The organism is Flavobacterium sp. UMI-01 (genome assembly GCF_019656315.1).
Lineage (GTDB): Bacteria > Bacteroidota > Bacteroidia > Flavobacteriales > Flavobacteriaceae > Flavobacterium.
This window is the reverse complement of the sequence record NZ_BPLU01000067.1, coordinates 345,847-402,142: the sequence shown is the minus strand read 5'-3', so window position 1 is coordinate 402,142 and position 56,296 is coordinate 345,847. Positions and strand designations below refer to the sequence as shown.

The following is a 56,296-nucleotide window of genomic DNA, read 5'->3' as shown; positions in this document are numbered from 1 at the left end:
TAGTACTGTTTTTACAGCTTCCGTAGCTTCAAGTCTCCCTGAACTCAAATCACTACCAGGACTGATGAATATTTCAGTTTTGATAGGAAGGCAAATAGATACTTTAGTTATCTTTTTGATGAGATCATAGTTGTGATATATGATAAAGGGTTTTCCGTTAATTGTAAGGTTGTTTTCTTGGCAAAAAGTAACCACTTTAGGGATTACAATTTTAGCATTTTTATACACTTTTGCTATTTCGCAGGTAAACGATTGCCCAATATAATTGATGTTAGGTCTTTTGACCAATGCACTTTCTTTAATAGAGTAGGTGTTGATTTCATAATCAAGTGCTTTATCTAAATTGTTTAAGCTTTTTTCATACATTTCTCCAATAATATGATCGGGACCACCGTTCAAAGCAGCATAAATTTTGAAAAAGAAGTTCATTTTTCCAGATGTTTTCCAAGTCACTTTTGTACCGCCAACAGTATCTTTAAAGTGCCAAGAAACTGATGAGGGACTATCGTTGAAAGTCATTTTTTGAGCGATACTGTCGTTTTCTTTCACAAAAAGGGTTTTCATTTCCCCATGACCGTCTTTTCCTTCCCAAGTATATGAAGCTCCAGGGCCTATTGTTGTTGGTGCATAGACAATTCTCATTTGTGGATCTTCTTCCATCCAAGAGCCAAAATCTTCCCAGTTTTTAAGATCGTTAACGTAATTGTAAACAGATGATTTTGAGCTATTAATCACTTTGCTTCGTTCAATGTTGAATTCACCTTTTTGAGTAGCGATAAAAATGGATAAGGCGACCAAACTTAGTAGTACTAAAAGGATTAAATATTTTAGAATTCGCATAATAGTAGGATTGTTTTCTGATGTAAAGTTATATATTTTATTAATATACAAAGGAATCTGCGATAAAAAATGTAATCCCAGCAGTTAGTTTAGTTTAATACCTTCCAAGAAGTAGCCAAGCAGTTTTTTTATCTGGTATCGAAAATTAAAAAAAAGGAAGTTTCGAATCTTGTGTTAACGAAAGAGAGTCTATAAAGAATCCTTATATTTGTTAAGGATTTTTAAAACAAATAATAATGAAGTTTCGACATTATTTAAAATTAGGAGTTTTTCTTTTACTGTCTATTGCTATTCAAGCTCAAAAAAAGCATAAGGAAGCTAACGTTGCTGAGCATTTTGATTATGTAGTGGAACAATTTGCAGATATTAAAGTTTTACGCTACCAAATTCTGGGTTGGGATAATTTGACATTGAAAGAGAAACAATTGGTCTATTATTTGACTCAGGCAGGAATATCAGGAAGAGATATTATGTGGGATCAAAATTATAAACACAATTTAAAAATAAGAGAAGCTTTAGAACAAGTGTATTTAAAATACAAAGGAAACAAAACCACTGCCGATTGGCAACACTTCGAAATCTATTTGAAACGAGTTTGGTTCTCAAACGGTATTCATCACCATTATTCCAATGATAAAATCAAGCCTGAATTTTCCCAAGAATATCTTTTGAATCTATTAAAAGAAACCAAAACTTTCCTAGAGCCTACAGTGGTGGCAAAATTGTTTAACGATAAGGATGCAAAAAAAGTTAACCTAGATGAAGCCAAAGGATTGGTCGAAGGTTCAGCGGTGAATTTTTATGGTAAAGGAATTTCGCAGAAGGAAGTGGAGGCATTTTATGCACAAAAAAAGAGTCCAAATCCTTCAGAACCTTATTCTTTTGGTTTAAATTCTAAATTGATTCGCAACAAACAAGGACAATTAGAAGAAAAGGTATGGAAAAGTGGCGGAATGTACGGCCCTGCGATTGATAAGATTATTTATTGGTTAGATAAAGCCAAGTCAGTAGCCGAAAATCAAAAACAAGCCGAAGCCCTAGGGTTGTTGATTGCGTATTACAAGACTGGAGATTTAAAGATTTGGGACGATTATAATATAGCTTGGTTACAAGCTACCGAAGGAAATATTGACTATATCAACGGATTTGTTGAAGTATATAATGACCCATTAGGTTATCGAGGTTCGTATGAAAATATAGTGCAAATAAAAGACTTCGATATGTCTAAAAAAATGGAAGTTTTATCTCAAAACGCACAGTGGTTTGAAGACCATTCACCTTTAATGACGGAACATAAGAAAAAAAATGTAGTAGGTGTTTCCTATAAGACGGTGATTGTGGCGGGTGAAGCGGGTGATGCCTCCCCAAGTACTCCAATTGGAGTGAATTTACCCAATGCCGATTGGATTCGGGCCAAGTATGGTTCTAAATCGGTTTCATTAGGAAATATTGTGGATGCTTATACAAAATCGGCTGCGAAAGGAAGATTGGAGGCATTTGTCCATGATGCACAAGAGTTGGAATTGGCAAATACCTACGGTGTTTTAGGGGATAAATTGCATACAGCTTTGCATGAAGTGATAGGTCATGCTTCTGGTCAAATTAATGATGGTGTGGGAACACCAAAAGAAACTTTGAAAAGCTATGCCTCAACTCTCGAAGAGGGAAGAGCTGATTTAGTAGCGCTTTATTATTTATACCATCCTAAATTGCAAGAATTAGCGTTGGTGGATGACTGGAAAAAAGTAGGTATGGAAACCTATGATTCCTATATTCGAAACGGATTGATGACACAGCTTATTCGTATCAAATTAGGGGAGTCAATTGAAGAAGCACACATGAGAAACCGCCAATGGGTGAGCCAATGGGTGTATGAAAAAGGGTTAAAAGACAAGGTTATTGAAAAAATTGTAAGAGAAGGTAAAACCTATTTTAATATTACGGATTACGAAAAATTACATACTTTGTTTGGACAATTGTTGCGTGAGGTACAACGCATCAAGTCTGAAGGAGATTATGAGTCAGCGAAGTCCTTGGTTGAAAATTATGGTGTAAAGGTAGATAAGGAATTGCATGCTGAAGTATTGGAAAGAAACAAACAATTCCTTTCAGCACCTTATAGCGGTTTTGTTAATCCTGTTTTAGAACCCAAAACAAATGCAAAAGGAGAAATTATTGCAATTGAAGTACTACAGCCCAAAACATTTGCAGAACAAATGCTATTTTATTCTAAAAATTATAGTTTTTTGCCTTTAGAAAATTAAACTAAGGTTTAATGGTCAAAAATATTTACCTGGCTACCGTGTTTTTCACTGGATAATCGGGTTTTTTTGTACAAATTATTTTTTTGAGGTAAATAGAATCAAGTCAATAATGCGAGAGGAATATCCAATTTCATTGTCATACCATCCCACAACTTTTACCATTTTATCAATGACTGAGGTGAGTTGGGCATCAAAGAGACACGAATGAGGATTTCCTAAAATATCAACTGAGACAATAGGATCTTCGGTATAATCTAAAATACCTTTTAAGTTTGTTTGAGCTGCTTTTTGAAAAGCTTGATTAATTTGGTCGATACTAACACGCTCTTTTACATTGAATGTTATATCAGTCAAAGAACCATCAGGTACTGGGACACGAATACCACATCCCCCTAATTTATGGTCTAGGTCGGGAAAAATTTTAGTTAAAGCCTTGGCTGCTCCAGTTGTGGTAGGAACAATAGACTGACTAGCTCCTCTAGCTCTTCGTAAATCCCTATGAGGTTGGTCATGTAAGCTTTGATCAGTTGTGTAGGAATGAATCGTCGTGATGTAAGCTTGTTCAATTCCACACAACTCATTAATGACCTTAATCATAGGTGCTGCGTTATTTGTGGTGCAACTAGCATTCGAAATGATAGTTTCGGTACCATCAAGAATGTGTTCGTTTACACCCAATACTACCGTTTTTATATGATCCACTTCGGCAGGAGCGGAGAGAATTACTTTTTTGGCTCCAGCTAAAATATGCGCCTGTATTTCTTCAAATTTTTTATACTTCCCAGTTGATTCAATAACGTAATCCAGTTGCAAACTTTTCCAGTCAAGATTAGCAATTGATTTTTCATGAAAAAACAGAAAATGATGGCCGTCAACGAGGATTCCGGTCTGGTCTGCACTTACTTGGGAAGGAAGAACGCCATGGATGCTGTCATATTTTAATAGATGTGCCATTGTTTTTTTGTCCGCAATGTCATTGATAGCGACAACTTCAATGGTAGGATGATTTAACAATAGTCTGAAAAGATTTCGACCAATGCGTCCAAATCCATTTATGGCTATGCGAATTTTCAATTGTACTAGGTTTAAGCAGTTAATTGTTTAACCGATTAATCGATTAACCGATTAACCGAAAAAAATAGTATTATAAAATGTGTTTTTGGGCTTTGTAAGAGGAACGAACTAGGGGGCCACTTTCAACATGACGGAAGCCTAATTCAAGACCAAATTGCTCGTATTTAGCAAACTGTTCAGGAGTTATAAACTCTTTAACAGGGAGGTGCTTTTTACTAGGTTGTAAATATTGTCCCAAGGTAACAACATCTACATTTGCATCACGCAGGTCTCTCAAGGTTTGAAATACTTCTTCCTCTTGTTCGCCAAGACCCAACATGATTCCAGATTTGGTGCGGTTGATTCCTTTTTCTTTTAAATAACGCAATACTTCTAGGCTACGGTCGTATTTAGCTTGGATACGTACTTCTCGTGTCAAACGGCGAACCGTTTCCATATTATGGGAGACAACTTCAGGATTAGCTTCTACAATACGGTCAAGGTTGCGTTCTATTCCTTGAAAATCTGGGATTAAAGTTTCTAATGTGGTGTTGGGATTCATTCTTCGGATGGCTTTTACTGTTTCTATCCAAATGATAGAACCTCCATCTTTCAAATCATCTCTGTCCACGCTTGTAATTACAGCGTGTTTGATATTCATGATTTTGATAGAACGGGCTACTTTTTCAGGTTCGTCCCAATCTACCGTTTCAGGGCGTCCTGTTTTTACCCCACAAAAACCACAAGAACGGGTACAAGTATTACCCAAAATCATAAAGGTAGCAGTTCCTTCTCCCCAACATTCTCCCATGTTAGGACAACTTCCGGAGGTGCAAATCGTGTTTAGGCTATATTTGTCAACTAAACCTCGGAGTTCCGTATATTTTTTCCCAATGGGAAGTTTTACTTTTAGCCATTTTGGTTTAGCAGTGCTCATTTCGGCTGTATCTCGGGTTGCAATAGGTGCAGTAGTATCTAAAACAGGTTCCATATATCAATTTTCAGGCTACAAAGATAAGGAAACTGGATTTAAAATGGGTGTTTAACTTTTTGTGGGTTTCTTGAATAAATGTTAAAAAAAACAGCAACCGGTTTGTGTTGCTGTTTGATTTTTAAAAAGATGAGGTTTAATTTACCTGAATGGTAATCGGTAAAGTATAGGCGGTGCGTACGGGTTTAGCATCAATAATGCCAGGAGACCATTTTGTTTTTATCGATTTCAATACTCTGATGGCTTCTTCAGCTAAATCATGTCCTGGGGTATTTTTAACTTGAATATCAGTCATACTGCCATCTTTCTCGACTACAAAATAGACTAAAATGCGAAGGTTTTTGTCGTCGTTAATTTCTGGAGTTTCAAAATGACGGCCTACATACATATAGAATTTTTCAATTCCGCCCGGAAAAGCAGGTTGTTTGTCTAGAGCTGTAGTGTTTACAATCGTATTTCCGCTATCAATTCCGTTGCCTGTTCCTGTTGTGTTGCCTGTTGAGTCACTTCCATTTCCAGTACCAACTGATGCGGTGTTTCCTATAATTGCGTTTGGATCAATGGTTGGGGTAAGGATTTCATTAGTTGGAATGTCCTGTGTTGCGAGAGCTGTGGGAACAACTATAGGATTTTTCAAAGTTTGTGATGTCTCCTTTTTGGAGATGATTTGTGGCTTAGTCTCCGTAGTAGTCTGTAACGGTTCTGGTTTTTTTTCTTCCATTTTTGGGGCTAAATTCACAGGAGTAATTTCAGTCACTAGTGGAGGAGTACTCTCAGTCGCCGTAAGTGTGTTCCCGTAAAATTGATGTACCACTTTAGGAACAAGAATCAGGATAGCACATAAAGAAAGGCTAACTGCTAGCGCAAGAAGGGAAGTTTTAGTAGTTTCTTGGCGTAATTGATAGGCGCCGTATTCCTTGTTTCTGTTTTCGAAAACTAGATTGGTCCAATGGCTTTCGTAAATACTTGATTTTGACATAATTCATTTGAGTTTAATGGTTAAGTAAAAATCAATCCATAGGCATAACGGTCTTTATATTGATAACGCTTTAGTAAGAAAAATATTGTATAGGTTTTAGTCTTTTTTAGGAGCATTACTATTGGATTTTGTGAGCATGCCTCGTCCCGCTCTCCGCTATATCTTTTTATATTTTACCCTGTGAGGGTTTAAACCCTCACAGGGTAAAATATAAAAAGGATGCCGCTTCGATCGGGGCTATAAACGAGCGTTTTGCGCTTTGATGATTGTGGGGTTATTTACAACCCTTTAAAGGAGGGGGCAACAGTCTGAACAACTAAAAAAAAGCAGGTATTATCGTTTGTTCTGAATGATTTCGGCCAGAAGTTTTTTGGCGCGTAGCAATTTGACTTTTACATTGCTTAAAGGCTCCCCAATTGAGTTTGCTATTTCTTGATAACTCATTTCTTGAAAATAGCGCAATTGTATTACTTCTTGATAATGCGGTTTCAGTTCTTTGATGAATCGTAATAATTGTGAAAGATTTTGCTCTGTAATCAATTCATCCTCAGCTGATGGAGTAGTGTCGGCAATATCGTATGCTTTTTGATCCTCTTTTTCAGTGATTTCAACAAAGAGACTCGCTTTGTTTTTGCGTAACAAATCGATATGGACATTTTTAGCGATACTGATAAGCCAAGTGTTAAATTGGTATTCAGGATTATAGGAGCTTATCTTGTCAAATGCTTTGGAGAAAGTTTCAATAGTAATATCTTCCGCATTGGTTTCATTTTCGGTGCGTTTTAGCATGAAACCATATACTTCATTCCAATAATGATTTAATAGAAAGGTAAAAGCAGTTTGGTCACCTTTTTTAGCTTTTTCTATTTGGGTATTTATTTCCAATGGACTGGTTTTGAGAATAAGTTGGCAATAAAGATATTCATTTGTGACAAAATAAGGAATAATTCCACAATTGGAAACCAAAATTTAATGTCATTTTCTTTGAGTTTTCCTGCTGAAAATCCTATTACAATCCAAACCGCTAAATAACGTAATGCGATAATTCCTGTTACAATCATCCATTGAAATTGAAGGGCTAATAACAATATGGCCACTACAAAAAACAGAAATTGAGTGCAATAAAAAGTGGATAACTGGAGTTTGTCCAGGAATTTATAGTGACTAGCAGTTGCCAAATGGCGTCTTTTTTGAGTAATCCAATCTCTGTAAGAAGTTTTAGGTTTCGAATAAGTAAAGCTTTCAGGATTGTAGGCTATAGTCGTGTTTTTTGCATGGGCTGCCTCGTTTATAAATAAATCGTCATCACCTGAGCGTATCTGAATGTGGTTAATGAAACCATTTACTTTGAAAAACTCCTCTTTTTTATAAGCTAAATTGCGTCCTACTCCCATATAAGGGTTCCCTGCTTTTGCCCAAGATAAGTATTGAATGGCCGTCAATAACGTTTCAAAACGGATTAATTTGTTTAGAAATGAATTTGCAATTTTTTCATAACCACCATACCCTAAAACAATCGTTTTGTGCAAAGTGAACTGAGCGCTCATGGTGGTAATCCAGTCTTTTGAAGTAGGATAACAATCTGCGTCTGTAAATAAGAGGTATTCTTTTTTGGCAGCTTTAATTCCTAATGTTAAAGCGTATTTTTTATTCCCCCAAAAAGCTTCGTTGTTTTCTACTTTTACAAGACGAATATTAGGGTACTTTTTTTCAAATTCTTCAAAAATATCCAATGTGCTATCACTAGACGCATCATCAATCAATACGATTTCAAAATCAGGATAATTTTGCTCAGCCAGAAGCGGAATGTATTTTGCGACATTTTCTTCTTCATTTTTTGCACAAACAATCACTGAGATTGGGATTCTTTTAGGAGTTGTTTTTTGCGCTTTTGCAAAAGCAAATTTACCAAAAATGCCAAGATAATACACTAGTTGAACGATAACAATAAATATAAAAAAGTAAAGTAATAGTATAAGCATCGGACTTTATAAGGTTATTTAAATCGAGTGCAAAGGTATGAATACAATTATGATTTGTAAATGATAAATTATGAATTTTAAAATAATTTTTTCATGCTTTTTGGAGTGGCTAAATGATGTTAACTTCTGCTTCTATGGCAATTCCAAAAGTATCAAAAATAGTCTGTTGAATGTTTTTTGAAACAGCTAATATTTCTTCACCGGTGGCATTACCATAGTTGACTAAAACCAATGCTTGATTCTTATGTATTCCAGCGTCGCCAAAACGCTTTCCTTTAAATCCTGCTTGTTCAATCAACCAGCCAGCAGGGACTTTAACCTCGGTGTCTGAAATGTCGTAATACTTCATCTCGGGAAATTTTTGAGAAATTTTCTCAAATTCTTTTTTACTAATAATAGGGTTCTTGAAAAAACTACCACTGTTTCCTAACTCATTTGGATCAGGTAGTTTACTTTTTCGAATTGCAATAACGGCATTGCTTACTTCTTTTAAGGTAGGAGTTGTAATGTTGTTTTTGGTTAATTCAGCTAAGATGTCTCCGTAAGACGTATTAATTTTGTGGTGGCGTTTGGTTAACTTAAAAACCACCGAGGTAATGATGTATTGGTCTTTGACTTGGTTTTTGAAAATACTCTCTCTGTAGCCAAACTGGCATTCGTCTTTTAAAAAAGTGCGATTTTCTAGGCTTTTTATATGAATGGCATCACAGGAAACAAAACTATCTTTAATTTCAGCTCCATAAGCCCCAATGTTTTGAACAGGAGTCGTTCCTACATTTCCTGGAATAAGCGACATGTTCTCCAGCCCGCCATAGTTTTGGTCAATGGTCCAAAGTACAAATTCATGCCAGTTTTCACCCGCTTGGCATGCAATCCAAACATGGTCCAAATCTTCCTGTATTACTTTTTTTCCTTTAAGGTCTATATGGATAACTAAGGCATCAATGTCTTTGGTAAGTAGCATGTTGCTACCACCTCCAAGGATGAATTTTTTTTTGTCGCTGTTTTGTTCTAAAACGGTCTTTAATTCTTCTAAAGTATGTACGGCAACAAATTGTTTGGCTTTGGCTTCAATGCCAAAAGTATTGTAGTTTTTTAATGAAAAATCGTATTGTATTTCCATAAAAGAAGGCGTGGTTTAAGGGTGTATTCAAAATTCAAAAGTAAGGATAAAATAAGTGGATTGTAGTAAAAAAGTCAGGAGAATTTATTTTCTAATGAACTTGTGCTGCATCGATGAGTTCATGGTATTTGGAAGCAATTATTTTCATGTTTATTTTATAATTGGCATGCTGTTCAATGAAATTTCGGTTATATATTATCGCTTCTTGACGATGATTTGGGTTTTCAAAAGCCCAGAGAATGGCTTCTGCTAAAGCATGATGATTATTGGCTGGGATAAGTTGTCCGTTGATTTTGTGTTGAATCCAACTTTGATTGCCTTCAATATCGGTTACGATAGGATAACAATGAGAAGCCATAGCTTCAAATAAAGAGGCGGATACACCTTCTGTGAGAGGCATACTGATATAAAAATTGGAGTTCTGTAAAAGCTGCGGTAAATCGGTATATTGGATGCGTCCAGTGAAATGTACGTTGTCTTGAATGTCTAACTCTTGAGCTAAATTTTTCAAAAAATCCAGTTGTGTGCCATCACCAATTATAGTGAGCGAAAAAGCAATCCCTTGTTGTTTTAGGAGTCCAAATGCTTTTAAAATTACATCATGGCAGTAAACAGGCAAAAGAGAGCGCGTTACTATAGCGCTTATCTTTGTTGGTGGGGCATGGTTGTGATTGTTAAATTGGGATAAATCAATGCCTTTAGGTAATACCAAAACTTTGCTCATGTCCACTTTGGCTCTCTCCATGGAATGAGCCATTATAGGTCCCCAGGCATGAATAAGCGTGGCTTTTTTAAAAGCGTAATTTTGAATTATTTTTTTCAACGGATACGAAATGGAATTTTCTGGCCATAAATCGGTCTTGCCTTGTTGTGCAATTGCGGTTAATTTTACATTGCATAAAGCTGCCAAAAAACCATAACTGGTGGTTCTTTCTGCAATAACCATATCGGGTTGGTGCAATTGGATTAATTTGTTGGTTTGAAAAGGAGCAAAAATATATTCTAAAAGGCGCATGATTCGATGTAGTTTTCCTCTGGAGGGTGTTTTTAATTCCCAACTGATAATTTCGAAATCACCAAATTCTTGAAGGCCGTTTATCCAAGTGATGGCATCGGCACGATAAGTTTCTCCAAGGAATAGTATTTTTCTCTTTTTCATGCTTTCTTCGTTTAGTCTTCGGCACTCAATGCCCGATTCATAAAAGCGTTAAGCGGTACTAATAAGCGTAGTTTGGTACTCATTTTAGTAACAAAATCTTTTTGAGTTACTTCGGTAATGTCAAATTTTTGAAGTACCTCAAAACTTTTAAATTTCAATAATTCAATTGCTGGATGGTCTTTGTCATAGCCTCGAGGTGGGTTTTTAAGGTAGCTTTTTTCGGTCTTTGCAAAGGTGCCAAATTCCTTTTTAAATGTTTTATCAGCCAAAATTTCTTCCAAGTCTTCATGAAAAAAGGCTATTTCTTTGCGTACTTTTTTCAAATCGTCTGATTCTGGCGCATAAAAACCACCTGCAATAAAACTGCTGCCCCTTTCTATATGAATATAATATCCTGCCCGATTGTTTCCTTTGGTTCCTGAGGAAAGCCAAATACCCAAGTGCGATTTGTAGGGCGACTTGTCTTTCGAAAATCTAATGTCGCGATTGATTCTAAAAGTACAGTCTTTAATTTCTAATTTTTCTAAAGTGGCATCAAAGGGTTTCATAGCATCTAAAAAATCAGCCACTAATTGATGATAGTCCTTTTTAAAAACGTCGTACCTTTTTTTATTAGCCAAAAACCATTCTCGATTGTTGTTTGCTTTTAAATCATCTAGAAAAAGGATGCTGTCTTTTGATAACATAGCTGCGTTTTGAGATTAATTTTTATTGCTTTTTAGGCCTTCAGCGTTCCATTGCATAAAACCACCTTCGAGTTCATATACTTTTTCAAATCCTAATTCGGTTAGTTTTGCAGCTGCTTTTTGGCTTCGTCCTCCGCTTTTGCAATATACAAAAACAGGGGCTGTTTTGTCTAATTTTGCTACTTCATTATCAAAATTATTTCCGTTCCAATCTATGTTTTTAGCATTCACAAGATGTTCTTGATTGTACTCCTCAGGCGTACGTACGTCTATAATTTGTGGAGAAGTAGTGGTTTCGATATTTTGGGCAAAAGTAGTTGCGTCCACAACTTGATATACTGGAGTTTGTTGGTGGTTGCAACTAATAGTAAGAAGTAATAATAGAAAGTAAATAAGTGGTCTGAGTGTCATGTAATGTTGATTTGAGTAAGTCTTTCGACTAAGGTAATAAAAATGTTTGGGATTATAGGTTGAAAATTTGATACGACTGATGCATCGATTTTACAATTGTTTCAGTTCGCTCCGGATGGGTATCCGAAATGAAAAGTTGTCCAAAGGCATCGCTGTTTACCATTTCAATAATTTTGGCTACCCTGGTTTCGTCTAATTTGTCGAAAATATCATCAAAAAGTAGCAATGGTTTAACACCACTCTGTTTTTTAAGAAAGTCAAACTGAGCTAATTTTAACGCAATTAAAAAAGATTTTTGTTGTCCTTGTGAACCAAATTTTTTTATAGGATGATGGTCAATTTCAAATAATAAATCATCTTTATGAATTCCCACACTAGTGTATTGTAACGCTCGGTCTTTGCTGCTGTTTTCTTCCAAAAGAGTTAACAGGCTTTTGCTGGACAAATGGCTTTCGTAAGTCAATTGAACGTTCTCTGCAGCTCCTGTAATGGCCTGATGGTGGTCGTTGAAAATAGGCAGAAATTTGGAGATGAATTCTTTTCTTTTTTCGTGAATATATACTCCATATTCATTCAATTGCTCGTTGTAAATAGAAAGTGTTTCTTTGTCAAAAACATGATTAAGGGCAAAATATTTCAACAAAGCATTGCGTTGACTAATGATTTTTTGATAATGAATGAGTTGTTGAAGGTATTTAGGGTCGATTTGTGAAATGACACTATCCATAAATTTTCGACGAGTTTCGCTTCCTTCTACAATAAGGTCTCTGTCAGCAGGAGAAATAATTACTAGTGGAATAAAACCAATATGATCTGAAAATTTATCATAGGGTTTTCCATTGCGTTTTAGGATTTTTTTCTGTCCTTTTTTCAAACTACAAACCAATTGTTCAGTGCGTTCTTCTTTGATGAATTCGGCATCAATAACAAAAAACTCTTCTCCATGCTTGATGTTTTGAACGGCTAAGGGATTAAAATAACTTTTACCATAGGCAAGGTGGTAAATAGCATCTAAAACATTGGTTTTTCCAATGCCATTTTTTCCAACGAAACAAATAATCTTGCCGTCAAAATCAAAATTGGCTTCTGAAAAATTTTTATAATTGAATAAAGAGATTTTTTTTAAATACATGGTATTAATACAGCTGATTGCGTGTAGATTGCTGTTGTTGTCAAGGTTTTTATAAGCGGTTGCAAATTATTGAAAAATATTGAGAAAAAAGAGGTTTGGCGACTGAAGTATTATGAAAAATAAGGACCTTAGATTAAGGAATTGGCGCTAAGTAGCTATGGATTTTTTAATTAAACTATAAAAAGCTTGATTTTTTGTGTGAGTTTGAATAAAAATTTTATTTTTGCGGTTCACTAAATTTAATTGAAATGGCTACTTATAATAAAAGAGGATATAAAACACCAAAAGAAAAAGAAGTTAAAGAATCTGTTGAGGAAGTATTAATTGATGAAAAAGACAGTACAACTGCTGAAGTGTTTTCTAAATTAGACGAGACAGCTTCTAAAACGGAAGACTGGGTTGCCAAAAATCAAAAAGCTATTATAGGTATTGTTGGAGCTGTAGCTCTATTTACTGTAGGGTATCTAGTGTATCAAAAATTTATTGCAGAGCCAAAACAAAATGAAGCTGCTGACGAAATGTTTTTGGCACAACAAAATTTTGAAAAAGCTACTAATGGAGTGGCAAGTGACTCTCTTTATAAATTAGCATTGAATGGTTCAGAGGGTAAATTTGGATTTCTTAAAATTGCCGATGAATATTCAGGGACTGATGCTGGTAATCTAGCAAATTATTATGCTGGTATCGCCTTGTTGAATACGGGAAAATATGCTGAAGCTATTGAGTATTTGGAAAAATTCAAATCAGATGATATAATTTTAAGCGCTTTGGCTAAAGGTGCTATTGGTGATGCGTATGCTGAAAATAATAATGCTGAAGAAGCGTTAAGTTATTATGAAAAAGCGGCTGCAACCAATAAAAATGATTTTACAACGCCACGCTTTTTATTAAAAGCGGCTAAAACAGCATTGGCTTTAGGGAAAAAAGAAGACGCTTTAAAACATTTAACAGCAATTAAAGAGAATTATGATACGACACCAGAAGCGGCTTCTGTAGATGCCTTGATTGGTTTAGCACAATAATTTTTTTAATATTCTAAACAAATTTAGTTTATGGCTACTGAAAATAAAAATCTATCGGTTTATGACAAGAGTACCCTTCCTAATGCGAAAGATTTTCGTTTTGGGGTGGTGGTGTCCGAATGGAACGAAGTCATTACAGAAGGGTTGTACAAAGGAGCTCATGAGGCTTTTTTGGATAATGAGGTTCCGGATACTAATATTATAAGATGGAATGTACCTGGTAGTTTTGAATTGATTTACGGTTGTAAAAAAATGCTTCAAACACAAAAGGTAGATGCTATCATTGCTATTGGTTGTGTCATTCAAGGACAAACCAAGCATTTTGATTTTGTTTGTGAAGGAGTAACTCAAGGAATTAAAGATTTGAATGTACAAACTGATGTTCCTGTCATTTTTTGTGTGTTGACCGATAATTCCATGCAACAGTCTATTGATAGAAGTGGTGGTATTCACGGAAATAAAGGTACTGAAGCTGCTATTGCTGCTATAAAAATGGCTTATATTCGTCAACAAGCAACATTAACTCATGAATACGAAAAGCCACCTTTATTGACTTCGGGTGCTTTACAAATAGAAACATCTCCTTTGAAATTAGAGGAATAAAAAAACATAAATAATTCATTTGTAAACCTATACTGTTGTGAAAAAACAGTGTAGGTTTTTTGTTTTATTTATGATTATGGAAATACCGAAAGCCGATAGAAATTTATTAAATTTGCTCGGTTGGTTGTTTTTTGATAACTAATAATCGATAACTGAATACAAAAAAAATGTCTAGTATAATTCAATTACTTCCTGATCATGTTGCCAATCAAATTGCCGCTGGAGAAGTCGTTCAACGACCCGCTTCGGTCGTAAAGGAGTTGTTAGAGAATGCTGTGGATGCCAAAGCAACGGATATTAAATTGATTATTAAAGATGCGGGTAAAGCTTTGGTTCAAGTTATTGATAATGGGGTAGGGATGAGCGTTACGGATGCTCGTTTGTGTTTTGAACGCCATGCAACGTCTAAAATTCGTTTGGCTGAAGATTTGTTTTCGTTAGGAACAAAAGGGTTTCGAGGAGAAGCACTGGCTTCGATTGCCGCTATTGCTCATGTGGAAATGAAAACCAAGCAAGACCAAGAAGAGTTAGGAACTCAAATCGTTATTGAAGGAAGCAAATTTGTTTCACAAGAGGCTGCTGTTTTACCCAAAGGAACTTCCTTTGCCGTCAAAAATTTATTTTTTAATATTCCTGCTAGGCGCAACTTTTTAAAATCGGATACGGTGGAGTACCGACATATTATAGATGAATTTCAAAGAGTAGCTTTGGCTCATTCGAACATTCATTTTACGTTTTATCACAATGGAAGTGAAATGTTTAATTTGCCCGCTTCTACTTTGAGACAGCGTGTGGTGAATGTGTTCTCTGGTAAAACCAATGAAAAATTAGTTCCTGTTCAAGAAGAAACCGAGATTGTAAAGATTCAAGGTTTTGTAAGCAAGCCTGAGTTTGCCAAAAAAAGCCGAGGAGAACAGTTCTTTTTTGTAAATGATCGATTTATTAAAAGTGGTTATTTGCATCACGCCATTATGGCTGCTTATGATGGCATCCTTAAAGATGGTGCACAACCCAGTTATTTTTTATATTTAACCGTTCCACCCAATACGATTGATATTAATATTCATCCTACCAAAACAGAAATTAAATTTGATGATGAGCATGCTTTGTATGCTATTTTAAGAGCTTCAATAAAGCATAGTTTAGGACAATTTAATATAGCTCCTGTATTGGATTTTGAGCGGGATGCTAATTTGGATACGCCTTATAGTTTTAAAGATTTGGAAGGTAAAACGCCTACAATACAGGTAGATAGAACGTTTAACCCTTTTTCGGATGATACGGTTAATAAACATTATGCTACATCTGGACGTGTAGGTTCCAATAGTGGTAATTCTTATAGAAAACCTGAGCCTACAGCACATTGGGAAAGTTTGTATGTAGGTTTGGATACAGAAACTGAAATTGTTGAAGGCAGTAGTATTAGTTTTGAAAGCGAAGAGGTAACCGGTTCTTTGTTTAATGATGAAGACGTGGAACAGTCTGTTCAAAACACGTATCAAATTCATAAAAAATACATTGTTTCACCTATTAAATCGGGGATGGTGATTGTGGACCAACAACGTGCCCATCAAAGGGTGCTGTACGAACAGTTTTTGACCAATATGACTGTTCATCAAGCAGCTAGTCAGCAATTATTATTTCCGTTGGAGTTGTTTTTTTCCACTGCTGAGATGGAACTTATTGGAGAATTAAAGTTGTCTTTGGTCAATACAGGATTTGTTTTTGATGAAACTTATACGGAACACGTTGTGATTTCGGGAATTCCGGTTAATGTAGTGGAAAGCGAAGTCGCTATTTTATTGGAACAATTGTTAAGTGATTTACAAGACGGTATTCCAGAAAATAGCTTTAGTCAGAACGATATTATAGCTAAATCGATGGCTAAAAGTCTAGCGGTCAAAACAGGAACCAGTTTGACAATCAAAGAACAAGAAAATTTAGTAAACGGACTTTTTGCTTGTAAAGAGCCTAATGTGTCACCTTTTCAAAAACCTACTTTCATCACCATGCGGGTGGAAGATATTGATAAAAAATTTGCCATATGATGAATGTAACCGAAACGGTCAAGCAGTTAATTATTATTAATGTCCTTTTTTTTATAGGAACTCAATTTGTAGGTGATCCAGCCTATAAAATTTTAGCGATGTTTTTTCCTGAAAATGCCGATTTTCAAGGATGGCAGTTGATTTCCCATATGTTTATGCACGGTGGATTAATGCATATTTTCTTCAATATGTTTGCTTTGTTTAGTTTTGGTTCTGCCTTAGAACATTTTTGGGGTGGTGGTAAATTTTTGTTTTTCTATATTTCTTGTGGATTAGGAGCAGCGTTATTACATACGGGGATTAATTATTATTATTTTAACCAGGCATTGGATATTATTACCTCTAGTGGTTTTACTAAAGAGCAAGTAATTGAACTTTTAAACCAAGGAAAAATTAATACAAAATGGCAAGAAATTTTGACTGTATCTCAATTTCAAAATTTTATTAGTGCTTTTACGGGAGTAATGGTGGGTGCTTCAGGGGCCATATATGGTGTGATTGTCGCTTTTGCTTTTATGTTTCCAAATGCTGAGTTGTCGTTATTGTTTATTCCAGTGCCCATTAAAGCGAAATATTTTGTCCCAGGAATCGTTTTGATTGATTTGTATTTAGGAGTATCAGGGCAATCTATCTTTGGTGGTTCAGGTGGAGGTGGAATTGCACATTTTGCCCACGTAGGTGGCGCTTTATTTGGCTTTCTAATAATGTGGTATTGGAGGAAAAACCAATTTAATGACAATCGTTGGAACTAATTTTTAGGAATTAAATCAAGGAAAAATGAATTTATTAGAAGATTTAAAATTACAATACAAGCTAGGGGGAATAACCAATAGGCTAATTTACTGGAATGTGGGTTGTTTTTTGATTTCTTTGGTTTTTTTCTATCGATTTGAAGTAGGCGCCTTTAACTTTCCTTTTTGGCTTGCTTTGAAAACCAATCCTTCAGAGTTTTTATATGCTCCTTGGACTTTTTTGACCTATGCTTTTTTTCATGATGGCTTCTGGCATTTGGTATTCAATATGATTGTACTGAATTTTTCTAGTATGTTGTTTTTAACTTATTTTACTCAAAAACAGTTTTTAGGGCTGTATTTTTTGAGTGCTATTTTTGCTGGGCTGGTATTTGTAGGAAGTTATTATTATCTCAATATTAGCTCAGGGATAGTAGGGGCTTCTGCAGCTATTATGGCTGTATTAATGGCGGTAACTACCTATCAGCCACTTATGAACGTGCGCTTATTACTCATTGGGAATGTAAAATTATGGTACATCACCGCTGTTATTTTGATTTTAGATTTAATGCAATTCCGATTGAGTAATACGGGGGGGCATATTTCGCATCTATCAGGAGCTGTGTTTGGATTTGTGTTCATTAAGTTTTTAGAAAATGGAACGGATTTGAGTAAAGTAATTTCGGGTGTGATTGATTTTTTTACTAATTTATTTAATAAATCTTCCAAAAGTCCGTTTAAAAAAGTACATAAGAATTATAGTAAACCCTTGCCTAAACGTGAATCAAGAATTGTAACTAAAGATAAAACCCAGCAACAAATTGATGAAATCTTGGATAAAATTAGTCAATCTGGGTACGATAGTTTGACCAAGGAAGAAAAAGAATTTTTATTTAGAGTTGGGAAATAATATCACTTTCATTCTGTCATTTGTATGTTGAAATAATCTTTGGAGACAAAAATACAAAGACCAATGAAGTTGTTTTTTTGAAAGTATGAATTTGCCTTTATGTATTACGCCAAAATTTAAACTTTAAAAGAAAAAAAATGAAAAAGCTTTCGTGGTTTAATAGAGGCATGTTTTTTTTGAATATAGTTTTAACCGTTATAACGTTTATAGCTTATATACTTCCTTTTTTGGCACCCAAGATGTTTCCCATTTTGTCTGTGCTGACCTTATTTATGCCTGCTTTTTTTGTTTTAAATGCGCTGTTCTTCTTGTACTGGGCTATTCAATTCAAGAAGAGGATGGTACTCTCTGGTTTGGTGTTGTTAATGGGGATAACTTTTATAGCTAAGTTTTATAAATTTTCGGCAAAAGAGTATCCTGAAGATGAAAAAGATTTTTTGGTGATGAGCTACAATGTGCGTTTGTTGAATCTTTTTAAATGGTTGGACAAAGTGTATGTTCCTCAAGATATATTAGCTTTTATCAACGAAAAGAACCCTACTATTTTGTGTATTCAGGAGTACTCGTATTCAGCGGACATTGATTTAAAAGTATATCCCTATAAGTATGTATTTATGACAGGGAACAAGATTAAAACCGGACAAGCTATTTTTTCAAAATTTCCTATTATCGATCAGGGAAATATTGTGTTTCCGCATTCTAATAATAATGTAATTTATGCTGATATAAAAAAGGGAAAGGATGTTATACGAGTATATAATATGCATTTGCAATCCATAAAAATATCTCCGGATGTCAATGAAATCTCTGAGAATATTGATGCAATGAATCAGGATAAATCTCAAATGATGCTTTTTAGAATAAGCAAAGCTTTCAAACAACAACAAGAACAAGCTGAAATTTTAAAAGAACACAAAAGAGATTGTAAATACCCGATGATTATTTGTGGGGATATGAACAATAGTGCTTTTTCGTATGTGTATCGCAATATAAAAGGAAATCTAAAAGATGCCTTTGAAGAAGCGGGTTTGGGTTTTGGTCAAACGTATAAGTTTAGGTATTATCCCGCCCGAATTGATTATATTTTTGTAGATAATAAAATGACCGTTAAGCAATTTGAGAGTTTTTCTGATTTTGAAAACTCGGATCATTATCCTATTATGGCCAAGATTTCTTTAGATTAATAGCTAAAGAGTTGGTAGTTTTTGGTTTTTGAGGTAATCAATTGTAAATTTTCCTTCGTTGAATAATAAATCCAAAATACTAAGGTTGTTGATAAAACCATGTTTGTCATCAAAAACTTGAGGGTAGGCTTCGTAAATAGCAGGATCCTTTTTACCATTAGCCAAGAAACGATAATCTAAGGTGTTTTCTTCTGCCTGATGAAAATATTCTGAAGTCGTCGTGTACTCTAATTTTAAACGTAGGCATTTAAACAAAATCTCTAATACTTCAAGATTTAAATCCATCAAAAATTGGTGTTTTTTCTCAAATATAGGAACGATATCATCTTCAAAATATTCAAAAAAAGGGGAACTTCTATAAGCTGCTTCTAGCGATTTGAAATGCTGTTTTTGCCAATCAAATTCAGTTTCGATTTGGATGTCTTTTGTTTTTTGATGGCTTTGTTTAGAATGTTTTATAGGAATGTTGAGCAATTGAATTCCGTTAGGGCTATAAATATACGTACGGTTTCTGTTGGTTTGTTTTTGAAAGTTGTCTTCTACCTCAAATACAATTTTATCTGCTTGCATCATGGCCACAAAATGACTGATAGAAGGAAAATAAGTAGGGTGAAGTAAGGTGTTCATTTGGTTTTATTTAAAGTTTAAAGTTTCAGGTTTTAAGTTGTTGCACACTTTAAACCTGAAACTTTAAATCGTTTTTAAAATTAATCTTCTTGATTGGCTTTTCTTTTTTTCCAAAAATGTTCTCCCACAAAGTAAATTGCTAGAAAAATAAGGAAATATCTAAAATACGATTGGGGTTGTCCTTCGCCACTTACCGTAGTGAATACCCTGTCCCAACGTACTTTGTTGATTCCTTTTCCATTGGTGTCCCAACTCATCCAGATGAAAATAGGTTTTCCTACAATGTGATCTTCGGGTACAAATCCCCAGTAGCGACTATCTTCAGAGTTGTGACGGTTGTCACCCATCATCCAATAGTAATTTTGCTTGAAAGTATAGCTATTCACTACTTGACCGTTGATTTTGATTTCGTTTCCAGTAACTTTTAAATCGTTTTTATTTCCATTTTCATCCGTTTCGTAATCGGTAATGATGCGTTGGTATAATGGTAATGTTTGTGTGTTTAAAGCAACTGTTTTTCCAGCTTCGGGGATGTAGATAGGACCGTAATTGTCTTTGTTCCATTTTCCTATATGAGGGAAAATACCATATTCAGGACCGTTTGCAATTTCTCTTTTTACTGCGGTGATTCCTGGTATATTTTTAAGCCTTTCAGCTCCTGAGGCTGTCAAAGCACTAAAAAATAAACTGTCACGACTGTTGTTGTTTTTAAAACCTACAGGGTCAGTGATATCCATGTCTTTTAACAAGAATTCAAAATCGATAGGTGTTTTCCCGTCTAAGATTACAGTATATGAAAATTGTGGTTTTGCTCTTTCAGGTAAGGCTAAAATTTTACCGTCTATGTAAACCAAACCGTCTTTGATTGAGAGTGAATCACCAGGAACACCCACACATCTTTTTACATAATTAGATCTCTTGTCAATGGGTTTGTCAACTCTTCTTCCTGAATTGTCTCTGAATTTGTAAACCGTGTCCACGGGCCAATTGAATACCACAATATCTGTTCTATTGATTTTTTCAAAAGCAGGAAAACGTAAATAGGGTAGCTGTGGCCAACTTAAATATGATTTGTTTTTGGTCATTGGGATAGAGTCATGAACCATAGGCAAAGCCACTGTTGTCATTGGTACGCGAGCTCCGTAATTTATTTTACTAACAAATAAAAAGTCGCCTACCAATAACGATTTCTCTAACGAAGAGGTCGGGATGGTATAAGGTTGAATAAAATAGGTATGCACTATCGTTGCTACAATTATTGCAAAAAGAAGCGAACTAATGGTGTCTGTTGTTTTGTTTTCCGGTTTCAAATTACGATTGGCTACATGATGTAGTTTTTGTGTGTAATTGATGTAATAGATATATAAACCAAAAGTTAGAATACCCAAAACAGTGTCTAAGGTGGATTGTCGTCCAAAACTTCGTAATGTTTCTACCCAAATTACAGGAAACATGATAAGGTTGATAATGGGAATGAAAAGCAAAATAGTCCACCAACTAGGGCGACCAATGATTTTCATTAAAACAATTGCATTATATACAGGTATGGCGGCTTCCCATTTGCTTCTTCCTGCGGCTTCATAGAGTTTCCATGTGCCTAAAAAATGCACAAGTTGAATGAAAAGAAAAAATACAAACCATTGAATTAGTGTCATAGTTTCTTGGTGTTTAGCGGTTGGTTCTTTTAAAATTATTGGATGTTCAATACATCTCTCATGCTATAAATGCCTTGTTTGCCTGCTAACCATTCAGCAGCAATAACAGCTCCTAAAGCAAATCCTTCTCTATTATGTGCAGTATGTTTGATTTCGATACTGTCAATTCCGGAGTTGTACGTTACGGTGTGAGTTCCTGGAACTTCACCTGTACGTACGGCCTCGATATGAATTTCTTTTTCGTTTGCAGTTTCCAGAGTCCAGTTGGTATAATCACTGTTTTCAATAACTCCTTGAGCTAATGATATCGCAGTACCACTAGGAGCATCTAGTTTGTGAATGTGGTGAATTTCTTCCATTGTAACGTTGTAACCATCAATTTTGGACATCATTTTGGCTAAATATTCGTTTAACCCAAAAAATAAATTAACGCCTAAACTAAAGTTAGAACTTGAAATGAAACCTCCGTTTTTTTCTTTACATAAAGCAATCATTTCATCATAGCGGTCAAGCCATCCTGTAGTCCCTGAAACTACGGGTACATTAGTGTGAAAACAAGCAGATATATTATCCACGGCAGCCATTGGAACACTAAAATCAATAGCTACATCAGCACTAGAAAGGCCGTCGTATGTATTGAATTCGTCTTTTTTTAGTACAATTTCATGACCTCTTTCTAAGGCAATTCGTTCGATTACCTGACCCATTTTTCCGTATCCTAAAAGTGCAATTTTCATTTTGTATTTTTTATAAGTTAAAAATATAAAACTGGGTTTATATTTTGTATTTGTTTTAAAAAGTATAATTCAGTGTTAGTCCCAAATTGGTTTTAGCGGTTAGCTCGTTTTGTTGTAAATTGGGCTTAACGGATAAATTTTCGTTGACGTTGAATTGTATTAAGGCCGCATCGACATTGGCATCAATAATATTGAGGATATAAAATCCTACCACAAATAAGGAAGATAAATCTCGGTTACGTTGGTAGAATTTTTGTCCAGCAATCAGTCGGCTGTCATCGAGATAACTGTATTTGTCATCGGTAAAACCCTCCAGCCTTCGTTTGTAAGCATTTCGAAATGAGTTGTATTTTTTTTGACTGTCTAAATAAAAATACATACTTGTTCCTATAGCGCCATACACCAAAGGGATTTTCCAGTATTTTTTATTGTACGCCTGTCCTAAACCAGGTAAAACTGCTGAATAAAAAGCGGCTTTGGCAGGAGTCAAAGGGTCAATATCATTCGATTTGATTACCTCTTTTGAACTGATGGTAGTGGTTGTTTTTTCATTGTTTTGAGCATAAGCAAAAGTGGTTGCTAGCACAAAAAAAAAGACGCTTATGGAAACAATTTTATGCACTATCCTTTGATTAATTCAATAATTCGTTTAAAATCTTCTTCGGATTTAAAAGGAATCGTGATTTTCCCTTTTCCATTACTAGCCACTTTTACATCCACAAGATTTCCAAAATAATTGGTAAAAGCCCTTTTTTGGTCTTCACTAATTTCAAATGATGATGATTTTGTTTTGGAAACAGGTTTAGGTTTTAAGCTTTCGTGATAGTTTTTCACTAAGGCTTCGGTATCTCTAACAGAAAGGTTTTGACTTACGATTTTTTGATAAATATCAGTTTGCACCTCTTGGTCTTCTATATTGATGATAGCGCGACCATGCCCCATACTGATGAAACCATCTCGGATTCCTGTTTGAATGATAGGGTCTAGTTTTAAGAGGCGTAAATAATTGGCAATTGTAGAACGTTTTTTCCCTACACGATCACTCATTTGTTCTTGTGTCAATTGAATCTCGTCAATCAAACGTTGGTAAGAAAGAGCGATTTCAATTGGATCTAAATCATGACGTTGAATGTTTTCTACCAATGCCATCACCAATGACTCATTATCATCAGCAATACGAATATAAGCAGGGATGGTCTTTAATCCCACAAGGGAGGAAGCTCGTAAACGTCTTTCTCCTGAAATTAATTGGTATTTATTGAACTCTAATTTTCTAACCGTTATAGGCTGGATTACTCCTAACTCTTTGATAGAAACAGCTAATTCTTTCAGCGCTTCTTCGTTAAAATTACTTCTAGGCTGAAAAGGGTTGATTTCTATGGCATCAATTTCAAGCTCAATAATATTCCCAACAACTTTGTCAGCATTTTTATCATTTGCTGAAGTGATGTCGTTTTCTGGATCCTTTAATAAGGCAGATAAGCCTCTTCCTAGGGCTTGTTTTTTTATTGCTTTGGCCATAAAATTAGTTACTGTTTTTCTTAATTACTTCTTCTGCTAGATGCAAATAATTGGTCGCTCCTTTGCTGGTTGCATCATAGTTGATAATACTTTCCCCAAAACTTGGTGCTTCGCTTAATTTGACATTTCGTTGTATTATGGTTTCAAAAACCATATCGTTAAAGTGTTTTTGAACTTCTTCAACCACTTGGTTAGACAAACGAAGCCTAGAGTCGTACATCGTCAATAATAATCCTTCAATATCTAATTCAGGATTGTGGATTTTTTGGATGCTTTTTATAGTGTTAAGTAATTTTCCTAATCCTTCTAATGCAAAATATTCACATTGGATGGGGATGATTACTGAATCGGCCGCTGTAAGGGCATTCAGCGTAAGTAGTCCTAATGATGGCGCACAGTCAATAATGATATAATCATAATTGTCTTTTACACTTTCCAACGCTTTTTTAAGCATGTATTCTCTGTTTTCTTTGTCAACCAATTCGATTTCGATGGCAACAAGGTCAATGTGAGCAGGTATAACATCCACATTAGGAGCAGTACATTTTAAAACGGCTTCGGAAGGGGTGTGACTGTGTTCTAAAATTTGGTAGGTACCAATTTCCACACTCTCCACGTCAATCCCAACACCAGAGCTGGCATTGGCTTGAGGATCAGCATCAATAAGTAAAACTTTTTTCTCTAAAACGCCTAAGGAAGCAGCCAGATTTACTGACGTTGTTGTTTTTCCAACGCCTCCTTTTTGATTAGCAATCGCAATGATTTTGCCCATTTATTTTGTCTAAATTTTGAACGGTAAAAATACAATTTATTATGGTTTCTAAAAATCTAATTTGTTAACATTTGTTAATCCTTGATTTGGTGACTCATTCGTGTGAATCTTATTTTAAATCTGGTTTGTTTTTGTACCCTTAGGCCTTATTTGGGATGTTTTATAATCACGAATGTCTTTCTTTTTGAAAATAACTTGTGCAAACAAAAAATAGTTGTATATTTGCACCCGCGTTACGGGGTGTAGCGTAGCCCGGTTATCGCGCCTGCTTTGGGAGCAGGAGGCCGCAGGTTCGAATCCTGCCACCCCGACAACTGAAAACAACTTCATGAAACCTGTTTATCTCACGATTGACAGGTTTTTTTTATTATGGCCGTCATGTTAGGATGGGGAATTGTTATGTTAAGATAACAAAAACTGATAGTTCTAATTTAATTTTACAATAATAAAAACTTACTTTTGCGTTGCTATAAAATAAAAAACGAATAATTATGTCAGATACAATCGAAAAAATAAAATGCCTTATTATAGGTTCTGGACCTGCAGGTTATACGGCTGCTATATATGCCGCGAGAGCTAATATGAATCCCGTTTTGTACCAAGGAATGCAACCAGGTGGACAATTGACAACTACAAATGAAGTGGAGAATTTTCCTGGTTATGTTGATGGCGTTACAGGACCAGAAATGATGGTTCAGTTACAAAAACAAGCGGAACGTTTTGGGGCAGATATACGCGATGGTTGGGCAACCAAAGTAGATTTTTCTGGTTCTATTCATAAAGTTTGGATCAATGATACAATCGAATTACATTGTGAGACGGTAATTATTTCTACAGGAGCATCTGCTAAATATTTAGGATTGCCTTCAGAGCAACATTACTTAAAAATGGGTGGTGGTGTTTCGGCTTGTGCGGTTTGTGATGGTTTCTTTTACAGAAATCAAGAGGTAGTCATTGTTGGAGCAGGAGATTCTGCTTGTGAAGAGGCGCATTATTTGTCTAAACTTTGTAAAAAAGTAACGATGTTGGTGCGTAGTGACAAGTTTAGAGCGTCAAAAATTATGGAAGAGCGAGTACGTAAAACTGAAAACATCACGATTTTGATGAATCATGATACTGTTGAGGTTTTAGGTGATGAGCAAGTAGTGACAGGTGTTCGTGCAAAAAATAAAACAACTGGAGAGGTTTTTGATATTGAAGCAACTGGATTTTTTGTAGCCATTGGACATAAACCAAATACAGATATCTTTAAAGATTATATTACACTTGATGAAACAGGATATATTGTAAATACACCAGGTTCTTCAAAAACGAATGTGCCAGGTGTATTTGTTTCTGGTGATGCTGCTGATCATGTGTACCGTCAGGCGATTACTGCTGCAGGTACAGGATGTATGGCTGCGCTTGATGCAGAACGTTATTTGGCTGCTAAAGAGTAGTTTGTTGTAAATTAACAATACAAAAAAGAGACTTAATTTTTTTATTAAGTCTCTTTTTTTTATATCCTTAAAAAAAATTATTTCACTTTTTTCAACAGTTTAGCTTCATCGGCAAAATTTATAATTTCAATTTTTGGTTTGCCTAATAATTGGATTTCTGATTTGCCATTCGTGTTAATGGCTATTGAATCTTCGGCATTAATGCTGCAATTCGAATTGCTTTCAGCGGTTAGTTTCACATTTTTGATAGTGAATTTGTTTCCAGTAAGACGTGCATTATTGTCAAGTCTTAGTGCGGCTTCAGTACTATTTCCTTCAATTCGAGCTTCTGATTTTTGATACATATCACAAACAAATTCTTCTGTTTTTACCAATGTTTTTAAGGATGCGTTTTGGCTTAATACCACTTTTCCTTTTTCAGATTTTAAATTGAGTTCGGTTTTTGTCTTGTCATTGGCCTCTAAAATAAAATCGTTGGTGTTTGCATTAATAAATAATTGGGCATCTTGGAAAGCTTTTAGAGTGATTTTAGGCTTTTGAATTTCTTGAATAGCATTCACGATAGCTTGCTCTTTAGCAATAATTAAGTCTAAATCATTGGTGTAGGTAACATACAATGCTAATTTTTTGAATCGATACGCAGATTTGGTTGTGTTAAGGTACAGTGTGCTATCTTTGATGATAATGTTAATAATAGGGTGAAGATTTTCATCAGCGTCGATTTTTAGAGCAGGAATTTCTCCTTTTTCTAAAAATACTTCGAGATTGCTACTGACTTCAATTGTTTTAAAAGTACTAAGATTTTTTAATGCCGTAACAACGGTTTTTGAGCCTTTGATACGAGCTTTGTCTTGTGCAAAAGTTAGCGTGTGGCAAATTATAAAAAGTAAAATAGGGAGTGTCTTTTTCATTGGAATAAAATATGGGTCTGTACAAATATAAAAAAATCATCCACTTTGGGTAGATGATTTTAATATTATTTAGGAAATCATTGGGGTTTGGGATTAGCTATTACTCAATTTTTATTTTGTTTTAATAATAATTCCTTTCTCTTTTTTTGATGTGATTAGAGTATCTTGGTCGATAATGATGCCGTTTTTATTAATGGTTATTGAGGTGTTTTCAAGCATATCTTCTTCTTCATTATTTTCATCTTCGGGACAGTTTAAGCAAAGCACAGTGGAAGGTGTTACTTTATAAAGATAGGCATCTGTATTGTATTGGTAATTAAAATAATCTTCATCGGAATAGTTGTGTGTTCTGGCGCTTTGGTCTATTTTGAAAAGTGTTTCTTTGGGTAGAAAGATATTGATTTTTACTTGTTGATTTCTGAATTTGTTTTTTAATTCTGTTAGCCAATAATTATCAAACAGAAGTTGATTGCCTTCGATGTTATAATGAAACTGAATCCTTTCGGCATTTTCTTTTGCTTCGATAGGATTCTTTCCTTTGGCTATTTTTTCAACTTGAATGTAAGCTTGATTCTCATCAGTGTTTTTAATTTTGAATTGAACGGCATTTGAATAAATTACAGAAGTGTTTGAGCTGTCTTGTGTGATTTTAAAATTAGTGTAATTGTGAATGTCATTTGTGTAAAAGGAATTGTATTTGAATTTTATCAAAAGCGTATCCGATGGTTGCAGGGTGAGTTGGTCTTTTTGGATAACCCTACCTTCGTTAGTAAAAACCGATAATTGTTTAATTCCAATCGAAATGGCTATAGCTAGAGCTAAAATCCAAATGGCGATTAACGTATATTTTGTAATGTTTCCAATTGATTTTTTTTGTGGAGCTAATAATTTGAAACCTAACAACGTCAAGAAAAAGAATGGTATTCCTGCTGTCAAGAATAGTAAAATACCAAAAGACCAAAGCGGATAGTCGGTGAAATTTTGGGCTTCAATTAATCCTTGCCAAGGAAATTCAATAAAAAAATTAGTTCCTAATGTAAATACTCCTACCAGTAAGGCTAGAATGGTGCTGATGCCTATGATAATTAATAAGATACCCAAAATCTTCGCAAAAACCTGGAAAATTGCTAGTATAAAGCTACTTAGATTGGTTCCTACCTTTTCGGACGTTTTTTTTATTTGATTTCCAAATTTATCGTAATCAACATTTTTTAGTTTTTGGGAAACAGTTTCAAATTCTTCTTTAACTTTTTTCTCAATATTCGAAATGGTTACGGGTTCGCCTTTCATTTCTAGTTTTTCAGAGGTGGTTTTGGCTACAGGAGTTACCACCCATAAGATGATGTAGGCAATAATTCCAATTCCGAAAGCCCCAATTACAAGTAGTGTTAGTAGCACCCGAATCCAAACAACGTCAATTCCAAAATAATAACTTAAACCTGAGGCAACTCCGCCAATTAAATTGTTTTCTGTGTCACGATATAATTTTTTTGACCCTATTGTTGCATCTAGTGGAGTAGTACGACTAGGCGCAAAATCATCTTCAATGATGTAATCTTCAGGTTGTCCCATGACACTAATTATGGTGTCAACATCTTCTAATCCTATGATTTGTTTGTTGTTTATTTGGCGCTCCTGAAATAGTTCAGCAATTCGAAACTCAATATCTTTAATAATTTCATCCTGTCCTTCACTGTGATTTAAAGAACGTTTGATGGCCTCAAAATAGCGATTTAGTTTTTGGTAGGCATCTTCATCAATGTGAAAAAGGAAACCACCTAAATTTATGTTTACCGTTTTGTTCATGTCGTTATTGTTTGTTGGTGATAAGGTTTACAGCATTGGAGAGTTCGGTCCAAGTGTTGTTTAATTCATTCAAAAAATACTGACCTTCATCAGTAAGTCCATAGTATTTTCTGGGTGGTCCTGAAGTGGATTCTTCCCATCGGTAATGAAGAAGTCCATCGTTTTTTAATCGTGTGAGTAAAGGGTATATGGTGCCTTCTACTACCAATAGTTTGGCGTTTTTCAAAGTGTCCAAAATTTCAGAAGTATAAGCATCTTTCTCTTTTAAAACAGATAAAATACAAAACTCGAGAACACCTTTTCGCATCTGGGCTTTTGTGTTTTCAATAGTCATTATTATTTTTTTTAAGAAATTCTATTTTCGTTAACTAAGTGGTTTTTTCAGTTTGGTTATTTGAGGAAAGAAATGGTAAAAGGGTATTTGTAATACTCTCCATTTGCTGTTTTGATGGTGGCATAAATAATTAAGAAAAACTCGATTACTTTTAGTAGAATTATAAAAAGTACCGCTACAATTCCGATAGTAAGTAACGGCTGGTGCGTGTCAAAACTTAATTGTTCTATGAAAAAATCACGACTGTTAAAATGAGCTGAAAAATTGAAATTTTGAAAAATTGTAATTAAAAAAATTGGACCAGCAATGACAGTTAATACTATTAAATAAAGCAATAAGCTTAATTGGAAATTTAAAACTTGTTTCCCATTGTAATCAGTAAAAGGTGAAATTCCTTTTTTTGATAACCATATAACGGTGGGGAAGATGTAATTACCAAACGGAATGAAATATTGTGTTAAGCAACTAAGATGCGTGAAAGCGGCAGTGTTTTTTTCAGATGTTGTGAGCGTTTCCATAAGTATAGAATTTTTTTGTATGGTTGTCAGTTGATTATTCAATTTGGTAATGTACTATACAAATATACATATTAAAAATAGTATCTTGTATTACATAGTACTAATAATTAACTTTTACTTAACACTTTTGAAATGGTATGTATGCATAGTATTTTTTTGTATTTTATAATCGAAAAATTAAAATGTACACAAATATAAAATGAAATGTACATCTTTTTAGTAAATATAATAAAAGTCAATCTACAAAGTACTGGCCTTTCCCTTACTATTTAAACAGTATTTAAACAATATTTAAAAAGCCCCAAAAGGCGCTTTTTTAGCTGCTTTTTGAGGCGTAACGCTCTAACATAAGCAAATCAGGCTTAAATACATCCTTGACGTCTGTACTAGGCTCAAACGTGCTAAACTCCTTATGCTGTGGTTTCTTTATAATAATCCCGTTATTAATATCGGTTAAGGCTTTCTGGATTAGAGTAAGCCCTAAGCCCTGCAAATGATGCTCCCATAGTATCTTTGCCGCCTTCTTAGGTTCCATACCGTATAATTTTGGATCAATAAAACAAATGTCTTGGTATGCAATATCCCCACGATCAATCCCGCTATTAAGCCAAAAGACTGTGCCGCCTGTAACGGCATCACGCATACGCACCGCCCACTCAATAGATGAGCGGCCGCGGTGCCTTGGTAATAGGCTAGGATGGTATCCTATCCAGCCAATTTTAGCCTTATATCTTGTGCGTGTACCAATATAATCAAAGGAGTGAGCCGTAATACCCACGTCCACATTATCAGGTATAGTATCGGCGTTTAATGTACCCGCAGGAATTACGGGAATATTAAAAATGCGGGCGGTTTTAGTAATATACTTATCATCTAGTGGCGCACAAACGCCCACAATTTCGACAAAAGGCATATTGTTACACAAGTTGAGAACCAACTCCCCAAAATACTTTTGCCCACTTATAAAAACTCTTAATTTCTTCATTTTCCTAAATATTTAAAACTTTGTATTGCCCTAAAGTGGCCGCCATAGCCACAGCCCGTAATGCTTCCTTTTTTGCCCGTTTTAACGATGCTTGCATTGCTACGAGTTTTGTTTGACCCGTACAGCATGGCTCCCGTTTGATTCCACTTATTAGAGTGCCTCAGGTAGCCACAAAGTTGGGGGTGTGAGGTGTGAAAAAAAGTGTGGTACTTTCGGCTGCAACGCCCGTTTCCTTCCAAATGATATTGCATTATTTCATTCAAAAAAGCGGTTCCAACGCCCGCACCTTGCCACTCGGGCATTACTACTAATCTAGTGGCACGGTAAGCCGTAGCGGTAAACAAAGGGCAAACGGCAACGTGCGCCACCAATTCGCCGTTTACCGCACCAACGAAATATTCAGCAGCGGGTGGATGCGGAAGGTCTAAATAATAATGCTCTTTAAAATACTTCCAGTAAGTTCCGTTGACCTTCCAAATATCAAGCTTGATATTTGGTCGGTTGGCGATATCGCTTTTTTTTTTAATACTTTGGTGTTCACATCGTACACCCAGTCTGGTTGAAGCCATTCAATAATATCATAGTGACACGATAATAAAACTACTTTTTTGCCTTTGTTTTTACGCCAGTTCTTAGCGAAAGCCAAAGCCCCAATTTTAGCAATCTGTCGGTCAATTACGGACGTAAATTCATCAACAACCGATTCATCGGGAGCCTCAGAAACCAGTCTGGCTAATCCCGCTCTAAATTGCTGACCGTTTGAAAGGGCGCCAAAAGGGCGTAACCAGCTGGGAACGTCACCCAAGCCCACTGACGATAAAGCAGCGGTGGTTGTGTTAAAATCGCCATCAGGCAATATGCAGTCAATAATAGGCTTGGAATTGTCCCAACCCTTATAAAGGTCGTGTAGCTTATCCGAGCCAAAGAACTGACGGCCTAGTGAGGTCTTGCCGCTACCCGATGTCCCCACAATTAACCCAATACCCCAATCCAGATCGTCAATTTCAATATTAAATTCTTGTCTCCAGTTTGCGCCACTTTCGGCGTTAAACAAAGACTTTACTCTTTGTGCACGGTAGCTGTCAAAGTCCTTCGTGTTGTTTTCAATTGTTATTTTCATGTTGTGACCACTTTAAGTTTATGTCCTTTTTTTTGTAATTCTTCGAACACCTTTTTTTGTTCTTCCTCATCTTTACAAATAACAATAACTCCGTATTGCTGTTTGTACAAAAATTGCTTTGCCATATATATAAATTTAGTTTACTTTTGTCCCTCTCACATTCGCATACTAAAACACCCAAGACCATTAGAAGACTTATGTCCTCCAACGACCTTGGGTGTGTCAGTTTAAAACGAATGTGAGAGTTTTTTTTAAATGTTGGAGGACTTTTTTTTACTTCCTAACCTCCATTAGGAATTACTTTTAGGTATTTACAGTCCAGCTTTTAGCCAATAGTAATGACTCTGAATTTGTCCCAGCAATTGTGTTAGTGTTTCCCGCCGTATAAATGGATCCGCCATTTCCCAAATTATTTATCCAAGCCGTGTCATTATTCCAGGAAGAAGTCGTAATATCATTACCCTGAAGATTAATATAGGACAATGTAGAAGGAAGAGGTATAGTAGGGTTAAACACACTCAGTGATAGGCTATTTAACCCTAATGATTCCAAGCTACTTGGAAATGGATTTGAAGGATCAAATTCCGTAATATTTCCATTTCCTCCCGCGTCAAGTTCAACTAGCCCAGCTGGAAAAATAGTATCAGGAAAAGTTGTAAATTCATTATCTTGAATAGACATTCCTACTATGTTATTATCAAAATCACCTGTTAATTCAAGCCCTGTTAAGTATAAGTTATACAGATATATATATGAATCTACTGGTACTAATGATACTGTAAAAACAGCTGTATTTCCTAATACTTCCACTGTATCAAATTCTAAACTGCCTTGACTATTAAAATAAGAGTTCCATTGACTTACATTATTATAATCCGTGACATCAGCTAGCCACGCAGCATCTTCAATATTTGAAAAAGTTAATTGCATAGCGCTATTTTGAGACGTTACCCCTTTTACAACTGCCAAAACATAAACGTCATTTTCAATAGGCAAATGATACAGGTCACCCTCTACTAATCCATCGTTTAATGCAGAAGTATTATTAGGATAGGTTCCTTTAACCAAGGTATCTATCAACCCTTTTAATTGCTTTCCCTGTTCCGCAGAAAGCAATGACGAAGTACCTCCCGTAACTAAATCGTTTACAATATTTAAATATTGAGCTGCAATTTTGACGGTAGCGTCCAATGGCGCGTAACCATTAGCAATTCCTTTTTGAGTTTTATCTTCCTTGCCATTAAACAAACTCAAGTGGGCGTTAGGGTCAGCCATATGGTTTGTTACAAACGCAGTAAGCGCATCAATCAACCCCTTCAACGTTTTCCCCATTTCAGCTGTTAATGCCTTAGTAGTTCCGCCCGTGGTCAGGTCGTTCACCAAGATCGTTTCAAGCGAAGTCTCTACCTCTTTAATGGCGTCCACAATCTCCTGAACGGTGTCTAAGTTCACATCGTCTGAGGTCAACAATACATTAATCGCATCGATTTGAGCTTTCAACGTTTTAACCGTCTCAGCACTAGCCAAAGCATCAGAGCCACCCGTAACCAAGTCATTTACGATATTCAAATAGATAGCTGCTATCTTGGTGAGTTCATCAAGAGGTACATAACCATTGGCTTCGCCTTTTTCATTAGCGTTTTGCTTTGCGTCAAAGAGCGCTTCATGCGCATCTACCCCATTAACGTGATTATTAAACGCTTCAGCATCTGCTTTTTCGTTTAGAATGCCTTCAATTTCCTCAATATCCGAAATAGGTATTTTTTCGTCTCTCCAGCGTAGAAAATCGAATTTACTATAAAACTGTGCCTGAGTAGGTTTTAAACCCGTTTTAAACCACTCTTTAACTGTATCTTTAAATGCCATATAATTTATTTTTCTAACCTACATATTCGATAAACATCACTACTCTGTATGGATTAAGTAAGGAGAATTCTTGCCCACTACCTTTTTGGCTTGTTTTACCAACAGTGGGCGTATTGTTAGAACTTCTAATTCGATAATTTTGGTTTCCATCTCCACCAGCATTATATCCCTCTTTTACAGGCGAATTTGATGCTGTAATTGCGACTCCCGCATCTACTGTATCATTAGAAAACATAAAGTGATCGTGTTGTGGCAGTTCAGCAATGGAAAACGTTTTATTTTTAGCTCCTCCTGGTTTACCCATAAGATTAAATTCCGTTTGAGTAGCATCAAACCCCACAGGCATACGTCCACGCCAGTCCACCACCTCAGCCCAACCCGTAGGAATATCGGCAGCGGGTTTGTTCCATAGCACCATACCGCCTCCAGCTTGGAACACGGCGTTTTTCTTTTCTAGTGTTTCAAGACGTGTAACAATATCCGTTGGAATTGCTTTCGTCTCAATGGGGCGTTTAAAATCTGCCCAATTCATAGCGCCTACACCAGTACCAAAGGTTACATAACGGGTTCTAATAACTGTTTTGGATTCGTTATTTTCAAAAACTAGTGCCTCAGTATCTTCTTTAATGATTACTTTGGTTTGTGTACTTCCGCCTCTGAATTCGAATACTTCACCATTCACGTAAACCACACCGTCACTCACTGTGGTACCGGCTACATTACAGCCTGATAGAATAGTCATGTTACCAGCTACTGATCCAAGACCATTAAAAACGGTATGGGCTTTTTGGATTTCGTCCAAAATACGGGTTGTCATAGGAAAGCCGCCTACTTGATTTACGTCTAATTTATTCATGTTGAAATGATTTGATATTTTTTGCCCGCCAACACATAAAATTCTAGTGTGGCCATGATTTCATTTAGTTTTGTGTTCATTACATCTGCGGGAACATAGACCAAAAAATCTACTGTAGTTCCCACATAGTTAAACTCGGGTTCAATCCACATTGTGCCTAAAAACACGGGTAAATTTTCTGCGGGTGTATAAATATAATCCTGAGCTTTATTACCCGTAGTTTCAATTGAAATACGCCTTAAATTCGTGTCGTACCTGTCGTTTAAAGCCCCTCTTAAATAACACTTTTGAGAATTGTAGCTTAACTTTTTTAGATTATCATCTCTCAGCCTTGACCATTGATAATGCAAACTCGCAATTGGTGAAACCAATGCTTTCAAATACCCAAAGAGTTTAGACTGCCTCATGAACGTAGGCAAAAGCAGCAAAACGAGTTTATCATAATCTACTTTATGCCACATAACTTATATTGTCAAAATTTGGAATAGTAAAATAGCCACTTACGGGTACTGTTTTCACATTAATTGGTTCGGCATCGAGATACTCATTTGTGTTGATATCTATAGCCTGCGATTCAGCATTAATAATATGCGGAATAGTAACTCCTTCTACTTTTTGAAGTTTATCAACCAAATGAGCCAAAACAAGCTCACCGTTGAATGGCAGTTCCTTCATGTATTCGCTAATGGCATCCTCTACAGGATAGTTACCATTTAGAATACTCATTCCATTTTCATCTAAAACCAAAGGATCACGATAAATTTGAATGTTTAATAACAAAATATCGGGAAGATGATTCACCACTAAATACTTCACGCCACAATCCGCAATTTCATCCATATACGCTACAAAAGCATTTTTTACCTCGGGTTCAATGGGAGTCAGAACGCCATCAATTTCAGTGGCAATCTTTACATACAATTGCCCTCCTGATTTTGTAACAGCCGAATATTTAATCACTTTTGAAGCTTCAATTTCTTCATCTGTAAACCCAGTATTGTCGTATTTGTCCGTGTCCTGGATTAAATCAAAACCATATTGAAACGCTAAAGCCTTTGTACGGTACCAACTCGGGCGGTGCGGCATTTTTGCCTCAATAATGTCGTTTACTTCGTTTTTATGCGTATCATATAAGTTTTCTAAAACCCATATTGAGAATGAAACAATGAAAACGAATAAACGATATATAGCCGTTTTGCTCGTAGTTGTTAACCCCGCCAAATTTTCATCTGCCGTAATATTGCTAAAAATTTCATTTTGTATCGCCTGTATCGTTCTTGCCATTACTATCGTACTATAAAAGTTGAACCTATTCTCATTTCGCCTATTCCTAGAGGCGGGCTAATAATTTCTAAATCAATACTATTTATTCCAGTAGCGGGAATGATTTCTTTTGAGGTGAAAAAGGATACTTCTTTATTTGAAATGGGAATGCTATCCTTAATCAAAATAGTTTGTCCTGGTGCGATATCATCCGTAACCGAAAAGCCATTGTCAAAAGCAATAGCAAAAGCATTTGTTGCGCTTCCTGTGTATCGAATGGCGATATCAAACCAAGATTGTAATATTAATGCTGTTACTTTCATTGCTTAATAATTAGCATCAACCTGAATTGTCAAGTCATCTGCAATTTGTATTTTGTTTACGGTCATGCCGTCAGTGGTAAACTCAGTTCTTATCTCTCGTGCCAAATTACTAGGGTCGCTATCTTCAAGGAAACGTCTTGCACCCACGCCACGCATTGGCACCTCTTTAAATTCGGTTTTATCTGCTAAAATCAATAACTTTTGATGCTGAGCTGTACTTTCACCAACGACAAAATCGCCATTCTCAATTTTCAAATCCAAATTATCATCTAATAATAAATCTCCCATTTAAACTCGTTTTAAACCTAATTTAAAAACTGATTCACTCTTTGCTCCAATGCTTCAAATTGAACCAAGTTGACCATTGCTGTAGTTGTTCCTGTAATAGTATCGGGTGTTGTAAGCGTAAAACTCATTGCCTTAATAGCTGCTAACAAATCAACCATGATCTTCTTGAGCGTTTCGTTTTCCTTTTGCAAAAGGAAACCCGTTGCATCTATTTCGAGAATGCAGTCACCTACATAATACCCAACCTTTTCAATTTCGTCACCAGCAATCACCATCCAGTCCTCATCATCTTCCACCCGAACGGCCAAAACATAGCTTCCAACTTTCGGTACCAGGATAAAACTCTTTTTATCCGAAAGAACCGGACGAAGACGAACATCAAAAAACTCCTGACCATCTTCATCAACCAGTACACAAGTCGCTTTGGTTTCATCAACTGATTTCACTTTTGCAATGTTGCTCACAGCGGGACCATCATTTTTAGCCATCTCTTTCAACTTTTCTCTTATTTGTTCAGGAGTTGCCATCTTAGTTACTTGTTATAAATCCTAATTGTATTTTTTGCCTACCACCACGAGTTCCAAATTCCCCGTCTATACTCTCAATAAAAAAACTACCTGACTTTTCAGGATATTTAAACCCATCAATTTCTGCAACATCGCCTTTTTTGACAGCTGGTTCTAAGAAAGCGGTTATACTTCCCTCATAACCGTTATAGTTGCTTTTAGTCTGCAAGCGGTTAGCTATTTGTTTTAATAAATCGGCAGGAATTCCCGCCTTTATTTTCAATGCTTTTTCGGTACTGTATTTTTCAGCGTCAGATTTCGTGCGTTTTACTTCACCTTTTCCATCTTTCTCCTGGATCACTATTCGAACATTCTTATCAACAATTCTTTTCTTAAAATCATCGTCTTTAACTGTGTTCCAACCCAGTCGAAGCTTAATAGTTTTTCCTTTTTTACCAAACTGTGTTCCAACATACAGCTCGTTAAAATTGAAGTACACCGCTAAGTGACATTCTTTTTTCAACCATTCTAAAACCTGAATACCAGTTGCATTTTTAAAACGAACATTCGACAATGGAATGTTTGGCATATCAGTCGAAAGTACAATTTCAGTTCCTGCGCATAAATCAGTTAATAATTGCTTAACTGTAACACTCGCATAGCTTTTATTAAATATGACGTCATACAATAAATAACTATAACCTTCGCATTCTATCTTTACAGGAATCCCCATATTGACACGCTTAATAAAACCTTCAAAACGTTTTACATTGTTACCGTCATAACCTAACAGAATGCTTATTTTATCATTTTCCTTAAAAACATACTCCTTGCGTTCGTTTGGTTCTTGCTTATCTTCAGTCACGGTTTTAATTGTTTTCAAGTAAGTGATCCTTGGCAACTCAATAGTACAGGTGTCTGTAAAACTGTTTACATCCGTTCGCCATGTTACTCTGGAAGGTTTTACCTTCTTGTAGTCGCCTATAGTAATATCGCTCGTTAAGTAAAACATCTATGGTATAATTAAATCTTGTATATAATCAGTTTCAACAATCATCGAAAAGGGACGAATCCAAACTGCTTTTCCTTGCACCTCTGGAAAGTCTAAAGCACTTACCGCCACTCGACAACTTTCGTCCAGGAATATTTCAGGATAACCACCATGCAACTCGATAGGCTCAGTTGTTTCAAACCAGTCTTTTAATTGTAATATTTGATCCTCTGGAACTATTCTATTTTTACCAATCAAAAATCCTTTAATCGTGAAGCGGTAGTCATCAATAGCAAAGCATTCTTTCACCTTTCCTTTTCGCTCGCTTACTGGTGTGCGTATGATTTCTTTCATCATATTGACACCAACGGTACAAGCTTCAATTTCAATAAGCTTTTTGCCTTGTTTCCATAATTCGATAGGAAACCAAATATCTTGGCCGTAAGCACCTATTTTATTAAAAGCAATGTTCTTGCTCGAATAATCAATAGACCCTTTTGGTCTCGGATTTTCCATTGTAACCGAATAACCTGGCTCCTGAGTCAAGGGCTTATTTTCGTCATTCGTAACAAAATAAGGCTGATTATTAAAATAAGTCTTGTATAATTTTAATAAGTCAAAAACAGTATTTGTACTCATGTTAAACTAATTTTGAACCGTTATACAATACCCTAGCCAAGGTCTCCATGACAATGTTTTCTAGCTCCTGAGCCGATTCTTTACCATTCATGGTCGTGAATTGAATATTGTCAAAAAACTTACCTACATGAATATTCACCACTTTAGGGCCCGCACCCGCTACAGTTTCTCCCGCCGCTTTGCCTGATGCGTTGTTGGTTGCCATCATGGCTCCACCAGCTCCTAAAGGTGAATTCTTAGGGTCATCATTCTTAGGCTTAGGTGTAATGAGTGTTTTGGTTGATTTTACCTCAATATCTTTTGTTCCTTTAATCCACTTATAAGCTTTATCTAAAGCTTCAAGTATTGGCCTAAATACATTGTCCCACGCCCAAGAAACCAAATCAACAACACTACTAAACAGCGTGAAATAAAAGGTTAAAATCCCACCAATAAAAGAGAATATATCTTTTAAAATTTCGCTTTTTTGAATGAATGCAATCATGGAACCTACTAGATGCCAAATTTTACCACCCATTTGAACAACTAGCGCCCAAATACCTGAAAACACCTCATTTACTCGTTCTATCCAACCCTGCCACTCACTTGTACCATTGACAATAGCCATAATGTAATCAACTCCATTACCAATGCGGTTAGAAAAAGCATCGATATAAGGTTGTGCTTGAGCAAGTCCAGAACTTACACTATTTGCGAATTTGATACCCAAATCCAACACCTTAATGATAACGGGCGAAAACGCGTCACCAATATCAGATAAAGCATTCCCCGCTAAATCTTTTACTGTTGACCATTTACCCGCTTTAGTTTTGCTTTGCGCATCAAGTGCCCCTTCATAAATACCCCCTTTAGCGTTGGCCATAGCCATAGACTTTGAAAGTTGTTCGTAAGTCACCTCCATCTCTTTGACTTGAGCAATACTCTTGCCTGTAGATCTGGATAACATTTCGTAGATATTAATACCAGCAATTGCAAACTGCTTAATATCGACACCAGTGGCTTTTCCTTGGTTTCGTATTTGTTGCATATTGAAAGCCATTCGTTGTAACTCATCGTTACCACCGCCTACTGCCGCAATAGCATTGGCTAAATTCATTGTATCTTTACGAGCTTCTTTTGCTCCAAGATTTGTAGAAATTAACGCTCTATTGACAGCCAAGAGTGATGCGGTGTCAAATGGCGTCACATCGGCATCTTTTCGGATGTTCATGTATGCTTCAGTAGCTCCTTGTTTTCCTAAGAAAGTGGTCAATCCTGTAATGGCTTGCTCTTTTTGCATGCTCCTACTAATCATTGCACCCACACCTGCTGTAACAGCTCCTGCCGCCAACGTAACACCTCGTAACGCTAAACCTCCAATCATAGAACCGATAGCCACACCACCTATACCTATGCCATTTGAACCAGAGCCTCCACCAACATTACCCGCATGATTCGATGCTTGTCTTTGTAGCATGGCTAGTTCTCGACGTGCGGCCGATATTTGGCTCGGTATCGTACTACGGCTAATCGTGTTTTCAACCTCTCGTATGCGATTTTGAATTTCACTAAAACTCATAGATAAAATGCGGTTTCGTCCCGTCATTCTATCAGCCTGTTGGCTCATTCTACCAAATGCAGATTGTGAGCTCGAAGCCACTCTCGTGATATTCGAACTCATCATGTCTTTCATTCGTAAAACAAACTCAATCGTATTATTCATTTTAGTTTTGTTCTTTTTTGGCTAATTCTAAAGCTATTCCGGTACGATAGAAAAAGAGTTCGTCACCCCATTCTTTTAAGGCATTAGCCCCAAACTTCATGGAACCGAAAACAATTAAATAATCAATGCCTGCTTTTTGTTCTTGGCAATCCTTGATTCCTTTTTCACTAAAAGCGAAAGTAATCTGCTTTTTTCCCCTCCAAGATGTTGTTTATTTGAAGGAATACCGCGATAAACTTGTCTTCGTCTTCAACCAATGGATGATCGCCTTCAAGCCATAATTGTTGCATGATAAAGGCAACGGCTTTGCTCATTCCGTTCGTTCCAATGGCCGTCATATAATCACCTAAGTCATCGGCTGTAGGTGGTCTCAAAACCGCCATATCATTATCGACTTTTAAGCACACTAATTCACGTCCGCCGTGTTCTTGTTTCCATTTATCCAACTGCTCTTGACCAAATCGGGCAATAAATGCCGCTTTAGCGTCTGAAGTATCTGCTGTTGGTTTTGCTTTTTCTGCCTCCTTTGCAATTCTATTTGCGAAAATGGCGTTCAAATTTCCTGCTGGTTGTGTGTTTTTTTTCATTTTGTTGTATAAGTATTTCGTTTTGTTTAATTCGTTTCAATATTCCACCCAGTCACCCCCTCCTTAGGAGGGGGAAAGGGGGAGGATTTATGGCAACACTACATTCATAGCCAAATATGGCAAAGTAATTTCACGATGTTTGGCATTTTGCTCCATATCGACACCCGCTTCTGTAAAGGCTACACCTGAGGCGATGTATGTTTTTACAGGATCAGTCGCACGTTTTTTGTAAGCACAAGTAATCACAATTGCTTCGTGAGGTACATCAGTAATATCATCAAAGCCAGCATCTCGAGCTGCTTTGTTCATAGCATCGGCTTCAAAGCCTAAAACCTTGATGCTTCCTGAGTTCTTTTTATTCCCATTTTGGATGTCGATAGCGTCATCACCCGCACCGTATAAGTGTTCTTTTTCCACTTCCTTCTTGAAGCCAAAGCCACGTAATCCTTTGATGGTACGGCCTAAGATTTTAACTTCAAAGCGTGCCCATGCACACTCATCAGATGTTATATTTACATTCGCCATAGCTTATATGTTAGAGGTTAAACCAATCGTTACTTGCAACCAGGTTAAATATCCTAATGGCAATATTTTTACTTCAATTTCACCCGTGCTTGTGTTCACGATGTCCACATCGGTTGGGACGTTCACATCCACATTACTGACTTGTCCAGCCATTTGCGAAAGCAATTGTTGACTAATCTCGTTTTCTAAATGCTTCGCATCTGTAGCGTTGATTTGTCCGTCATCATCCACACGTACCGTTGTTTCCAATAGTGGGGTTGCTGTTGCTACTGCCACACGTTGTGCTTTATCGACCAAACGACCATGCACTAAGATTCTGAAATCATCATCAGAGGCCATATTGTCACGCCCAAAATAATAACCCGCTGCACCATCACGACGGTGCATAATGATATACCCGGCATTAGCAAAAGCGTCCAACTCTTCAGGAAAAAAGTCTTCGAGAGGCTTATCGCCAATATATGCTTGTGAAATAGATAGAGCACCGTTTTGACCGTTGCCCAATTTTACATGAGCGCCATATTTAACAGCTCTAGCCAAAGCCAACGCAACCGCCCCAGAACCATCGTTAAGATTACTCCCTAAGACGATACCCGCATAGCCATTCGCCGCTGTATTCGGTTCAAATACATCAGCGGTCAAGTCAGCAACACGTCCTTCAATTAGGATACGAACGGGCTTGTTAATGGATTGTTGGTATTGTGCCAAGGTTTTTGAAGCCAATAAAGCCGACTCAACATCATCATCCAAAAAGTGATCTTCAGCGGGTGTATAAGCTTCAGCTGGTTGACGAATCAATCCTACAACTGTAATTTCCCCTTGTGCAGCAAGTAATAGTTTTTTCAAACCATTAGTATTAGTAGCGGTTGCCATTTGCGTCAAAGTCATGGTATCCTCCACTCCTAAGATGGTCAACGCCTGATTTCCGCCCAATTCTTGATAAAACAATTGGATTGCTTTATTTAAGAATGGTTCGTCAGCTACGGTATAGCCTTTAGCCACAGCATCGTCATAATTATAAACGGTGACAATTTCACCAATTTTAGAAACCGAAGTTCCCACGAGTCCTGCAACGCCATCCAGTACTTGTACTTGACGTTGTAGGTTGCCATTAGTAACAACTACGTTTACCTTTGGCGTTCCAGTTCCTTGTGCCATTATTCTTGTACTTCAGTATTAATAATTACTTTGTACGCTTCAAGAGCTGCAATCAAAGTGTCTTGTTTTTGGTTTTCAGTATCTAACCCTAAAGCTTTTACTAAAGCTTTAATTTCTGAATACTGAGCTACAGAAGCATCAAAGTTTTTCAAAGCATCTAAAGCCTGTACTTTTTCTTCGTCCTCAGAACCTTCGTCCTCAGAACCTTTGTCCTCAGAACCATTGTCTTCAGAACCTTTGTCTTCAGAGCCTTTGTCCTCAGAACCTTTGTTACCTAAACCTTCATCTTCTGATTCTGTATTTTGAACCACAATTTTAGTTGGTTGTGCAACTTCCGCTCTAGTATAGGATTTCACCGTGTCATCTTTCAATGTGTTGGCAAATCCTTTGGCTGTACCAATGGAGTGAAATACACGTCCGTCACTAGTGATGTGACATTCTTGACTTTCTTTGTGTCTGGCGAAATAATCCGCTGCTTTATCTTTATTTGACATTTTAAAATGGTTTTAAATGGTTTTTAATTTCGGTTTTTAAAGGCAAATCCCAAACCGAGTAAAACGGCTATTCCAATAAAAATTCGTCCTAGAATGATTTGTGTTTTTTCCCACCACGAAAATTCGGCGGGTACTGGATACGGTACTTTTTCAATAGTGGACTTATTCTCTTTGATATAAACGTCCTTCCATTGTGCGAAAAGCTTTTGCGCTTCAGCGGTACAATCAACAGTGAGTATATTATCCTTTAGGTTGACCTTTGGGGGTTGCAGATACGCGCCTTTTTTACTCTCGACTTTTTCCTTTTGATTGATAACAGGTTTGCCGTTGATACATTCGACATAAGCTTTATAATAGCTACTGTCTTTTTGTATTTCAAATACGGTGTCACGTATTACCGTGGTCACATTTGTTGTGGTTGTTGTCTCTGTGGTTGTTGGTGGAACAACACTAGAACTTTTGCAAGAACTTAGTGTTGTGGCCAACAAACAAAACAAAACAAGTACAGACAACAGATTTTTGAGGTTGATGTTTTTCATATTGATTTATAAGTTTTGATATTCTGTTTTTGCATCGAAACTCGGACAGGCTTTTGCAACTTTTGGAAAATCACGATGTCCTTGTATGATGGCGTTTGGAAATTGTTTTTTTAATTCGGTGAGCAGTTGTAGCATTGCTGTTTTTTGCTCTGGAGTTCTTGTGTCTTTTGGCGCTCCTTTTACATCGATACCACCTATATAAGAGATATTGATTAACACGTTGTTGAAACCAGCTACACCGTTAGACACTTGGTCTATTGGTAACAAATTGACCACTTCACCGTCAGTCTTAATGATGTAATGATAACCAGGGTTTTTCCAACCTAAGTTGGTTTTCCAATAATTTTGAATACTAGAGATTGTCGTTTTTTGTGCTGTAGCCGTACAATGAATTGCTAAATACTTTATAGTCCTCATTCTTCTGTTTTTTTGCTAACCCCCAATTTCAACTTTGCGTAAATGGAAGCGAGTTTTAATATTTGTTCAATTTCATCCAAGATGAGTTTTGAAAATGTACCTGAGAGACCACAAGCCACAAAAACAATATTCTCATTTTCGATTTCTAAATAATCCTTGCAAGCAATACCCACACAAATAGAGATAAAAATGGACACGACCACTGATTTTATAAACTCACTCCAAGACATTTGGGTACGCATCCTGTGAATGACTGAGCCTGTGGCACCGCCTAATATGTACGGGTTGAATTTTTTCAAAAAATCCATGATACTGTCAATTATATCTATCATGTTCGTAGGTTAAAAAAAAAGGCTGCCATCACTCAAGAGACAGCCTTTTACTATTTATATTCTATTTCATAAGATTAAACAGTTGCAGCTTGAACCACTACTCCTATACCTTTCCAGTCTTCACGACGGCAACGGCCTCCCATTTTTACTAATCCAGAGTGGATATCACCATAATACAATGGGTTGTCCATGTCTTGGAAAAGTTTGGTATCACCCACGGCTTTCGTTACTGATTGTTTTTGCCAGTAGATGCTAGCTAAGTTGTCCGTAGCTCCAAGAGCTTCACCTGGCAATCTAAAAGTTCCATTAGCTTGAATAGCTAAAACTGAACTTCTCTCTAGGAATGAGAACCCTGCAAACTTTCCGACAATACCATTTTCCAAGTCTGCCGACTCTTGAAAGGCTGCCATTTGGTTTGCTGACAACGAGTCAATAAATTCTTGGTACATATATGATTCTAACATCGCATAGCGATCCTTAGCGGGCACACCATCTTTATTGAACTTTGCTTGCATGGCTTGAGCCTCTTTGTAGGTATGTGCCTTACGGGTTCCCGTTTGACCATCCTCTGGATTCACAGCCGTAGCCGCACCCGTTGTTGCAATTCTTCGACCTGCTGGTAAAAACTCAACTGTAGTTCCACCGCCTACGACTGGTTTCACACCTCTTATCCAAGTGTACACTAACTCATCACCAATAGTCTCAGCTAATGTATCAGTATGATCGGCCAATACTGAATCGGTTTTCTCGTAGCTGATTTCTAAAGCTTCCGCATTAGTAATCGCTGTAGGATCAGTAGTAAATACATCCAAAGCGTACATTACTGCCTTGTCACCACGTTGTACTGCTGTACCCGCTCCAAAGGCTCTGTTTTTTACAACAGTAGGTTTTGCACCTGCTTGTGGTAAATACACAATCGAACCTCCTTTTACATATTTCGACTCATCGAAACAAAGGTTGATGTGTGGGTTTGTTCTACGTAGCTTTTCTACGATATAAGAGCTCCAAAACTCTTGTGGTATTTTTGGATTTGCCATAATTGATTTAATTAAGCGTTATTAGGAAATTTTTCTTTTCTCAAGGTTTCGTACAAGTCAGGGAACTTGGTTCTTACTACTTCCAGTTCATTAGAAGCGTATAAGTCGTCCCATGACTTACCAACAAATGACTCAGAGCCTGTTTTGTCACCCAAATTCTCGGTAATCAAGGTTTGAGCAGGCATCGCTTCGATTAATTTTTTCAATCCTGCTGGATTACCTGCAAAACTGTCCGCCAATTCTGTTGCTAAGGCAGTTGTCAATTTTTTGTCCGCTTTTCCTTTGTCCAATAAGTCTTGAACTTCTTTGGTTACGTTTGCGGCTTTTAAGTCTTCGACTTCTTTTTCTTTAGCAGTCAAAGCCGTGGTTTTATCCGCTAAATCCTTTTCTAGTCCTGGTACTTTACCAGCCTTGTCTATCAAGTCCTGAAATGCTTTATTAGCATCATCATCAGTTGACTTATCGCTTAGGTTTAGAGCCGTAAGCATAGCGGCTGTTAAAAGAATTTTACTCATTTCTTTAGGTTTAGGTTTTACAAAATCAGCTAGGTTTAGCTCGTTATCGTTTATGTCGTAGAGATTAGCTAGTGCGTTGTGATTGCCCGGAATGTCAACAAAGGAAATTTCACGAGGAAACCATTTGGTAACTGTAGGGCCTGTTTGTCCGGGTAGCATCAAATCTTTATCGTCAGATGCTTCCAGAACCACAATCTTACCCATTGAGGCGGCATTGATAAATCCGTTTTCCACTTGCGCTGCGATGTCTTCGCCTTTTGGATGTGATAAATTGACAACTGGCTTACCAAATAGTTTGTCGTCTTCAATGCGCAAGTCTTCCCATTTTACAATCACACCACCGTCACGGTCATGCATCAAAAAACCAATAGGATTTCTTTTGTATTGTGCCAAATCCAGTCCAGACGTCAACAGGCGATAACCGTACACATTGACGCTGTTATCCGTTAAGCAAAACTCTTTGTCAATTTTTTTAAACTTATTACTCACTTGCTAAAAATTAAGGTTGTGCATTCTTGAGAGTACAAACTTGCGAATGTTCACAACCCTTTGAAAATAAGGGCGCAAGGCTTGCACAACTATTTTAAATCGGGGGTGTTTTTAGTCAATTTTGCCCTGTAATCAAGTAGTAAAATGGGAATTTCTAAAGCACAGGAGCGCGAGTATGCTCGAATCTTATACGTAAGCGAACGCATCACCTTTAAGGAGATAGCAGAACGCACGGGCGTAACCGAAAAGACTATTGGTAAATGGGCTGTAGCTGATAATTGGGATAAGCTTCGCAAAAGTTTGTTGACTACTAAAGAGAACCAACTGGTTCACTGGTACAACCAACTGGAAGCCATGAACGAAATGATTGCTGAACGAGATGTTCCGGTACCTGATTCAAAGGAAGCGGATGTTATGAGTAAGATCACTTCAAACATTCAACGCCTGGAAACCGAGATAGGACTTGGCGAATATGTAGAAGTATCTCGAAAACTATTAACGTTCATCCAAACGATTGATTTGAGTGACGCTAAAAAATTCAAAAATTACATTGATGAGTTTATCAACTCGAAGTTAAAAAATGGCTAAAAAAGTAAGCAATAAGGAGTATTTAGACGCGTGGAGAGAGTTCTGTGAAAACATGGACAATGCCACACCTATTGACTTAACCGAAAGCCACGGGGCGAAACTTAGAAGAATAGCTCATTTAGAGAAAAACCCCGAAGAGTGGTTTAAATACTACTTTCCAAATTATTATACCAGCGAACCCGCTGAATTTCATATTAAAGCAACCAAACGTGTATTAGCTAATGCCGAATGGTACGAAGTACGCTCATGGGCGCGAGAACTCTCAAAGTCAGGGCGCACCATGATGGAAGTACTTTACCTGGCGATGACGGGAAAAAAGAAAAACATTCTTTTAATCTCGAATTCTGCTGATAATGCCGAAAGGTTGCTTTTACCTTATAAGGGAATCCTGGAACGTAACAACCGTATTATTGCTGATTACGGCGTACAAAAAAAGGTTGGTTCTTGGGAGTCCTCCGAATTTAAAACGCGCAAAGGCGTTTCCTTCCGTGCCATTGGAGCGGGACAGTCACCCCGTGGAACTCGTAACGATGCGAGCCGTCCAGATGTTATTTTGATTGATGATATTGATACGGACGAATTTTGCCGTAACGAAGAGCTTGTAAAAGAACGTGTCAAATGGATAGAGCAGGCGTTGATACCAACACGCTCAATTAGTACGGGATTGCTATTAATAGCTTGTGGTAACATCATTGCTAAATATTGCTGTATTACTGAGATGGGAGCTAAAGCTGATAAATGGGATATCGTAAATATCCGTGATGCGGAAGGAAAAAGCACGTGGCCACAAAAGAACAAAGAGGAACAAATTGATCGTGTATTAGATACTATTTCTACTTCTAGCGCCGAAAAGGAATATTTCAACAATCCTGAAGATGATGGTGATATATTTAAAGAAATAATCTTTGACCAATTGCCTCAATTGCGACACTGTGATTATGTTGTTGCTTATGCCGATCCAGCTCCAAGTAATAAAGATAGAACTAGCTCATCGGGTAAATGTGTAGCTGTTATTGGTCGAAAAGGCATCAAATATGGTGTTTACAAAGTTTGGTTAAACCAAATGACAAACGCTGCATTCGTTGATTATATGTTTGAAGCCTATCAATATATGAAAAGAGCTGGTGTTGACCCTATAAATATATACATAGAAAACAACGCTTTGCAAGATCCATTTTATGAACAAGTGCTTTTGCCTCTAATTTTCAAAACAGGTGAAGCTCAAAACATTGCATTACCCATTACTCCCGACGAAAGAAGTAAGCCTGATAAACACGTCAGAATTGAGGGAACGTTAGAGCCAAAAAATCGATTAGGTCAATTAATATTTAATAAGTCAGAAGAAAATGACCCAAACATGAAAAGGCATACGGGACAATTTACGAGTTTCAATATGAAATCAAAAAAGATTGACGGACCCGATACAATAGAAGGAGGTGTAGTTATAATTGAAAATAAAGCAATCGCAAGTCCTGGATCAGTTGAAACTGTACCAAGAGGAGCAAATAAACATAGAATGTAATGTTAGTACAACCATCAGAACTCACGACCGAACTATACCCAGAGATTCAAAACGCAATCACCCGGGGAAACCAAGATGAAGTAATATCACAGATAAAAGCCGCTGAGGATTTTTGCAAATCCTATCTGTTTAAATACGATTTAAAAGCCCTTTTTGGGGATGATACTACTGACCCAGTTGTTGCTCCAACTGTCGTAGATGAAAATCTAAAAAAGACGGTTAAAGTAATTGCGTCTTATTGGCTGGTTCGAAAAGCAAACCCTAATGTAAACCTAGAGTTATTTAGGGAAGATTGGGAGTTGATGATTGGGAATAAAGAAGTACCCGGATGGCTATACGACATTAAAGAAGGAAATATCAATCCGAGTTGGCCATACGAAGCCGATGACCCCGAAACCCCTGAAGACGAAAGCACCGAAAACGATGGCGTTTTTTGGGATTCAAACAAAAAACGTACTCAAAGATTTTAAGCTATGGCAAAAAAAAATACTACTACTAAAGTTACCAAGCCTGTCGATGACCAGGCTTTTGTAATACACGACCTTACCCTTGTTTCTCCAGACCGTGGGAGTAAGGATATTGGCAAACTAAAAGAGAGTGTCATTAGTGCCGAAAGTGTTCATTATCCTAACCGTGTTTTGCTTTATGACTTGTACCACGACATCCTGTCTATGGATGGTTTTTTGCGTGGAATTATTCAAAAGCGAATTGATTCCGTCAACAATAAAAAAATCAAATTCATTCAAGCCGATGGTAAGGAAAACGAAGACTTAACCAAGTTAATTAACGGTCAAAAAGGACGTGATTTGATTACGCTGTTAATGGAATCGAAACTTTGGGGAACTTCAGGGATGGAGTTTGTTGTGGGACCTGAATTAGAATTTAAGGAAGTTCCCCGCAAACATATCAAACCTGAAAAAGGATTGATTACAAAATCACAATACGGTACTTCTGAGCAAGACGGCTTTAAATATCAAGACATGCCATTTGTGTGGGTAGTAGGCAAAAAGAACGATTTAGGCTTACTCCTAGCGTGCTCCATGTATGGTATTTACAAGCGTGGAACCTTTGGTGATTATGCGCAGTATGTAGAGATATTTGGGCAACCAGTCCGCATCATGAAATATGATGCCTACGATACCAAAACCAAACAAGAGCTGAAGACGGTAATGACCGAAAGCGGTTCGGCATTGGCGATCATGATACCAAAACAAGCCGAATTTGAAATGAAGGACGGTAAAGCATCCAATGCAGATGGTAAATTGCAATTGGGGTTGATTGGTGCGTGTAATGAGGAAATGTCTATTGCTATTTTGGGTAATACCGAAACAACCAAAGCAAGTAGTTCGAGTGGCTACGCTCAGAGTAAAGAGCATGGAGAACAACAGGATGAGTTGACAATATCTGATTTAATATTTGTCGAAAACCTATTGAATTCGACTAAGTTCTTGAATATATTGAAATCGTACGGTTTTGACGTAAACGGAAAGTTTGAGTTTGAGCTTGACCTTGATTTGTTTAAGCTGAAGCTTCGAATGGAAATTGATACGTTTGTTAGTACCAAAGTGCCTGTTGGTGATGAGTATTGGTACCAGACTTACGGCATTCCTAAGCCTGATAATTATGACGAATTAAAGGCGAAAATGGAGGAACAAAATCAACTAGCACCGCCAGAACCAGACGAAGCTGAAACGACCAAAAAAAGGCCAGAAAAGAAAGTCAAAAAAGGGTTATTGCCCGAGAAAAAACAAAACTTAGCCGATAAGTTCCTAAAGAACTTAGCCGATTTTTTCGACCAAGCCCAACACTAGTTGGGCAATTGAACGACTTATATAGTGATAATTGCGGTTGTACCGTTTTGCCAGACTTGGCAGACAACGGCCAAGAGTGGGACGATATTTATACCGAAATTGCAAGACAGCTATTAGAAGGCGAAGACTTGACCACGGATGCGTTATACAACAAAACAGCTACCCAATTAGTCGAAGCCATGCACAAAGGCTTTGGTGGAACTTATGACGATAATGACAGCCGTACAGCGTTGCAGGATAAATTCAAGCGCAATATTGAACAGTTTTCCTATGCTAAAACCTTAACGCAATTTCATTTATTTAAGGATGCTCTGTTTAATGATAAAGGGCAAATTCAAAGTTTAGCTACGGTTAAAAAAGCGGTTGCTGATACAGGCGAAGTTTTTAATAACAATTATTTGCGTGCTGAACATTCCTTTGTCACTCAAACGGCTATCATGGCCAATAAGTGGGAAACCTTGGATAGTGAGTATTTAGAGTTTACCACGGTGGGTGATAGCCACGTAAGACCGGAACACCGAAAATTTGACAAGTTCACCGCCTTAAAAAGTGATCCAATTTGGCGACGATTATACACGCCTTTAGATTGGGGTTGTCGTTGTACTGTTATTCCTGGTACTAAAAAAAATGTAAGCAAGGAATTTGACAGCGATTGGGCAAATAAAGCAGTTGATCCTTTGGTTAAAGGAACTATTTTTGATAATAATGCAGCGCTGACAGGGAAGATTTTTACAGAAAAGCATCCTTATTTTAAGGTGACAAATAGTAAAAACAGACCTATTGCATCTAACGATTTTACTCCTGAAGGAATTAAGGACTATGAAGAAAAAACAGGAATAAAAGTAAACAAGGAAATTTTCTCTTATTTAAAGAAAGAAACCCCTTTTTATACGATTAGCCCTGATAGTGTTGGCACTAAAGGAGCGTTTTTTCATCCTGACAAAAACTATGTTGTTATTCCTATTGATAAAATTAGGCTTAATAGTAAATGGAAAGCTGAGTCTGTCGTTTATCATGAATTTGGACATGCAGCTGATTGGCAAAATGATTTAAAATTCAAAAAATCAGTAACCGATTTAATGAAAAAACATAGGTCCATATTAAAGCTTGAAAATGGATATGCTAACGTTGACAGACAAGTAATGGCTTTAGGCTATAAGTATCAGACAGAAGGTAATTGGGATATGACATCTAAATGTATGGCGGTATCTGACACTATAATGTCATTGAATTCAAATTATGGACAAGGACATAGTAAAGCATACTTTAAAATAAAAGGAATGTCAGAAGCTGAATTTCTGGCTCATGCTTTTGAAAATAAGTTTGCGGGGAATGATGTCTTTAAAAAGATTATGCCTGAATTGTACGATGATACCATCAAGCTAATAGATGAGTTGAAAACTAAATTAAAATAATGTCTTCGATGGAATATTCATCTATCAAAATATCACTATTTGATATTTCAGTTTTTAAGGATAGCACTTTGAATTCTTTACTTGCAGTTTCTAATAAAGGAAATAACTCTGTGCCAATATGGAGAAAAAGGGTGGACAAAAACTGTGCATATTCATCAGCTGTATTGCCTGAATAGTCCCGTTTTGATACTAAAGAGTCATATAGTTCTTTTCCTTCCATGAAACAAAAGTACAAAAAAAACTAATTAAACAAACAAATGACACCCGAAGAGTTCCCAAACGTACTTAAAGCCAAGGCAAAGCAAATTGAAAACTACGCCAATACCCGTTATCCATCGGTAGCGGGAAACATTGCTTTGCGTTTTATTAATGGTAATTTCAGGGCTCAGGGATTCCAGGGAACGAGTTTTAGCAAGTGGAAAAAAAGTAACAAAAAGAGCGGAAGTACCTTAGTTATTACCGGAGCTTTGCGAGCTGGAAACTATTACACCACGCAACCAGGACAAACGACTTTAAAAAACAATATGCCGTATGCCAAAGCGCACAACGAAGGTTTTAAAGGAACGGTGCAAATAAAAGCGCATAGCCGTAATAAATACAGCAAAGCCAAAAAAGGAACGGGTAAGTTTACCAAAACAGGCAAGGAACGAATGCAAACGGTCACTTATAAATCAGGTAGTAGCCAAGTGCGAGCGCACCAACGCAAAATGAACATTCCTAAGCGACAGTTTATGCCAACACATCCAAATGATAGTCCTGTGTTAAACAATGCCATTGTAAGACAGGTAACGAGAGATATTCAACAATTAATGCAAAAATGATGGAAAGTCCAATAGCCAACTTATTCTTAGCGATTCAAGACCGAATCTTAGACCAGGTACCAGAGATCAAATACATTGACCAAAACATGGGGCAGTATTTGAATAATGAATTTAGAAACCAAATGTTGTTTCCTGCTTTGTTGATTGATTTTCCAACGGAAGATTTTAGCGAAATGCAAGGATTGAACCAATTTGCTGACGTCAGCATCATGGTAACGTTGTTCTATGATGTTTGGGACCACACCAATAGTTTGACGCCTCTTGATATCAAAAAAGAGGGTTTAAAGTATCTTGAAATTGACCAAAAGGTATTCATGGCATTGCAAGGTTGGCATCCTGATTTTTGCGAGCCACTCATACGCAAGCAGTCTAAGAACCACAATGCAAACGAAACGGGATTGCGAGTGAAAGAAATCAGCTTTAGCACGCAATACGAGGACTATAGTTGTGATGTTTCAGCAACGGTGAATTTGAGTTTACGTACCGAATAAAGACAATTGGTTTTGGTTTTCTTTAGGGATTGGCATTCCTTTAATGTTCATCCATTGGCGGTAGCTAATGTAAATATTGAACTTAGGAAATACGGTGCGAATGATTTTAGTATCAGGCACGTCATCATGCTTGGCGTTTTTGTACACGTCAATAATGAACTGAGCACGTTTGTTATAATTTTTCTTATTATACGCCATATTACAAAAATAACTCACATAAATTAATTGTGCAACACGAGTTTTAGATATAAAAAAACCCGCTCAATGGCGGGTTTAAATATTGTTTAAATAGCATTTAATTTAATCTTGGAGACATGTTTTTTAAATACCAAAGTCCATCAACATCAGACTTTTTAAAGTTGTACCAATAACCATCTGCATCTTTACGAACGCTATAGATTTGAGAAGTTGCGTTATTTTCATTTATAGTAGGCTCAATGTTTTTCTTATAGAATGGAAATAAATCATCAAATTTACCTTTTACACTATCAAAGGTAAATTCTTTTGTGTCACTATTATTAACTTTAAAATGAACACACAAAGTATTATCTAAATGCAATTCATACCTTCCAGTATAATTAGAAAGATATGCTTCAATTGATTTTTTATCAGAATCGCTCAAACCTTCTTTTATGAACACATAAGTAATCAAGTGAAGATACTTCGATTCTTTAGTTTGAAAATAAACATATTTTGTTTTTGCTTCCGATGCAATTACATCAGCAAGTGTTTTGGTGAAATTTAAATCAGATTTATTGGCCTGATTTAACAAATCGATGTTTTGAGCTTGAACTAAAAAGCCAATCAATAAAGCTGTGAGTAAGAGTAGTTTTTTCATAGTGAATTATATTGTTTTAAAGATATTTAATAAAGTTCATACCTAAACTCGTTAATAAAATTTCGCCATTTTTATTTATAATTAATTCTAAATCAAACATCTTCATTTTTATATCTTCAGATAAATCAATAAAGTTTAATTTCTCGTTATCTCTAATCATCTTAATTTCAGTTCTTTCACGTAAAGAAAATTTTGGAATCAAAATATCATTAATATACCCATTTATATCTCTCTTTTTAGCAATGGTTTTGTTTAATTTTTCATTCGAGTCTAAGTCCTCTAACTCGCTTTTAACAATAGTTTTAATCATATCATTTGATTCCTTAAGCTTTTTATTTAAAGATTCAATTACTGAATCATCAAATTTTTTAATCTCTTCAAATGATTCTAATTTTGTTTTATGGTTTTCTTCCATAGCAATTTTCGATGCCTCTAGTTCATTAATCTGTTTTTGAAAATCCTCAATCTGTTTATTACCTGTCTCAATGTTTTTCAGTTCAAACTCTTTTCTCGCAAGCTTTATTTTTTCATCGGTAACAAAATCTTTTGATTGATAAATTCGACCTATTCTGATTTTTTTGATAGGGGCAAGAACCCAATCAATACCTATCATTATTGCAGGAATTGCTAGTGTGTAAAACAATGCCAAACCAATAGGCCAAAGAAGTGCAGAAAGGGTGCAAAAATATTGATCAATTATTTGAATACGGTCTTCAATTGTCTGCTTAGAAAAAAGTAGTACCACAATCGGTCTCCAATTCCAAATGATAAAAGCCCAAAGGAAAGCTCCCGAAATTGGTGTTTTAAGGCGTTCTTTGGAAGTATCTATAAAATCCTTGATTAAATCTACAAATGTCATGGACTGTATGTTTTTTTGAGTTGACCAAATGTAAGATATTATTTTAATACCTTAAAGCTGTCCAGTGAATAATTTTACCTTTAAACCAATAATTACCTGTCTCTTTTCCTTTCTTTTCAATAATATCTAAAAAGTAATTTCTGAAGTCGTTGTAATCATCGAAGCCGTCATTTAAGGCTAAATCTCCCTGTTGAAAAGCATCTAACTGAAAGTCGTCATCACCTATATATGAATCTACTTTTGCAATAGAAATTTCTAAAATTGAACCTCTTCGGGTCATAAATATTTCTTGAACACTAACAACAGGAATTCGTGGCGCAAACCTGAACATATCCTTTTGCCTGCAATTGATAAAGAAATCAATCATTGTTCCTGTTTTCCAACGGTCTTTTTCGTCGAGGCGGATGGTGTGGAGTTTGGGGTGAAAGGGTTTTGTGTTTTGAAAACCTTTGTCAAGGCATTGGAAATACTCAGGGGGGAATAAGTATTTTTTACCTTCTGGAGTGATTTCTGCAAATCTTGTTTGCAAAACTGCCCATATCTTCTCCACAAAATAAGTGGGCTTTCCGTTGAGTTGTGTGCTAAAGGGTAGTATCATTTTCACTTTTGATTACTTGTTCTACAATAGTTTGCCACTTATTACAAAGGGCTGTTTGGGTTTTCCATTGTTCCAGCCCGAGGTTACGAGCTTGAATGATGTTGTCCTCAATTTGAATGCGGTTGGCTCGTTTGCTTACCATACGTTGTGCGAGTGGTTCTAGTGTCTTGAAGGCGTTGGTGGCTTCTATTTTTTCTTTCATGTTTAATCTTCATCGTTATACCGCTTTTGGTTTATCCAAGTGACTAAATGCGCTTTGGCTTGACCATTGGTGGCTAGGTTTGCATTGTATTTTTTGAGTCTTAGGAAACATTTTATTTTGTCCTGGTCACTTAGTTTGTTCCAAGCTCGCTCGGAGTACTCCCGTTTGACTTTGTAATTGTATAGTTTCCAAAAATTGTCAAACGACAAATCAAAGTCGGTCATTTCAACGGTGGTGGGCGGGTAGAGTTTTTCCCAATCTTTCAGGTGGGCTTCTTTCCAGGGGAATTTTCCTTTGTGGTATAGAAAGATTTCTTGCTTATCGGTCAAGTCGCCTTCCATGACTTCAAAGTGGATTAAAACACCTTTTAAATTGTATTTAAACTTCCAAATTTCGCCACTTCTAATCTTGACGGTGTAGGTGCGATTCATCTAATACACTTTTTGGGGTTCTTTGATGTGCTTGATGTCATAATAGACTGGAATCCCAAGGTGAAGTGCTAATTGCAATTCGATACGAGCACCAGGAGAACTGTCATGATTGTCTAAGGCTAGAACTGACTGGCAATTCATTAATGCGGTGATGCACTTACGCATGGCTAAATCCCAAGGGCATTGCCAGTCATTAACTACTGCTAAGGGATTGACGGCCTCGTGGCCTAATGCTTCGATTTGCTTTTGGGCGGTACCAAACTTAATAGTGCAATCTGCTATGGGTAGTCCTGTGACTTTTCCAGCGATGTATATTTTTTGTTTCATTACGTCAATTGTTGGTTTAAAGAGTGTTGAATTTGTCTAATGGCGTTACGATCATAGTCGCTCAAGGCATGATTTTCGACCAATAGTGTGAATTGCTCTAAGTAGTGCGCCTCGACCATTTCGAGACTAAAGCTGTGCTTTTTGTTCTTGGTAAACAAAGTTGCTCCCTGCTGTACCTCGATTTGTTTTTTCTTGAACTTTATTGCTACTTTATCGACAACAGAGCGGGCTACTTTGACCGCTCTATCTTTGGTGGGTGTATGGTCAAGAAAGCCAAAGCAGTACACTAAGCTATTAAGCTGTTTTTCGGAGATGCTGAGTTT

68 protein-coding genes and 1 tRNA gene (1 of these 69 cut by a window edge) are annotated in these 56,296 nt (G+C 36.6%); 16 read left to right on the top strand and 53 right to left on the bottom strand.

Annotation, left to right across the window (positions count from 1 at the left end; translation table 11 throughout):
* Positions 1 to 840, bottom strand: partial view of a transcriptional regulator gene (locus K5R64_RS15725; protein ID WP_220764787.1) — the 5' portion only. It extends 369 nt beyond the left edge of the window; the window shows 840 of its 1,209 coding nt (coding positions 1-840); it begins with the start codon at positions 838 to 840; its stop codon lies off the left edge, out of view.
* Between the two features lie 236 nt (positions 841 to 1,076).
* Between K5R64_RS15725 and K5R64_RS15720 the strand changes: the two genes are divergently transcribed.
* Positions 1,077 to 3,104: a dipeptidyl peptidase 3 gene (locus K5R64_RS15720; protein ID WP_220764785.1), complete on the top strand. Its 2,028-nt coding sequence runs from the start codon at positions 1,077 to 1,079 to the stop codon at positions 3,102 to 3,104.
* A 75-nt stretch (positions 3,105 to 3,179) separates the two neighbouring features.
* Here K5R64_RS15720 and gap read toward each other — a convergent pair whose 3' ends face one another.
* From gap to recF, 10 genes are all read right to left on the bottom strand, one after another.
* Positions 3,180 to 4,178: a type I glyceraldehyde-3-phosphate dehydrogenase gene (gene gap / locus K5R64_RS15715; protein WP_220764778.1), complete on the bottom strand. Its 999-nt coding sequence runs from the start codon at positions 4,176 to 4,178 to the stop codon at positions 3,180 to 3,182.
* A gap of 70 nt (positions 4,179 to 4,248) precedes the next feature.
* Positions 4,249 to 5,148, bottom strand: coding sequence for a lipoyl synthase (gene lipA / locus K5R64_RS15710; protein ID WP_374758138.1), 900 nt, complete (start codon positions 5,146 to 5,148; stop codon positions 4,249 to 4,251).
* A 136-nt stretch (positions 5,149 to 5,284) separates the two neighbouring features.
* Positions 5,285 to 6,127 carry an energy transducer TonB gene (locus K5R64_RS15705; protein ID WP_220764777.1) on the bottom strand — a complete coding sequence of 281 codons (843 nt, stop codon included), beginning with the start codon at positions 6,125 to 6,127 and terminating at the stop codon, positions 5,285 to 5,287.
* 333 nt (positions 6,128 to 6,460) lie between these two features.
* Positions 6,461 to 7,012 (bottom strand): RNA polymerase sigma factor, encoded by a 552-nt coding sequence (locus tag K5R64_RS15700; protein ID WP_220764776.1) that lies wholly within the window; start codon positions 7,010 to 7,012, stop codon positions 6,461 to 6,463.
* Positions 7,003 to 8,109, bottom strand: coding sequence for a glycosyltransferase (locus K5R64_RS15695; RefSeq protein WP_220764775.1), 1,107 nt, complete (start codon positions 8,107 to 8,109; stop codon positions 7,003 to 7,005). The genes K5R64_RS15700 and K5R64_RS15695 overlap by 10 nt, the downstream gene beginning before the upstream one ends.
* A gap of 109 nt (positions 8,110 to 8,218) precedes the next feature.
* Positions 8,219 to 9,232, bottom strand: a complete 1,014-nt coding sequence (gene murB, locus K5R64_RS15690) for a UDP-N-acetylmuramate dehydrogenase (RefSeq protein WP_220764774.1) — start codon at positions 9,230 to 9,232, stop codon at positions 8,219 to 8,221.
* Between the two features lie 91 nt (positions 9,233 to 9,323).
* A complete protein-coding gene (locus tag K5R64_RS15685) occupies positions 9,324 to 10,391 on the bottom strand; it encodes a glycosyltransferase (RefSeq protein ID WP_220764773.1) in 1,068 nt (355 codons plus the stop codon).
* Positions 10,392 to 10,402: 11 nt separating this feature from the next.
* Positions 10,403 to 11,077, bottom strand: coding sequence for a DUF2461 domain-containing protein (locus K5R64_RS15680; protein ID WP_220764771.1), 675 nt, complete (start codon positions 11,075 to 11,077; stop codon positions 10,403 to 10,405).
* A gap of 15 nt (positions 11,078 to 11,092) precedes the next feature.
* Positions 11,093 to 11,488 carry a rhodanese-like domain-containing protein gene (locus tag K5R64_RS15675; RefSeq protein ID WP_220764769.1) on the bottom strand — a complete coding sequence of 132 codons (396 nt, stop codon included), beginning with the start codon at positions 11,486 to 11,488 and terminating at the stop codon, positions 11,093 to 11,095.
* 52 nt (positions 11,489 to 11,540) lie between these two features.
* On the bottom strand, positions 11,541 to 12,620 hold the full coding sequence (recF, locus tag K5R64_RS15670) for a DNA replication/repair protein RecF (RefSeq protein WP_220764767.1): 1,080 nt from the start codon (positions 12,618 to 12,620) through the stop codon (positions 11,541 to 11,543).
* Between the two features lie 248 nt (positions 12,621 to 12,868).
* On the opposite strand from recF, the gene K5R64_RS15665 reads away from it, so the two are divergent.
* The 6 genes from K5R64_RS15665 to K5R64_RS15640 all read left to right on the top strand — a co-directional run bounded on the left by K5R64_RS15665 (position 12,869) and on the right by K5R64_RS15640 (position 19,118).
* Positions 12,869 to 13,642, top strand: a complete 774-nt coding sequence (locus K5R64_RS15665) for a tetratricopeptide repeat protein (RefSeq protein WP_220764766.1) — start codon at positions 12,869 to 12,871, stop codon at positions 13,640 to 13,642.
* A 30-nt stretch (positions 13,643 to 13,672) separates the two neighbouring features.
* Positions 13,673 to 14,245, top strand: coding sequence for a 6,7-dimethyl-8-ribityllumazine synthase (gene ribH, locus K5R64_RS15660; protein ID WP_220764765.1), 573 nt, complete (start codon positions 13,673 to 13,675; stop codon positions 14,243 to 14,245).
* 167 nt (positions 14,246 to 14,412) lie between these two features.
* The gene (mutL, locus tag K5R64_RS15655; RefSeq protein ID WP_220764764.1) at positions 14,413 to 16,293 is read left to right on the top strand and encodes a DNA mismatch repair endonuclease MutL; all 1,881 of its coding nucleotides are present in this window, start codon (positions 14,413 to 14,415) and stop codon (positions 16,291 to 16,293) included.
* On the top strand, positions 16,290 to 17,045 hold the full coding sequence (locus tag K5R64_RS15650) for a rhomboid family intramembrane serine protease (RefSeq protein WP_220764763.1): 756 nt from the start codon (positions 16,290 to 16,292) through the stop codon (positions 17,043 to 17,045). The genes mutL and K5R64_RS15650 overlap by 4 nt, the downstream gene beginning before the upstream one ends.
* Before the next feature lie 25 nt (positions 17,046 to 17,070).
* A complete protein-coding gene (locus tag K5R64_RS15645) occupies positions 17,071 to 17,934 on the top strand; it encodes a rhomboid family intramembrane serine protease (protein WP_220764762.1) in 864 nt (287 codons plus the stop codon).
* 137 nt (positions 17,935 to 18,071) lie between these two features.
* A complete protein-coding gene (locus tag K5R64_RS15640; protein ID WP_220764761.1) occupies positions 18,072 to 19,118 on the top strand; it encodes an endonuclease/exonuclease/phosphatase family protein in 1,047 nt (348 codons plus the stop codon).
* A gap of 3 nt (positions 19,119 to 19,121) precedes the next feature.
* On the opposite strand, the gene K5R64_RS15635 is transcribed toward K5R64_RS15640, so the two are convergent.
* From K5R64_RS15635 to K5R64_RS15610, 6 genes are all read right to left on the bottom strand, one after another.
* Positions 19,122 to 19,745: a WbqC family protein gene (locus tag K5R64_RS15635; RefSeq protein WP_220764760.1), complete on the bottom strand. Its 624-nt coding sequence runs from the start codon at positions 19,743 to 19,745 to the stop codon at positions 19,122 to 19,124.
* Between the two features lie 80 nt (positions 19,746 to 19,825).
* Positions 19,826 to 21,400, bottom strand: coding sequence for a signal peptidase I (lepB, locus tag K5R64_RS15630; RefSeq protein ID WP_220764758.1), 1,575 nt, complete (start codon positions 21,398 to 21,400; stop codon positions 19,826 to 19,828).
* A 35-nt stretch (positions 21,401 to 21,435) separates the two neighbouring features.
* Positions 21,436 to 22,137 (bottom strand): 4-hydroxy-tetrahydrodipicolinate reductase, encoded by a 702-nt coding sequence (dapB, locus tag K5R64_RS15625; RefSeq protein ID WP_220764757.1) that lies wholly within the window; start codon positions 22,135 to 22,137, stop codon positions 21,436 to 21,438.
* 55 nt (positions 22,138 to 22,192) lie between these two features.
* Positions 22,193 to 22,723, bottom strand: coding sequence for a DUF5683 domain-containing protein (locus tag K5R64_RS15620; RefSeq protein ID WP_255580401.1), 531 nt, complete (start codon positions 22,721 to 22,723; stop codon positions 22,193 to 22,195).
* 35 nt (positions 22,724 to 22,758) lie between these two features.
* Entirely contained in the window at positions 22,759 to 23,658 is a 900-nt protein-coding gene (locus K5R64_RS15615; RefSeq protein WP_220764755.1) for a ParB/RepB/Spo0J family partition protein, read from the bottom strand.
* A 4-nt stretch (positions 23,659 to 23,662) separates the two neighbouring features.
* Complete coding sequence (locus tag K5R64_RS15610) at positions 23,663 to 24,430, bottom strand: ParA family protein (protein ID WP_220764754.1); 768 nt, start codon at positions 24,428 to 24,430, stop codon at positions 23,663 to 23,665.
* Positions 24,431 to 24,666: 236 nt separating this feature from the next.
* On the opposite strand from K5R64_RS15610, the gene K5R64_RS15605 reads away from it, so the two are divergent.
* Together K5R64_RS15605 and trxB are read left to right on the top strand one after the other, a co-directional pair.
* Positions 24,667 to 24,741 (top strand) — tRNA-Pro (locus K5R64_RS15605).
* A 180-nt stretch (positions 24,742 to 24,921) separates the two neighbouring features.
* Positions 24,922 to 25,869, top strand: coding sequence for a thioredoxin-disulfide reductase (gene trxB, locus K5R64_RS15600; RefSeq protein ID WP_220764753.1), 948 nt, complete (start codon positions 24,922 to 24,924; stop codon positions 25,867 to 25,869).
* Positions 25,870 to 25,946: 77 nt separating this feature from the next.
* Here trxB and K5R64_RS15595 read toward each other — a convergent pair whose 3' ends face one another.
* The 27 genes from K5R64_RS15595 to K5R64_RS15475 form a co-directional block, all read right to left on the bottom strand.
* The gene (locus tag K5R64_RS15595; protein WP_220764752.1) at positions 25,947 to 26,780 is read right to left on the bottom strand and encodes a GIN domain-containing protein; all 834 of its coding nucleotides are present in this window, start codon (positions 26,778 to 26,780) and stop codon (positions 25,947 to 25,949) included.
* A gap of 111 nt (positions 26,781 to 26,891) precedes the next feature.
* Complete coding sequence (locus K5R64_RS15590; RefSeq protein ID WP_220764751.1) at positions 26,892 to 28,586, bottom strand: PspC domain-containing protein; 1,695 nt, start codon at positions 28,584 to 28,586, stop codon at positions 26,892 to 26,894.
* A gap of 4 nt (positions 28,587 to 28,590) precedes the next feature.
* On the bottom strand, positions 28,591 to 28,920 hold the full coding sequence (locus K5R64_RS15585; protein ID WP_220764750.1) for a PadR family transcriptional regulator: 330 nt from the start codon (positions 28,918 to 28,920) through the stop codon (positions 28,591 to 28,593).
* A gap of 56 nt (positions 28,921 to 28,976) precedes the next feature.
* The gene (locus K5R64_RS15580; RefSeq protein ID WP_220764749.1) at positions 28,977 to 29,438 is read right to left on the bottom strand and encodes a DUF4870 domain-containing protein; all 462 of its coding nucleotides are present in this window, start codon (positions 29,436 to 29,438) and stop codon (positions 28,977 to 28,979) included.
* 316 nt (positions 29,439 to 29,754) lie between these two features.
* Positions 29,755 to 30,423, bottom strand: a complete 669-nt coding sequence (locus tag K5R64_RS15575) for a formyltransferase family protein (protein WP_220764748.1) — start codon at positions 30,421 to 30,423, stop codon at positions 29,755 to 29,757.
* A complete protein-coding gene (locus K5R64_RS15570; RefSeq protein WP_255580406.1) occupies positions 30,420 to 30,902 on the bottom strand; it encodes a GNAT family N-acetyltransferase in 483 nt (160 codons plus the stop codon). Before K5R64_RS15570 ends, K5R64_RS15575 begins: the two co-directional genes overlap by 4 nt.
* Positions 30,848 to 31,543 (bottom strand): hypothetical protein, encoded by a 696-nt coding sequence (locus tag K5R64_RS17270; RefSeq protein ID WP_255580400.1) that lies wholly within the window; start codon positions 31,541 to 31,543, stop codon positions 30,848 to 30,850. Before K5R64_RS17270 ends, K5R64_RS15570 begins: the two co-directional genes overlap by 55 nt.
* Positions 31,540 to 31,668 (bottom strand): hypothetical protein, encoded by a 129-nt coding sequence (locus K5R64_RS17265; RefSeq protein ID WP_255580388.1) that lies wholly within the window; start codon positions 31,666 to 31,668, stop codon positions 31,540 to 31,542. The genes K5R64_RS17270 and K5R64_RS17265 overlap by 4 nt, the downstream gene beginning before the upstream one ends.
* 178 nt (positions 31,669 to 31,846) lie before the next feature.
* Positions 31,847 to 33,409, bottom strand: coding sequence for a hypothetical protein (locus K5R64_RS15565; protein ID WP_220764746.1), 1,563 nt, complete (start codon positions 33,407 to 33,409; stop codon positions 31,847 to 31,849).
* Positions 33,410 to 33,422: 13 nt separating this feature from the next.
* Positions 33,423 to 34,265: a hypothetical protein gene (locus K5R64_RS15560; protein WP_220764745.1), complete on the bottom strand. Its 843-nt coding sequence runs from the start codon at positions 34,263 to 34,265 to the stop codon at positions 33,423 to 33,425.
* On the bottom strand, positions 34,262 to 34,726 hold the full coding sequence (locus K5R64_RS15555) for a hypothetical protein (RefSeq protein ID WP_220764744.1): 465 nt from the start codon (positions 34,724 to 34,726) through the stop codon (positions 34,262 to 34,264). Before K5R64_RS15555 ends, K5R64_RS15560 begins: the two co-directional genes overlap by 4 nt.
* Positions 34,716 to 35,549 (bottom strand): nucleotidyltransferase, encoded by an 834-nt coding sequence (locus K5R64_RS15550; RefSeq protein WP_220764743.1) that lies wholly within the window; start codon positions 35,547 to 35,549, stop codon positions 34,716 to 34,718. Before K5R64_RS15550 ends, K5R64_RS15555 begins: the two co-directional genes overlap by 11 nt.
* Before the next feature lie 2 nt (positions 35,550 to 35,551).
* Positions 35,552 to 35,851 (bottom strand): hypothetical protein, encoded by a 300-nt coding sequence (locus K5R64_RS15545; RefSeq protein WP_220764741.1) that lies wholly within the window; start codon positions 35,849 to 35,851, stop codon positions 35,552 to 35,554.
* Positions 35,852 to 35,854: 3 nt separating this feature from the next.
* A complete protein-coding gene (locus K5R64_RS15540; protein WP_220764739.1) occupies positions 35,855 to 36,139 on the bottom strand; it encodes a hypothetical protein in 285 nt (94 codons plus the stop codon).
* 17 nt (positions 36,140 to 36,156) lie between these two features.
* Positions 36,157 to 36,666, bottom strand: coding sequence for a hypothetical protein (locus K5R64_RS15535; RefSeq protein ID WP_220764737.1), 510 nt, complete (start codon positions 36,664 to 36,666; stop codon positions 36,157 to 36,159).
* A 1-nt stretch (position 36,667) separates the two neighbouring features.
* On the bottom strand, positions 36,668 to 37,657 hold the full coding sequence (locus K5R64_RS15530; protein ID WP_220764735.1) for a hypothetical protein: 990 nt from the start codon (positions 37,655 to 37,657) through the stop codon (positions 36,668 to 36,670).
* Positions 37,658 to 38,275, bottom strand: coding sequence for a DUF6046 domain-containing protein (locus K5R64_RS15525; protein WP_220764733.1), 618 nt, complete (start codon positions 38,273 to 38,275; stop codon positions 37,658 to 37,660).
* 1 nt (position 38,276) lies between these two features.
* Entirely contained in the window at positions 38,277 to 39,977 is a 1,701-nt protein-coding gene (locus tag K5R64_RS15520) for a tape measure protein (protein WP_220764732.1), read from the bottom strand.
* 167 nt (positions 39,978 to 40,144) lie between these two features.
* Positions 40,145 to 40,564, bottom strand: coding sequence for a hypothetical protein (locus tag K5R64_RS15515; RefSeq protein ID WP_220764731.1), 420 nt, complete (start codon positions 40,562 to 40,564; stop codon positions 40,145 to 40,147).
* Between the two features lie 87 nt (positions 40,565 to 40,651).
* Entirely contained in the window at positions 40,652 to 41,089 is a 438-nt protein-coding gene (locus K5R64_RS15510) for a hypothetical protein (protein ID WP_220764730.1), read from the bottom strand.
* A gap of 3 nt (positions 41,090 to 41,092) precedes the next feature.
* Positions 41,093 to 42,247 (bottom strand): DUF2586 family protein, encoded by a 1,155-nt coding sequence (locus K5R64_RS15505; protein WP_220764729.1) that lies wholly within the window; start codon positions 42,245 to 42,247, stop codon positions 41,093 to 41,095.
* The gene (locus K5R64_RS15500; RefSeq protein ID WP_220764728.1) at positions 42,247 to 42,741 is read right to left on the bottom strand and encodes a hypothetical protein; all 495 of its coding nucleotides are present in this window, start codon (positions 42,739 to 42,741) and stop codon (positions 42,247 to 42,249) included. Before K5R64_RS15500 ends, K5R64_RS15505 begins: the two co-directional genes overlap by 1 nt.
* A 23-nt stretch (positions 42,742 to 42,764) precedes the next feature.
* The gene (locus tag K5R64_RS15495) at positions 42,765 to 43,280 is read right to left on the bottom strand and encodes a hypothetical protein (protein ID WP_220764727.1); all 516 of its coding nucleotides are present in this window, start codon (positions 43,278 to 43,280) and stop codon (positions 42,765 to 42,767) included.
* 6 nt (positions 43,281 to 43,286) lie between these two features.
* On the bottom strand, positions 43,287 to 43,697 hold the full coding sequence (locus tag K5R64_RS15490; RefSeq protein WP_220764726.1) for an N-acetylmuramoyl-L-alanine amidase: 411 nt from the start codon (positions 43,695 to 43,697) through the stop codon (positions 43,287 to 43,289).
* Positions 43,694 to 44,029 (bottom strand): phage holin family protein, encoded by a 336-nt coding sequence (locus tag K5R64_RS15485; RefSeq protein WP_220764724.1) that lies wholly within the window; start codon positions 44,027 to 44,029, stop codon positions 43,694 to 43,696. Before K5R64_RS15485 ends, K5R64_RS15490 begins: the two co-directional genes overlap by 4 nt.
* 74 nt (positions 44,030 to 44,103) lie before the next feature.
* Positions 44,104 to 45,066, bottom strand: a complete 963-nt coding sequence (locus K5R64_RS15480) for a hypothetical protein (RefSeq protein WP_220764722.1) — start codon at positions 45,064 to 45,066, stop codon at positions 44,104 to 44,106.
* An 11-nt stretch (positions 45,067 to 45,077) separates the two neighbouring features.
* Positions 45,078 to 46,070, bottom strand: coding sequence for a phage protease (locus K5R64_RS15475; protein WP_220764720.1), 993 nt, complete (start codon positions 46,068 to 46,070; stop codon positions 45,078 to 45,080).
* A 144-nt stretch (positions 46,071 to 46,214) separates the two neighbouring features.
* Between K5R64_RS15475 and K5R64_RS15470 the strand changes: the two genes are divergently transcribed.
* The 5 genes from K5R64_RS15470 to K5R64_RS15450 are packed head-to-tail and all read left to right on the top strand — an operon-like array spanning position 46,215 to position 51,406.
* Positions 46,215 to 46,658, top strand: coding sequence for a DUF1804 family protein (locus tag K5R64_RS15470; RefSeq protein WP_220764718.1), 444 nt, complete (start codon positions 46,215 to 46,217; stop codon positions 46,656 to 46,658).
* Positions 46,651 to 48,180 carry a hypothetical protein gene (locus tag K5R64_RS15465; protein WP_220764716.1) on the top strand — a complete coding sequence of 510 codons (1,530 nt, stop codon included), beginning with the start codon at positions 46,651 to 46,653 and terminating at the stop codon, positions 48,178 to 48,180. Before K5R64_RS15470 ends, K5R64_RS15465 begins: the two co-directional genes overlap by 8 nt.
* Complete coding sequence (locus K5R64_RS15460) at positions 48,180 to 48,650, top strand: hypothetical protein (protein ID WP_220764714.1); 471 nt, start codon at positions 48,180 to 48,182, stop codon at positions 48,648 to 48,650. The genes K5R64_RS15465 and K5R64_RS15460 overlap by 1 nt, the downstream gene beginning before the upstream one ends.
* 3 nt (positions 48,651 to 48,653) lie before the next feature.
* Positions 48,654 to 49,991, top strand: coding sequence for a DUF935 family protein (locus tag K5R64_RS15455; protein WP_220764712.1), 1,338 nt, complete (start codon positions 48,654 to 48,656; stop codon positions 49,989 to 49,991).
* 8 nt (positions 49,992 to 49,999) lie between these two features.
* Positions 50,000 to 51,406, top strand: a complete 1,407-nt coding sequence (locus K5R64_RS15450) for a phage minor head protein (RefSeq protein ID WP_220764710.1) — start codon at positions 50,000 to 50,002, stop codon at positions 51,404 to 51,406.
* Here K5R64_RS15450 and K5R64_RS15445 read toward each other — a convergent pair.
* Entirely contained in the window at positions 51,393 to 51,626 is a 234-nt protein-coding gene (locus K5R64_RS15445) for a hypothetical protein (protein ID WP_220764709.1), read from the bottom strand. The two genes, K5R64_RS15450 and K5R64_RS15445, sit on opposite strands and share 14 nt — an antisense overlap.
* A 37-nt stretch (positions 51,627 to 51,663) precedes the next feature.
* Between K5R64_RS15445 and K5R64_RS15440 the strand changes: the two genes are divergently transcribed.
* Both K5R64_RS15440 and K5R64_RS15435 read left to right on the top strand, forming a co-directional pair.
* Complete coding sequence (locus K5R64_RS15440; protein WP_220764708.1) at positions 51,664 to 52,227, top strand: hypothetical protein; 564 nt, start codon at positions 51,664 to 51,666, stop codon at positions 52,225 to 52,227.
* Positions 52,227 to 52,718 (top strand): hypothetical protein, encoded by a 492-nt coding sequence (locus K5R64_RS15435; RefSeq protein WP_220764707.1) that lies wholly within the window; start codon positions 52,227 to 52,229, stop codon positions 52,716 to 52,718. The genes K5R64_RS15440 and K5R64_RS15435 overlap by 1 nt, the downstream gene beginning before the upstream one ends.
* On the opposite strand, the gene K5R64_RS15430 is transcribed toward K5R64_RS15435, so the two are convergent.
* The 8 genes from K5R64_RS15430 to K5R64_RS15395 all read right to left on the bottom strand — a co-directional run.
* Positions 52,704 to 52,934 carry a hypothetical protein gene (locus tag K5R64_RS15430; RefSeq protein WP_220764706.1) on the bottom strand — a complete coding sequence of 77 codons (231 nt, stop codon included), beginning with the start codon at positions 52,932 to 52,934 and terminating at the stop codon, positions 52,704 to 52,706. The genes K5R64_RS15435 and K5R64_RS15430 overlap by 15 nt on opposite strands.
* 79 nt (positions 52,935 to 53,013) lie before the next feature.
* A complete protein-coding gene (locus K5R64_RS15425) occupies positions 53,014 to 53,556 on the bottom strand; it encodes a hypothetical protein (protein WP_220764705.1) in 543 nt (180 codons plus the stop codon).
* Positions 53,557 to 53,572: 16 nt separating this feature from the next.
* A complete protein-coding gene (locus K5R64_RS15420; RefSeq protein WP_220764704.1) occupies positions 53,573 to 54,415 on the bottom strand; it encodes a hypothetical protein in 843 nt (280 codons plus the stop codon).
* A gap of 43 nt (positions 54,416 to 54,458) precedes the next feature.
* On the bottom strand, positions 54,459 to 55,013 hold the full coding sequence (locus K5R64_RS15415; protein ID WP_220764702.1) for a hypothetical protein: 555 nt from the start codon (positions 55,011 to 55,013) through the stop codon (positions 54,459 to 54,461).
* Positions 54,997 to 55,215: a hypothetical protein gene (locus tag K5R64_RS15410; RefSeq protein WP_220764700.1), complete on the bottom strand. Its 219-nt coding sequence runs from the start codon at positions 55,213 to 55,215 to the stop codon at positions 54,997 to 54,999. The genes K5R64_RS15415 and K5R64_RS15410 overlap by 17 nt, the downstream gene beginning before the upstream one ends.
* Positions 55,216 to 55,217: 2 nt before the next feature.
* Positions 55,218 to 55,646, bottom strand: coding sequence for a hypothetical protein (locus tag K5R64_RS15405; RefSeq protein WP_220764698.1), 429 nt, complete (start codon positions 55,644 to 55,646; stop codon positions 55,218 to 55,220).
* On the bottom strand, positions 55,647 to 55,973 hold the full coding sequence (locus K5R64_RS15400; protein ID WP_220764696.1) for a DUF4406 domain-containing protein: 327 nt from the start codon (positions 55,971 to 55,973) through the stop codon (positions 55,647 to 55,649).
* The coding region (locus K5R64_RS15395) for a hypothetical protein (protein ID WP_220764695.1) at positions 55,973 to 56,296 on the bottom strand (324 nt) is incomplete at its 5' end. The genes K5R64_RS15400 and K5R64_RS15395, both read right to left, overlap by 1 nt.

Coding starts and splice junctions, on each gene's coding strand:
- K5R64_RS15720 (WP_220764785.1), top strand. CDS start 1,077: ATGAAGTTTCGACATTATTTAAAATTAGGAGTTTTTCTTTTACTGTCT.
- lipA (WP_374758138.1), bottom strand. CDS start 5,148: ATGGAACCTGTTTTAGATACTACTGCACCTATTGCAACCCGAGATACA.
- K5R64_RS15705 (WP_220764777.1), bottom strand. CDS start 6,127: ATGTCAAAATCAAGTATTTACGAAAGCCATTGGACCAATCTAGTTTTC.
- K5R64_RS15695 (WP_220764775.1), bottom strand. CDS start 8,109: ATGCTTATACTATTACTTTACTTTTTTATATTTATTGTTATCGTTCAA.
- murB (WP_220764774.1), bottom strand. CDS start 9,232: ATGGAAATACAATACGATTTTTCATTAAAAAACTACAATACTTTTGGC.
- K5R64_RS15685 (WP_220764773.1), bottom strand. CDS start 10,391: ATGAAAAAGAGAAAAATACTATTCCTTGGAGAAACTTATCGTGCCGAT.
- K5R64_RS15680 (WP_220764771.1), bottom strand. CDS start 11,077: ATGTTATCAAAAGACAGCATCCTTTTTCTAGATGATTTAAAAGCAAAC.
- K5R64_RS15675 (WP_220764769.1), bottom strand. CDS start 11,488: ATGACACTCAGACCACTTATTTACTTTCTATTATTACTTCTTACTATT.
- recF (WP_220764767.1), bottom strand. CDS start 12,620: ATGTATTTAAAAAAAATCTCTTTATTCAATTATAAAAATTTTTCAGAA.
- K5R64_RS15665 (WP_220764766.1), top strand. CDS start 12,869: ATGGCTACTTATAATAAAAGAGGATATAAAACACCAAAAGAAAAAGAA.
- ribH (WP_220764765.1), top strand. CDS start 13,673: ATGGCTACTGAAAATAAAAATCTATCGGTTTATGACAAGAGTACCCTT.
- mutL (WP_220764764.1), top strand. CDS start 14,413: ATGTCTAGTATAATTCAATTACTTCCTGATCATGTTGCCAATCAAATT.
- K5R64_RS15650 (WP_220764763.1), top strand. CDS start 16,290: ATGATGAATGTAACCGAAACGGTCAAGCAGTTAATTATTATTAATGTC.
- K5R64_RS15645 (WP_220764762.1), top strand. CDS start 17,071: ATGAATTTATTAGAAGATTTAAAATTACAATACAAGCTAGGGGGAATA.
- K5R64_RS15640 (WP_220764761.1), top strand. CDS start 18,072: ATGAAAAAGCTTTCGTGGTTTAATAGAGGCATGTTTTTTTTGAATATA.
- K5R64_RS15635 (WP_220764760.1), bottom strand. CDS start 19,745: ATGAACACCTTACTTCACCCTACTTATTTTCCTTCTATCAGTCATTTT.
- lepB (WP_220764758.1), bottom strand. CDS start 21,400: ATGACACTAATTCAATGGTTTGTATTTTTTCTTTTCATTCAACTTGTG.
- dapB (WP_220764757.1), bottom strand. CDS start 22,137: ATGAAAATTGCACTTTTAGGATACGGAAAAATGGGTCAGGTAATCGAA.
- K5R64_RS15615 (WP_220764755.1), bottom strand. CDS start 23,658: ATGGCCAAAGCAATAAAAAAACAAGCCCTAGGAAGAGGCTTATCTGCC.
- K5R64_RS15610 (WP_220764754.1), bottom strand. CDS start 24,430: ATGGGCAAAATCATTGCGATTGCTAATCAAAAAGGAGGCGTTGGAAAA.
- trxB (WP_220764753.1), top strand. CDS start 24,922: ATGTCAGATACAATCGAAAAAATAAAATGCCTTATTATAGGTTCTGGA.
- K5R64_RS15595 (WP_220764752.1), bottom strand. CDS start 26,780: ATGAAAAAGACACTCCCTATTTTACTTTTTATAATTTGCCACACGCTA.
- K5R64_RS15590 (WP_220764751.1), bottom strand. CDS start 28,586: ATGAACAAAACGGTAAACATAAATTTAGGTGGTTTCCTTTTTCACATT.
- K5R64_RS15585 (WP_220764750.1), bottom strand. CDS start 28,920: ATGACTATTGAAAACACAAAAGCCCAGATGCGAAAAGGTGTTCTCGAG.
- K5R64_RS15580 (WP_220764749.1), bottom strand. CDS start 29,438: ATGGAAACGCTCACAACATCTGAAAAAAACACTGCCGCTTTCACGCAT.
- K5R64_RS15575 (WP_220764748.1), bottom strand. CDS start 30,423: ATGAAGAAATTAAGAGTTTTTATAAGTGGGCAAAAGTATTTTGGGGAG.
- K5R64_RS17270 (WP_255580400.1), bottom strand. CDS start 31,543: ATGAAAATAACAATTGAAAACAACACGAAGGACTTTGACAGCTACCGT.
- K5R64_RS17265 (WP_255580388.1), bottom strand. CDS start 31,668: ATGGCAAAGCAATTTTTGTACAAACAGCAATACGGAGTTATTGTTATT.
- K5R64_RS15565 (WP_220764746.1), bottom strand. CDS start 33,409: ATGGCATTTAAAGATACAGTTAAAGAGTGGTTTAAAACGGGTTTAAAA.
- K5R64_RS15560 (WP_220764745.1), bottom strand. CDS start 34,265: ATGAATAAATTAGACGTAAATCAAGTAGGCGGCTTTCCTATGACAACC.
- K5R64_RS15555 (WP_220764744.1), bottom strand. CDS start 34,726: ATGTGGCATAAAGTAGATTATGATAAACTCGTTTTGCTGCTTTTGCCT.
- K5R64_RS15550 (WP_220764743.1), bottom strand. CDS start 35,549: ATGGCAAGAACGATACAGGCGATACAAAATGAAATTTTTAGCAATATT.
- K5R64_RS15545 (WP_220764741.1), bottom strand. CDS start 35,851: ATGAAAGTAACAGCATTAATATTACAATCTTGGTTTGATATCGCCATT.
- K5R64_RS15540 (WP_220764739.1), bottom strand. CDS start 36,139: ATGGGAGATTTATTATTAGATGATAATTTGGATTTGAAAATTGAGAAT.
- K5R64_RS15535 (WP_220764737.1), bottom strand. CDS start 36,666: ATGGCAACTCCTGAACAAATAAGAGAAAAGTTGAAAGAGATGGCTAAA.
- K5R64_RS15530 (WP_220764735.1), bottom strand. CDS start 37,657: ATGTTTTACTTAACGAGCGATATTACTATAGGCGACTACAAGAAGGTA.
- K5R64_RS15525 (WP_220764733.1), bottom strand. CDS start 38,275: ATGAGTACAAATACTGTTTTTGACTTATTAAAATTATACAAGACTTAT.
- K5R64_RS15520 (WP_220764732.1), bottom strand. CDS start 39,977: ATGAATAATACGATTGAGTTTGTTTTACGAATGAAAGACATGATGAGT.
- K5R64_RS15515 (WP_220764731.1), bottom strand. CDS start 40,564: ATGAAAAAAAACACACAACCAGCAGGAAATTTGAACGCCATTTTCGCA.
- K5R64_RS15510 (WP_220764730.1), bottom strand. CDS start 41,089: ATGGCGAATGTAAATATAACATCTGATGAGTGTGCATGGGCACGCTTT.
- K5R64_RS15505 (WP_220764729.1), bottom strand. CDS start 42,247: ATGGCACAAGGAACTGGAACGCCAAAGGTAAACGTAGTTGTTACTAAT.
- K5R64_RS15500 (WP_220764728.1), bottom strand. CDS start 42,741: ATGTCAAATAAAGATAAAGCAGCGGATTATTTCGCCAGACACAAAGAA.
- K5R64_RS15495 (WP_220764727.1), bottom strand. CDS start 43,280: ATGAAAAACATCAACCTCAAAAATCTGTTGTCTGTACTTGTTTTGTTT.
- K5R64_RS15490 (WP_220764726.1), bottom strand. CDS start 43,697: ATGAGGACTATAAAGTATTTAGCAATTCATTGTACGGCTACAGCACAA.
- K5R64_RS15485 (WP_220764724.1), bottom strand. CDS start 44,029: ATGATAGATATAATTGACAGTATCATGGATTTTTTGAAAAAATTCAAC.
- K5R64_RS15480 (WP_220764722.1), bottom strand. CDS start 45,066: ATGGCAAATCCAAAAATACCACAAGAGTTTTGGAGCTCTTATATCGTA.
- K5R64_RS15470 (WP_220764718.1), top strand. CDS start 46,215: ATGGGAATTTCTAAAGCACAGGAGCGCGAGTATGCTCGAATCTTATAC.
- K5R64_RS15465 (WP_220764716.1), top strand. CDS start 46,651: ATGGCTAAAAAAGTAAGCAATAAGGAGTATTTAGACGCGTGGAGAGAG.
- K5R64_RS15460 (WP_220764714.1), top strand. CDS start 48,180: ATGTTAGTACAACCATCAGAACTCACGACCGAACTATACCCAGAGATT.
- K5R64_RS15455 (WP_220764712.1), top strand. CDS start 48,654: ATGGCAAAAAAAAATACTACTACTAAAGTTACCAAGCCTGTCGATGAC.
- K5R64_RS15445 (WP_220764709.1), bottom strand. CDS start 51,626: ATGGAAGGAAAAGAACTATATGACTCTTTAGTATCAAAACGGGACTAT.
- K5R64_RS15440 (WP_220764708.1), top strand. CDS start 51,664: ATGACACCCGAAGAGTTCCCAAACGTACTTAAAGCCAAGGCAAAGCAA.
- K5R64_RS15435 (WP_220764707.1), top strand. CDS start 52,227: ATGGAAAGTCCAATAGCCAACTTATTCTTAGCGATTCAAGACCGAATC.
- K5R64_RS15425 (WP_220764705.1), bottom strand. CDS start 53,556: ATGAAAAAACTACTCTTACTCACAGCTTTATTGATTGGCTTTTTAGTT.
- K5R64_RS15420 (WP_220764704.1), bottom strand. CDS start 54,415: ATGACATTTGTAGATTTAATCAAGGATTTTATAGATACTTCCAAAGAA.
- K5R64_RS15415 (WP_220764702.1), bottom strand. CDS start 55,013: ATGATACTACCCTTTAGCACACAACTCAACGGAAAGCCCACTTATTTT.
- K5R64_RS15410 (WP_220764700.1), bottom strand. CDS start 55,215: ATGAAAGAAAAAATAGAAGCCACCAACGCCTTCAAGACACTAGAACCA.
- K5R64_RS15405 (WP_220764698.1), bottom strand. CDS start 55,646: ATGAATCGCACCTACACCGTCAAGATTAGAAGTGGCGAAATTTGGAAG.
- K5R64_RS15400 (WP_220764696.1), bottom strand. CDS start 55,973: ATGAAACAAAAAATATACATCGCTGGAAAAGTCACAGGACTACCCATA.